The sequence below is a fragment of the Microvirga sp. Mcv34 genome, assembly GCF_024519725.1.
Taxonomy (GTDB): domain Bacteria; phylum Pseudomonadota; class Alphaproteobacteria; order Rhizobiales; family Beijerinckiaceae; genus Microvirga.
On sequence record NZ_JALJRK010000013.1, the window covers coordinates 1 to 55,953 of the forward strand.

Genomic DNA, 55,953 nt, shown 5'->3' on the forward strand with positions numbered 1-55,953 from the left:
CCGCACGATCATCCGCGAAGGCAACCAGGTCATTATTCGCCACGATGATACCGAACGGTTCCGCCGTACCTATCGCGATGCTGACATCCGCACCGAGCGGCGCGGCGCCGACGAGGAGGTGACCATCGTGCGCCGCCCCGACGGCTCCGAGATCGTGACCGTGCGCGACCAGTACGGAAACCTCGTCCGCCGCGTGCGGCGCGAGCCGGCCGGGCGGGAGGTCGTGCTCATCGAGAACCGGCGCAGCGGCATCGAGCGACGCCCCGGCTACGGATACGTCGAAGAGGAAGTCATCCGCATGCCTCCTCCGGTCGTCCGGATCCCGCGGGAAGAGTACATCGTCGAGACGGAGCGCGCCTCGGAAGCCGATATCGTGCGGGCCTTCACGGCTCCGCCGGTGGAGCGCATAGAGCGGGCCTATACCCTCGACGAGGTCCGTCGCAGCCAGCCGCTGCGCGAGCGCATGCGCCGCGTGGACGTGGACACGATCAACTTCGAGTTCGGCTCCTGGGAGTTGCCGCCGGACCAGATCGATTCCCTCAGGGGCATCGCGGACGGGTTGCGTCAGGCCATCTCCCGCAACCCGAACGAGATCTTCCTGGTGGAGGGTCACACGGACGCGGTCGGCTCGGACGAGGATAACCTGACTCTCTCCGACCGTCGCGCGGAAACCATCGCGACCATTCTGACTCAGCGCTACCAGATCCCCGCCGAGAACCTGACCACGCAGGGCTACGGCGAGCAGTATCTGAAGGTGAACACGCAAGGGCCGGAGCGGGAAAACCGCCGCGTGACCATGCGCCGGATCACCCCGCTGCTGCAGGGCCAGAACCAGCAATAAGCCAACAGGACCGGGAGGACGCAATCCTCCCGGTTCTTCTTTAAGACATCAGTCTGGAAGACCTGCCAGACGCAAGCCTTCCGCGAAGCGATCGAGCACTTCCCGGCTGAACGCAAGAGCCTTGCGGATGTCCGAGATCCGGATTTCGGGATATTCCTTCACCAATTCGCCAATGCGGTCTCGTGCGTTGTCGAGATCCCCGGCGAGGGCATAAGCCGGGGCGAGGGTCCGATGGATCCAGGCGGCTCTTGGTTTCGCCTTCAATCCCTTTTCCTGCCACAGCGCCGCTTGATCGTATCGCTTCGCGATAAAATGGGCGCACCCGATCCCGACGTCGCAGTTGAACGCCATGGGATCGAAAGGACTGAGACGCAACGAGCGCTCGAAATGCTGGATGGCGACCTCGGGGTCATCCTGGTAGTTGTGCAACCAGCCGGTGCGGTTCCAGGCCCAGGCGGAGTTCGGGTCCAGCGTGAGGGCTCGCTCCAGCATGGATTGCGCGCGCTGGTATTCTCGCGTGATGGTCAAAGCGGCGCCAAGCACCGTGAGAATAAACGGGTCGTCACCGGCAATCGCCGCGGCAGCCTGTGCCAGGCGCAGGGTCTCGCGCTGGTCGTCGGGCACGTTGCCGGACCAGTTATAGACGATCCGCTGCCCGCGGCACCACGCGGCCAGCGAGAGGGCGAGCGGATAGCCTGGATCGAGCAGAAGAGCCTTGGAGACGAGACGGGTCGCCTCCTTATTGGCATCGAACTCCAGCGCCCAGACGTGAGGCAGGGACCTCATGACGAGATCATAGGCGTCGAGGTTCTCAGGTCGCTTGCGTCTCGACCGTTCAATCTCGGCCGCCCGGATGGAGGGCTGGATCGAACCGACGACGCTGGCCGTGATCTGATCCTGGAGATCGAACACGTCCGCTATCACACCGTCGTAATGCTCAGCCCAGAGATGCATGCCGCTGACCGCATCGACCAATTGCGCGGTGATGCGGATCCTCTCCCCGGAACGCCTGACGCTGCCTTCCAGAACATACCGCACGCCCAGCTCGCGCCCGATCTGCTGGACGCTTACGTTGCGCTCCTTGTAAACAAAGGTCGAGTTGCGCGCGATGACGAAGAAGGACCTGAAGCGCGACAAGGCAGCGATGATGTCCTCAACGATGCCGTCTGCGAAATATTCCTGCTCCGGGTCCTTGCTGAGATTGGCGAAGGGCAGGACCGCAATGGAGGGCCTGTCCAGCGCAGAAGCGGTGGATCGTGCCTCGGCTGACGCCGCCGACAAGTCCATTCCGGCCAGAAGGCAGTAAACCCGGATCAGCCTTCCGATGTTCTTGAAGCGCTGCTCGCCGTAGTCCTCGAAGTGGTAGGGGAGCTTGTCCCTCACCTCCTCATGGACCTTTCCCGACAGGCAGATCCCGCCGGGCCGGGCCATCTTCTGCAAACGTGAGGCGATGTTCACACCGTCACCGAAGATGTCCCCGTCATCTTCGATGATGATATCGCCGAGGTTGATCCCGATCCTCAGCTGAAGAGGCTTCGAACGTTCCTCGCTGGAAGCCCTGGCCACCGCCTCCTGTAGATCGACGGCACATCGGACGGATTCGATGGGGCTCGAAAACTCGCAGAGGAATCCATCCCCGATGGTTTTCACCAGCCGACCGCGATGAGAACGGATTCTGGGCTCGATGACCTGCCGCCGCAGGTCTCGCAACCTACGCAGGGTGCCTTCCTCATCTTTGGACATGAGATCGGAATAGCCCACCACGTCAGCTGCGAGGACAGCGGCAAGGCGTCTTTGTGCCGTTTGGTCGGAAGAGCTGCTCATGGCCACTCCAGAGCGTCGACATCGGCACTGCTGAGCTACGTCAGGAGGGCCGATCCAAGCAATGGCTCGGCCTTCCTGGAACCTTCTATGATAAAGCCCGATGGCTGATCTGGTTGCGTCGAGACGGACCTTGAAATCGAGAGAAACCAAGGATTTTGGAGCGTCTACCGAGCCCGCGAGCGCGAGTTCAGCCGCGCGGGAACTCCAGGCCCATCTCCCGGTAGCGCTCGGGATCGTCGCTCCAGTTCTCGCGCACCTTCACGAAGATGAAGAGGTGGACCGGGCTTTCCGCGATTTCGGCGATCTCCTTGCGGGCCGCTTGTCCGATGGCTTTGATGGTCTGGCCGCCCTTGCCGAGCACGATCTTGCGCTGGCTGTCACGCTCTACGAACACGGTCTGCTCGATTCGGACCGAGCCGTCGGGGCGCACCTGCCACTGGTCGGTCTCGACGGTGGACTGGTAGGGCAGCTCCTCATGGAGGCGCTCATAGATCTTCTCGCGGGTGATCTCGGCGGCCAGCATGCGCAGGGGCGCGTCGGAAATCTGGTCCTCCGGATAGAGCCAGGGCCCTTCCGGCATCATCTCGGCGAGCTGGCGCTTCAGCGTCTGGACGCCGTCGCCCTTCAGGGCCGAGATCATGAAGGTGTGCGCGAAAGGCACCATGTCATTGAGCTTCGCGGCCATCTCGAGGAGCTTGGAGCGTTCGATCAAGTCGATCTTGTTGAGGATCAGGACCTTCGGGCGCTTCAGCTCCGGCAGCTTGGCGAGGATCGCCTCGGCCTCCTCGTCGATTCCCTTGCGGGCGTCGAGCAGGAGCGCGATCACGTCCGCATCCCCCGCTCCGCCCCAGGCCGACGTGACCATGGCGCGGTCGAGACGGCGCTTGGGCTTGAAGATACCGGGCGTGTCCACGAAGACGATCTGCGCCTCACCCTCGATGGCAATGCCGCGCACCAGGGCGCGGGTCGTCTGCACCTTGCGCGACACGATGGAGACCTTGGACCCGACGAGCGAGTTCAGAAGGGTCGACTTGCCCGCATTCGGCGCGCCGATGAGAGCGACGAAACCGGCCTTGGTGTTGGTCTGCTCAGGCTGTTCCATGCTCTTCCTCCGTCCATACGCCCTCTCTCATGAGAAGGCTTCGCGCCGCGGCCTGTTCCGCGATGCGCTTCGATGTGCCCGAGCCGAACTCGCCCTCGGCACCCTTCACCTTGACCATGACCCGAAATTTCGGAGCGTGATCGGGCCCGGTCTGCTCCGCCACGGAATAGGTCGGCGGCGGGAGACCCTGCCCCTGGGCCCATTCCTGCAGGGCACTCTTCGGGTCGCGCAAGGGGCGGCGGGGCGCTTCCAGCAGGGACTGGAACGAGCGCTCGACGAGGGCGCTCGCCGCTTCGTAGCCACCATCCAGGAAGACGGCGCCGATGATCGCCTCGCACACATCGGCCAGGATGGTCTGGTTGCGGCGCTCGCCCGAATGGGCTTCGCCGGCGCCGAGCTTGAGATAGGGCCCGACATCCCACGCGATGGCGATCTCCGCGCAGCTCTCGCGCCGCACGAGTTCCGCGAGGCGCCGCGAGAGCTCCCCCTCGGGTGCGCCGGGGAACTTCCGGTAGAGCAGCCCCGCGATGGCGAGGCCGAGCACCCGATCGCCCAGGAACTCCAGCCTCTGATAGCTCTGCCCGGCCGCCTGCGGGGCGCTGACATGGGTCAGCGCCTCGTCCAGGAGTTCGGGCTTCTCGAAGCGATAATCGAGCTTGTTCAGAAGCTCGTCGAGGTTCGGCCTGCGGCGTGCCACGGGTTACTCGATCCGCTCGAAGAGACGATTCCAGCGGATCTTCTGCGGCCATTCCCACGGACGCCACAGCGAAGCGCTCTCGTCGATGGAGAAGAAGATGATCTCGGCGCGGCCGACAAGGTTCTCGAACGGCACCTGCCCGACGCTCGCCTCGTCCCGCGAGTCGGTGGAGTTGTCGCGGTTGTCGCCCATCATGAAGAAGTGGCCCGGCTGGACCGTGTAGACGTTGGTGTTGTCCCAGTAGCCGCGGTCGCCGTCACGCTCGATGACGAAATGGGACACGCCGCCGGGCAGCGTCTCCTTATATTGCGGCACGGAGATCGTGCGGCCGTAGAGATCGGTGGTCTTGTAGTCCTCGACGCGCTCGCGCTGGACTGGTTGGCCATTGATATGCAGCACGCCGCCAATCACCTGGATCTTGTCGCCCGGCAGGCCGATCACGCGCTTGATGTAGTCGGTCGAATTGTCCTTCGGCAGCTTGAACACGGCGATCTCGCCCCGCTTCGGCTCCGAGCCGAAGATGCGGCCGGAGAAGAGGCCAGGGCTGAAGGGAATCGAGTGCTTGGAGTAACCGTAGGAATACTTGGAAACGAAGAGATAGTCGCCGATCAGCAGGGTCGGGATCAGGGACCCCGACGGGATGTTGAAGGGCTGGAAGAGCACGGTGCGCACGACCACCGCGATCAGGAGCGCCTGGACAATGACCTTGATGGTTTCCCAAAGGCCGCCTTCTTCGTTCTTCGCGCTGCTACCTGCGTATTTGCTGCTTTTATCGCTCACGTCCGTCGACCTATGCTCTTGGACCGCGACGGCGGGAGGCCGTCCTCATCCGGTGGCAAGTCGAGAGGGGTTTGCACTTAAGCCCCAAGGGCAAACCACTCTCGATTGATATGTTCGCTCCGGCCGCTCGCAGGGAGCCGGAATCCGTTCTCTTGCGGCATGCTCTAACCTAAGGCGCGTCCTGCCGCAACGCGGCCACGCCTCATACAGGCAGCGCCTCGATGATCACGAAGGCTTGAGCCAGGGGCGGATCGTCGGTCAGAGACACGTGGACCACCGCCCGGTGCCCCGCCGGCGTCATGGCCTGGAGGCGCTCCAGGGCTCCGCCGGTCAGCCGCATGGTCGGGCGGCCCGTTGGAAGATTGACCACTTCCATGTCGCGCCAGAAGACACCGTGGCTCAACCCTGTCCCCAGCGCCTTGGCGCAGGCCTCCTTGGCGGCGAAGCGCCGGGCATAGGACGGCGCGCGCGCGGCCCGCCTGTCGCTGCGGGCCCGCTCGCCCTCCGTATAGATGCGGTGCGTGAACCGGTCGCCGAAGCGCTCGATCGACTTCTCGATGCGCCGGATGTCGCAGAGGTCGGAGCCGATGCCGATGATCACGCCGCCACCTGTGCCCGACCCTGGTCCATGGCGGCGCGCATCCCCCGCACGGCCTCGGCTAGACCGACGAAGATCGCCTCCCCAATCAGGGAATGGCCGATATTGAGCTCCACGATCTGCGGAATCGCCGCGACGGGACGCACCGAGTCGAGGGCGAGGCCGTGACCGGCGTGGATCTCGAGGCCGAGACCGGCCCCGTGCTCGGCGGCGCGCTTCAGGCGCTCCAGCTCATGGGCGATCCGGGCCTCGTCCCCATCGGCGACCGCCTCGCAGTAGGTTCCCGTGTGGAGCTCGACCACGGGCGCCCCGAGGTCGCAGGCGGCGTCCATAACGGCGATTTCGGGCTCCACAAACAGCGACACCCGGATGCCCTCGCGTTTCAGCTCTTGGATCACCGGACGCAGATGGGCATGGGCGCCGATGATGTCGAGCCCTCCTTCCGTGGTGCGCTCCTCGCGCTTCTCTGGCACGAGGCAGGCCGCATGCGGATGGATCCGCGTGGCGAGCGCGACCATCTCGGACGTCGCCGCCATCTCGAAATTGAGCGGCACGAACAGCTCCTGCTTGAGCCGCCACATATCCGCATCCCGGATATGGCGCCGGTCTTCCCGCAGATGCGCGGTGATCCCGTCCGCCCCGGCCAGCACGGCCAGGTTCGCGGCCCGGACGGGATCGGGATGGATGCCGCCCCGCGCATTCCGCACGGTCGCGACGTGATCGATATTGACGCCGAGGCGTAGAGGAGGAGCTGTCATAAGGGTGTTTGTAGCAGAGAGAAGCTCATTTCCTAGCCTCCCGTGAGATACTTACGTGAACCTCAAAAACGGGTTTGCCACAGGGACACCGAACCGATATCAATGATATTAAGTATCATTGATCCCTCCTAGAGCGATGCTGCGCGTTATCACACTGATCCTGCTTGGCCTGCAAACCACCGTCTGGCTCTGGTTTCTGACCACGCTTTTCCTCATTAACCCCGATACTTCGGACATAGGGTGGACGGGTGCCTTCATCGCATTGCCGCTGACGATTTTTATCGCATTCGCTCTGCCGGCCCTCATCCTTGCACTTAAGCGGAAGATGCTGTGGCTTGCGCTGGCTCTCACCCTGCTTTCGCCCGGCTTTGCTTTCCTGGTGCTTTAACACTGTATCCCTTGCCTCCCCGCATACATCAAGGTTCAGGTGACGTTTCGAATCTTACTCCTCACCCTCATCAGTCTTGAATTCTTGATTTGCGCGGGTCTTTTCATTGGTGGCATTGCTTCCCAAGGGGATGCCGACGGCATTGGCCGGGGGATCGCCGCAGCCTATGCCATCGCGGCAATCCTGGTCTTTCTCTGCTTTGTCCTGCCGGCTTTTCTGCTTACAAGGAAGGAAAGATCGTCCACCCTGGCCCTCATCCTGGTGGGGATCCCGCTCGCCCCCCATCATTGGGGTCATTGCACCGGTGATCACCAGCTCCGAGTGGTATGTATCGTGGTTCGTCTGGCACCGGGCTCCCTGGCATCGATGATGCCTTGCCTTTCCGCCCCAGATCGACTATAGCCCCCGCTTCGCGTTCGCTCCGGCCGGGGGCTGAACGGACGGTGCGGCTTGCCGCATAGGGGTTTCACGCTCCGTCGTCCCGTGTCTCCGCCTTCGACAACCGCTCGGGCCTTGCAGGCTCGAAGGGCTTGGCGCCGATCGGACGCGCGAAACGGCCAGGCCACTCCTCAAAACAGTGCGACGGCTTGAACCTCAAACCTGAGAAAGGCCCACTATGCCTCTCTATGAGCATATCTTCATGGCTCGCCAGGATGTCACCCCGCAGCAGGTCGAAGCAATGGTCGACCAGTACAAGGGCGTCATCGAGCAGAACGGCGGCAGCGTCGACAAGACCGAGATGTGGGGCGTGAAGTCCCTCGCCTACCGGATCAAGAAGAACCGCAAGGCGCATTTCACGATGTTCAACCTCAACGCTCCGGCTCCGGCCGTGGCCGAGATGGAACGTCAGATGCGCATCAACGAAGACATCCTTCGCTTCATGACCATCAAGGTCGAAGAGCTCGAGACCGAGCCGTCCGTGATGATGCAGAAGCGCGACCGCGACGAGCGCAAGGACCGCGAGCGCCGTGAGCGCGATGGCGGCCCTGAGGGCGGCAACGAAGGCGAGGAGGCTTAATCATGGCATTTGGTGCTACTGGTGGCGCTGCCGGCGGCGGCCGTCGTCCGTTCTTCCGTCGTCGCAAGACCTGCCCCTTCTCGGGTCCCAACGCTCCGAAGATCGACTACAAGGACACGAAGCTCCTGTCCCGCTACATCTCCGAGCGCGGCAAGATCGTTCCTTCGCGCATCACGGCCGTGTCGGCCAAGAAGCAGCGTGAGCTCGCCCAGGCGATCAAGCGCGCCCGCTTCCTGGGCCTCCTGCCCTACGTGATCCGCTAAGCAAGACTTCGGCGGGCCGCCTCGCGCGGCCCGCCTTTCCATTCCGAGATCGCCCAGCGGTGAGAACCCGCCGGGACAGTTGGGGCCAAGCCCCTAACCCTGCCGACGAGCAGCGGGACAGCGAGACCATGAATTTTGTTGCAACAGGGATAGGCGCGGGCCTCGTATCGGCCCTTCTGACCGCGGTGATCGTCAAGGCGACCCCGCTCGCGGCCGTGTTGTATCTGCTCGCCCCCATTCCCGTCCTGATCGTGTCCCTCGGCTGGGACCACCGCTCCGGGCTGATCGCGGCCCTCGTCGGCGGTATTGCGATCGCCCTGATCCTGTCGCCGCTCAGCGGCCTGGGCTTCGCCGTCATCACGGCCCTGCCCGCCTGGTGGCTGTCCTACCTCGCCCTGCTCGGACGCCCCGGCCCGGACGGCACGATGGAATGGTACCCTGTCGGCCGGCTCCTGGCCTGGATCGCCGGGACGGCTGCGCTCACCATCATGGCCGCCGGGCTGATCTCGACAGGCGGCGATTATTCCGCGTTCGACCAGAATGCCCGCGCGGTCGCCGAAGCCTTCGTCGATACGCAGTTCACCACGTCCGGGCCCAACGCGATCGAGGCGGAAACCCGTGAGGAGCTGGTCCGCATCTTCGCGCGTCTGACGCCCTTCCTCTCGGCCCAGGGATTCACGACCGTCCTGGCGCTTTACCTTTGGGCGGCTGCCCGGATCGTCCAGGCCTCCAAGCGCCTGCCGCGCCCCTGGGCGCCGGTGCCGGATCTCGTGATGCCGCGCTCGGCTGGGTTGATCCTTGTCGGCGCGCTCGTCATCGCCACCTTCGACGGCTTCGTCGGCGCGCTCGGCATGGCCCTGTCGGGCGGTTTCCTGATGGCCTTCGCCCTCCAGGGCCTCGCAGCCATCCATGACCGCACGCGGGGCAAGTCGGGCCGCTCGTTCATTCTGTCGGCCATGTACGTGCTGATCTTCGTCACCCAGGGCATCCTGATGGTCGCCCTGGCCCTGTTCGGCATTGCCGACACCGTCTTCGGCCTGCGCCGCCGCTTCGGCACGCGGCCGAACCCGCCTCCCACCCTTTCCACCTGATCACGAACCTAAAGGAGACAACCATGGAAGTGATCCTTCTCGAGCGCGTCGCAAAGCTCGGCCAGATGGGCGAGACCGTGAAGGTCCGTTCCGGCTACGCCCGCAACTTCCTCCTGCCGCGCGGCAAGGCCCTGCGCGCCACGGATGCCAACAAGAAGCATTTCGAGACCCAGCGCGCCCAGCTCGAGGCTCGCAACCTCGAGCGCCGCAAGGAAGCGGAAGCCGTCGGCGAGAAGCTGAACGGCCAGAGCTTCATCATCCTGCGCCAGTCCGGCGAGACCGGCGTGCTCTATGGCTCAGTCTCGACCCGTGACCTCGCCGAGATCATGACGCAGAACGGCTTCACCGTTGACCGCAACCAGATCGCGATCAACCAGCCGATCAAGACCATCGGCCTGCACAACGTGCCCGTCGCCCTACACCCGGAGGTCGAGGTTCAGGTGACGATCAACGTCGCCCGTAGCCCCGAGGAAGCCGAGCGTCAGGCTCGCGGCGAGTCGGTCACGACCCGCGAAGAGACCAACCTCGACGACCTCGGCCTCGAGGTCGGTGCCGCCCTGGCCGAAGCCGGCGGCGACGAAGAGCTCTGAGGCGATCGACCGTTCCCGGCTACAAGGGCTGGGAATCGAATTCTCTTACGTCATCACCGGCCTTGCGCCGGTGATCTCGATCCCAGAGGCTCCGTGCTTCACAGGATCGGGCTGGTTGGCACGAGGCCGGCCATGACATCGGGGGAAGGTCCAAGCTGGACCGATTGCTCTAGTTCTTGATTTGTTCTAAAATCGCGCTCTCCGTCGATTCGACGGGGAGCGTTTTTCTTTCGTTTTCAGGCTTTTGGAAGAGTCAAGCTGCGACGCCTGCGAGACAAGGAACGGTGTGAGAATCGAGGACAGCGAGGACAGATGGGAGGAGTCCCGGCTTCGTGTCCGCCCGGCAACCTTTAGGACACCAATTGCGGTCTAAGAGACTCTAAACCCTTATCTGTTTCCGGAGCGCCAGATGGCCACCGCCAATGCCCTGATCGCCCGCCTCGAAACCGCAGAGCCGCAGTTTCGGACGCCTCCCAGCAACATCGAAGCCGAACAGGCTCTGCTGGGCGCGATTCTGGTCAACAACGACGCCTATTACCGCGTCTCGGACTTCCTCGAGGCCGCTCATTTCATCGAAGATCTGCACCGGCGGATCTACGAGGTCGCCACGAGCCTGATCAAGGCCGGCAAGGTCGCCACGCCGATCACCATGAAGACCTTCCTGGGTGACCAGGATCTCGGCGGAATCACGGTTTCCCAATACCTCGCACGCCTCGCCGCCGAGGCTACGACCGTCATCAACGCCGAGGATTACGGCCGCACGATCTATGATCTCGCGGTGCGCCGGAACCTGATCAATATCGGCGAGGAGATGGTGAACATCGCCTTCGACGCGCCGGTGGATTCCTCGCCACGCGACCAGATCGAAGAGGCCGAGCGCCGCCTGTATTCGCTCGCGGAAACCGGCCGCTCCGACGGCGGCTTTCAGCGCTTCTCCGATGCGCTCACGGCGGCCATCGACATGGCGGCCGCGGCCTACAAGCGCGAAGGCGCCCTCTCCGGCATTTCGACGGGTCTCATCGACCTGGACAAGTCCCTCGGCGGCCTGCAGCCGTCGGACTTGGTCATCCTGGCCGGACGCCCCGCGATGGGTAAGACCTCGCTGGTGACCAACATCGCGTTCAACATCGCCAAGGCCTATCGGGCCGAGAAGCAGCAGGACGGCAACCTGAAGACCGTCAACGGCGGCATCGTCGGCTTCTTCTCCCTCGAAATGTCGGCCGAGCAGCTCGCGACCCGTATCATCGCCGAGCAATCGGGCGTGCCGTCCTACAAGATCCGCCGCGGCGACATGCGCGAGGACGACTTCTACAAGATCACGGAAGCCGCCCGCGAAATGCAGTCGATTCCCTTCTACATCGACCAGACCGGCGGCATCTCCATCGCGCAGCTCACGGCCCGCGCCCGACGCCTCAAGCGCCAGCGCGGCCTCGACATCCTCATCGTCGACTACCTGCAGCTCCTTTCCGGCTCGGCCAAGAAGGGCGAGAACCGCGTGCAGGAGCTGACCGAAATCACCACCGGCCTCAAGGCGCTCGCCAAGGAACTGTCCGTCCCGCTCATCGCCCTGTCCCAGCTCTCCCGTCAGGTGGAATCCCGCGACGACAAGAGGCCGCAGCTCTCCGACCTTCGTGAATCGGGCTCGATCGAGCAGGACGCCGACGTGGTCATGTTCGTTTACCGCGAGGAATACTATCTGAAGAACAAGGAGCCGAAACCCGGCACCGAAGAGTACTTCAAGTGGCAGTCGGAGATGGATCAGGTCCACGGCAAGGCCGAAGTCATCATCGGCAAGCAGCGTCACGGTCCTACCGGCACCGTGCAACTCGCCTTCCAGGCCGACATCACCCGCTTCACCGACCTTGCGGATGAAGACAAACTTCCTGATCGGATTGGCGATTGACCAAGCATAACTCCCAGAATGAAGGCCCTGGCGGCATCCCCGAGAACACCGCCGGAGGCATCCTCCACATCGATCTCGACGCCTTGGCGTCGAACTGGCGCACTTTGCGCGACAATGCGGGCGGCGCGGAAACGGCCGCCGTCGTCAAGGCGAACGCCTACGGCACCGGCATCGAGAAGGCGGTCCCCGCCCTCGGGCAGGCCGGCTGCCGCACGTTCTTCGTGGCGCATCTGAGCGAGGCGATCCGCGCCCGCGCCGTGGCGCCGGATGCGACGATCTATGTGCTGAACGGCCTCTTTGCCGGCACCGGGCCGACCTATGCGGCCCACGATCTGCGCCCGGTGCTCGGCTCCTTCGATGAGATCGAGGAATGGGCCGGGTTGTGCCGTGCAGCGGGCCGGAAGCGGCCCGCCGCGATCCATGTGGATACGGGCATGAACCGGCTCGGCCTGACTGTGCCGCAGGGCTTGACGCTCAAAGACCGACCGGAGCTGAACGACTTCGAGACCGTGCTCCTGATGAGCCATTTCGTGAGCGCGGAAGAGAGCGACAATCCGTTGAACATTGAGCAGATCGAGGCTTTCGAGGCCGTGCGGTCGTCTCTTCCCGGCATCCCCGCGTCGCTCCCGAACTCGTCTGGCATCTTCCTCCGTGACAAGCCCGCCTACGACCTGGTGCGCCCCGGCTATGCGCTCTATGGCGGCAATCCCACACCGGACCGGGACAACCCCATGAAGCCGGTCGTCGGCCTGGAGGCCCGGATCGTGCAGCTGCGCTGGGTCGAGGCGGATCATACGGTCGGCTATAACGGCCGCTGGCTGGCCCTGGACAAGCGCCGAATCGCGACCCTCTCCGTCGGCTATGCGGACGGTTATCCCCGCTCCGCCAGCGCGCGCGGCAGGAGCGGCGACGATCTGCTTGCCGGCATGACCCTCGTGGCGGGCCATCCCTGCCCCTTCGCCGGCAACGTCTCCATGGACCTGATCACCATCGACGTCACCGCCGTGCCTGAAAACCAAGTTCGGCGTGGCGATACCGTCACCCTGATCGGCGGCGACCTGACCATCGAAGAGGTCGGCCGCCGGGCCGGCACCATCGGGTACGAGATTCTGACCAATCTCGGCTCGCGCTATGCCCGCGCCTATCGCGGGGGACAGGGCTGATGGCCAAGCGACACCCGTCCTTCGTGTGCCAGGAATGCGGCGCGGTCTATAACCGCTGGAAAGGCAAGTGCGAGGCCTGCGGCGGCTGGAACACCATCGCAGAGGAAGCCGGCGCCGCCAGTCCCATGGCAGGGCCCGTCGCCACTCGCCCGTCCCGCGCCAAGGGCAGGATCTTCCCGCTCGAAGGGCTTTCCGGAGAGACCAAGGAGGCCCCGCGCACGCCCTCCGGCATCGCCGAGCTCGACCGGGTCACCGGCGGAGGCTTCGTACACGGCTCGATCATCCTGCTCGGCGGCGATCCGGGCATCGGCAAGTCCACCCTCCTCATGCAGGCCTCCGCGGCTTTGGCCAACCGGGGCGAGCGCGTGGCCTATATCTCGGGCGAAGAGGCGGTGGCGCAGGTGCGCCTGCGGGCCGAGCGGCTCGGCCTCGGCCAGGCTCCCGTCGAGCTCGCCTCCGAGACGAATGTCGAGGACATCATCGCCACCCTGAGCCAGGGCCGCCCCCCGGCGCTCGCGATCATCGACTCGATCCAGACCATGTGGACCGAGACCGTGGAATCCGCGCCGGGCACGGTGACCCAGGTCCGTGGCTCCGCCCAGGCGCTAATCCGCTTCGCCAAGACGACCGGCACCGCCGTGATCCTCGTCGGCCACGTGACGAAGGACGGGCAGATCGCCGGCCCCCGCGTGGTTGAGCACATGGTCGATGCGGTGGTCTCCTTCGAGGGCGACACGGGCCATCACTTCCGGATCCTGCGCGCGGTCAAGAACCGCTTCGGCCCCACCGACGAGATCGGCGTGTTCGAGATGTCGGACCAGGGCCTGCGCGAGGTCTCCAATCCGTCCGAACTTTTTCTCGCCGGACGGGACATGGCGACACCCGGAACGGCGGTCTTCGCCGGGATGGAGGGCACGCGCCCGCTTCTCGTCGAGATCCAGGCTCTTGTCGCTCCGACCTCTCTCGGCACCCCGCGCCGGGCCGTCGTAGGCTGGGACCAGAGCCGTCTCTCCATGGTGCTGGCGGTGCTGGAGGCCCCTGGGGGCCTCAAGCTCGGCATGCACGACGTCTATCTCAACGTCGCCGGTGGCCTGCGCATCACCGAGCCCGCCGCTGACCTCGCGGCCGCCGCAGCCTTGGTATCGTCCTTATCCGGCAACCCCTTGCCGCCCGACACGGTCTATTTCGGCGAGATGGGCCTTTCAGGCGCTATCCGGCCCGTGGCTCAGGAGCAGGCACGGCTGAAGGAGGCGGCGAAGCTCGGATTCTCGGGCGCGGTCGCCCCGGCGCCTCGCGTGGATAAATCCAAAAAGGAAAAGCTGCCGCTGGCTGCCTCCTCGATCGGCCATATCACTGATCTCGTGGCAGGAATCGCGGCACGCCGACGCCGGGCTTGAAGGGAAAGCATGCCGCTTGGTCAGGACCGAATGCAACTTGACGGTATTTAGTCATAGTATAACATTTCCTCAGCAACCCAAATGGGCCCGGCCGGTCTCAGCATCGGACGAGCCTCGAATGTAGAGGGGGAAGAGATGGCAAAGAACTTTTCAAACGCTCCAGCCAGTGAGCCCGACAGCCCCAGCCTGTCCAGAAAGGGCAGCTTCGACATTACCGAGATTAGTGGCCCGAGTCTTTCCAGGAAAGGCAGCTTCGATATCACTGAGTTCAGCGGCCCCTCTCTCGCAAGAAAGGGCAGCTTCGACATCACGGAGATCGCTAGCCCCAGCCTCGCCAGGAAGGGTAGCTTCGACATCACGGAATTCAATTCCCATAGTCATGATCAGATGCCTGAGACCTACTTCAAGGCTGATGATCTGATCTTCCTATAAAGACATCTCTTCGGCCCGGCGCCTGCCGGGCCGACGTACACTGCGAAGAGAGCCACCTCTCTTTGGTGCTCGCGGGGCTCGGCTATCGTGGCGGCGCGATGCTCGCCTTGGAGTATGCCCGATTGAGCGGAGTAGAAGGGCTGCCACATTATGGAGCCCGCAGCTGACTTTACGGCAATCGGAGATCTGATACCGCCCCTTCTGAAGCCCCGTACTGCTGCCCCAAGTGCAGTTCAGCGAACACCGCCTCTTTGTGGTGATCCAGCCGTTCGTGTGAGCACGGCTGAAGGAAATCGAAGCTCGGGCTTTCATATGCGGTCGGGCCGAAGAGATCGGCTTAGACCAATTGGCTCGCTTGACATAAAGTTACATATGATGTGCCGTCTGACCTATATCTAACCCATGAGAGCTAGTTCATAATGGGTAGCTTAGAGCCCTTAGAGCTCCTGCCCTGACCTGGAGGATCAGAATTGCCCGCAACGATTACTCTCTCGGCTCTTAGCGTGGCCGAAAATCCGCAAGATGGCACCATCATCGGTAGACTGGGCGTTGACGGCAGCGCGCAGAATGAGGCCTTCACCTTTACTCTGGCGAGCAGCCTCAGCGACCGGTTCGAAATCAAAGACGTTACGGAGAACAACCGGACCTACTCTGTTCTTGTCGTAAAGACCGGTGGGCGGTTGTTCGATTTCGAGACCGTCGATCTGAATCACTTCGACATCTCGATCTCTGCGACGAGCACCGCTACTGGCGGGACGGTGGTTCCCGGCAAGTCTTTCCAGATCAGCGTCACGAACATCAATGAAGCCCCGACCGACCTCACCCTCGGGGGGATCGTAGCACCGACGGTCGCAGAAAATGCTGCAGCGGGCACTGAAGTCGCCTCCCTGATGGCTCTTGATCCCGATGCGAACGAGACTTTCAGCTTCAGCCTGACGGATAACGCCGGCGGTCGCTTCAAAATCATCGACAATAAACTCGTCGTCGCTGACGGCGCGAAGTTGGACTTCGAGACGGCTTCTTCGCTTCAGGTCAAGGTCAAGGTGACGGATTCTGGCGGCCTGAGCTTCGAGAAGACCCTGTCGATCGGCGTGACCGACGTAAGCGAGATCAGCGGTTCGGCGCGCAACGAAAAGCTCCGCGGAACCGAGAATGCCGAGATCATCAATGGTGGCGCCGGCAACGACTGGATCTGGGGCAATGGAGGCGACGACACCATCAACGGCGGAAGCGGCAAGGACATCCTCTTCGGCGGCGATGGCGCTGATACCTTCGTGTTCGACACCCCCTTCAAAAAGGGCCATTTCGATCAGATCAGGGACTTCAAGTCCGGAGAGGACAAGATCCTCTTCGACCTCGATGCGCTGAAATCCTTCAAGATCAAGGCCTCACAAAAGGATCTTTTTGGCCTCTCCAAGAAAGGGCACCCGGACAAGAAGTCGTCCGTTGGACTCGACAAGATCTTCAAGGAAGGCAAGCTCGAGAAGAAGTTCTTCACCGTCGGGACAACGTCCAAGGATGGGAACGATTATGTCGTCTACAACAAGAAGAGCGGCAGTGTTTATCTCGACGTGGACGGATCCGGCGGCGCAAAGCCTATCGAGATCCTCAAGGTGAAGCCCGGCGCAGCACTGTCTTTCAACGATTTCCTGTTCATTTGAGGCCTGAAACCGTTTTAGTCCTTAAGCTCCGGCGGCATCCGCCGGAGCTTTTTTTGTTGCCCGCATCGTTTGAGGAACGCCTGACCGGTTTGATTGATGGCCCGGAACCCGGCCCTTCATGGCTTGAATATCCAACACGCCGTGACAGATGGATCCCTATCTCTCCCGTTCCAGGAACGAAGCCGTGACAGAACAGAACCTTCAAGTCCTCCTTGCGTCGCGGCCGGTCGGTCGTCCCTCGCCCGATAACTTTCAGTTCGTTCGGACCACCATCCCGACCCCTGGCGAAGGACAGGTTCTTCTCAAGATCCGCTATCTCTCGCTCGATCCCTATGTGCGCGGCCGCATGAGCGCTGCGAAATCCTATGCGGCGGCCGTCGAGATCGGGCAGGTCATGGAGGGAGGCACCGTGGCAGAGGTGGTGGAGAGCAAACACCCCGACTATACGGCAGGCGATATGGTTCTCTCCTATTCGGGTTGGCAAACTTTTGCCCTGTCGGATGGCACTGATCTGCGCAAGCTCGACCCGCGCCAGGCTCCCGTCACCACCGCCTTGGGCGTGCTCGGAATGCCAGGCTTCACCGCCTATGCCGGCTTGCTCACTCTCGGACAGCCCAAGCCCGGAGAAACCGTCGTCGTGGCTGCGGCAAGCGGACCCGTCGGGGCGACGGTCGGCCAGTTGGCCCGTATCAAAGGGGCTCGGGCTGTGGGAATTGCCGGAGGACCGGACAAGTGCGCTCTCGTTCGGGACGTCTTCGAATTCGATTTGGCGCTCGATCATCGCTCACCCACCTTTGCCGAGGATCTGCAGGCGGCCTGTCCGGATGGAATCGACGTCTACTTCGAGAATGTCGGCGGAAAAGTGTGGGATGCGGTTTTCCCCCTGCTCAATACGTTCGCCCGCGTCCCCGTCTGCGGCCTCGTGGCGCAATACAACAGCACCGGCCCCTTCGAAGGTCCTGACCGGATGCCCGTGCTCATGCGCGACGTACTGACCAAGAGCCTGACCATCCGCGGCTTCATCCAGCGCGAGTTCCACGCACAGCGCCCTGCTTTCTATCGGGAAATGGCCGAATGGATCGCCGAAGGGCGCGTCAAATACCAGGAGGACATCGTGGGCGGGCTCGAGAGCGCACCCGAGGCCTTCATCGGCATGCTGGAGGGTAGGAATTTCGGCAAGCTGATCGTGCAGGTTTCCTAAGCGGGAACCATAAGCGCTGCTCTTCGGCGGCCTTCGCACAGGCTGCTGGCGTTCCAAGGGTGACGAAAGCCTTTGTTAACGCTATAGAGCCAGGCTCCAAACCGCGAAGGCGGCTTCATTCCTGTCATTTTGCGTAGGCCCGGCCCATGCCCGTTTCCGTTCTGGACCTCGTCGTCATCGGTATCGTCCTGATCTCGGCTCTTCTTGCTGCCGTGCGCGGCTTCACCCGCGAGGTGCTCGCCATCGTGGCCTGGGTCGTCGCGGCCGCCGCGGCCTGGTACCTGCATCCGACCGCCCTGCCGATCGCGCATCAATATATCAGCAGCAACACGGTAGCCCTTGTTGCGGCCATCGGCGGCATCTTCGTCGTGACGCTGATCATCGTGTCGATCATCACGGTCCAGATTTCCGACCTGATCCTCGATTCCCGCATCGGCGCCCTCGACCGTACGCTCGGGCTCTTCTTCGGCGCCGCGCGCGGCTTCCTGATCTGCGTGATCGGCTGGGCGTTCCTCGGCTGGCTGGTTCAGGGCAAGGAGCCCGAATGGGCGGCCTCTTCCCGCACTCGCCCCGCCATGGAAAACGCCCGCGACAGCATCATCGCCATGCTGCCGGAAAATGCCGAGGCCATGATCCAGCGTCTGCGCAACAAGGAAGCGCCGGCAGAGACGGAGCCGGCCGAGCCCGATCCGCAGCGCCCGGCAGCCCCGGCGGCTCCCGCGGCCCCGCAGCCACCCCAGCGGCGCAGCTGAGCTTTCCGCGCCATTCCCGTGCGGTCTGAGGGAATTGGGATCGGGTGCAACAGTGCAAAGCCGCATTTGCACGCGTTCCGGCTTCACGTTCGCGGCAGCGGCAGAATAGCCATTGGCGTTTAGTCGAATGCCGACTACATAAGGGCGGCGCCGGTGGGGGCGCGAATCCCAAAGGTATGATCATGTCTTCTTTGTCTGAGACGTGGCAGGTCACCCCGAAGCAGGTGAACCTGGACCTCGACGGCGATACCCTGCGCGAAGAATGCGGTGTCTTCGGCATCTACGGTCACCCGGATGCCGCCGCCATCACGGCGCTCGGGCTCCACGCCCTGCAGCATCGCGGCCAGGAAGCGGCCGGCATTGTCTCCTACGACGGATCGGTCTTCCACTCGGAGCGCAAGCTCGGCCTCGTGGGCGACAACTTCTCCGACCGCGCGACCATCGAACGCCTCGAAGGCCTCTCGGCCATCGGCCATACGCGCTACTCGACCACGGGCGCGACCGTCCTGCGCAACGTGCAGCCCCTCTTCGCCGAGTTGGACGGCGGCGGCTTCGCGGTCGCCCATAACGGCAACCTGACCAACGGCCTGACCCTTCGCCGCAACCTCATTCGCGACGGCGCCATCTGCCAGTCCACTACTGACACGGAGGTGATCGTCCACCTCGTCGCCCGCAGCCGTAAGGACCGGGTCATCGACCGCTTCGTCGAGGCGATCCAGAAGCTCGAGGGCGCCTATGCCCTGGTGGCCCTCACCAACAAGAAGCTGATCGGCGCCCGCGATCCCTTAGGCATCCGTCCGCTGGTTCTGGGTGAGCTCGACGGCCGCTACATTCTCGCCTCCGAGACCTGCGCGCTCGACATCATCGGCGCCCGTTTCGTCCGTGACATCGAGAACGGCGAATGCGTTGTCATCTCGGACGAAGGCATTGAATCCTTCCGCTTCGTTCCGGAGCAGACCGCCCGGCCGGACATCTTCGAATACATCTATTTCGCCCGTCCGGATTCCGTCGTGAACGGCCGCAGCGTCTATGAGGTCCGCAAGGGCATGGGCCGCGAGCTCGCCCTGGAATCCCCGGCCGACGCCGACGTGGTGATCCCGGTGCCGGATTCCGGCGTCCCGGCCGCCCTGGGCTATGCTCAGACCTGCGGCCTGCCCTACGAACTCGGCATCATCCGCAACCATTACGTGGGCCGCACCTTCATTCAACCGACTCAGTCGGTGCGTGAGCTCGGCGTGCGCATGAAGCACTCCGCCAACCGCTCGGCGATTGCCGGAAAACGGATCGTGCTCGTCGACGACAGCCTCGTGCGCGGCACCACCTCGGTAAAGATCGTGCGCATGATGCGCGAGGCCGGCGCCAAGGAAGTCCACTTCCGCATCTCCAGCCCGCCGATCACGCATCCGGACTTCTACGGCATCGACACGCCGGAGAAGGAGAAGCTGCTCGCCGCCACCCATGACCTGGAGCAGATGCGCCAGTATATCGGGGCGGATTCGCTGGCCTTCCTGTCCATCGAGGGCGTGTACCGCGCCATGGGCGAGAAGGGCCGCAACCCGGCGCAGCCGCAATTCACCGACCACTGCTTCACGGGCGACTACCCGACGCCGCTGACGGATCTCGCCGTCGCGACACCGCGCCGTCTCGCCGTTCTCGCCGAAGCCGACTGAGCAATTCCATGGACAAGCCTCTCCTCAACCGCGTCGCGGTCGTCACCGGCGCTTCGCGCGGCATCGGCCGCGCGGCGGCCCTCGCTCTCGCCGAAGCCGGCGCGCACGTGATCGCCCTCGCCCGCACCCAGGGCGCGCTCGAATCCCTCGACGACGAGATCCGTGCCAAGGGCGCCTCCGCCACCCTGGTGCCGGTGAACCTGAAGGATTTCGACGCCCTCGATCGCCTGGGCGCCGCGATCTACGAGCGCTGGGGCAAGCTCGACATCCTTCTCGGCAATGCGGGTCAGCTCGGCGAGCTCGCGCCGATCACTCATATCGACCAGCCCGTCTGGGACGAGGTGATGGCGGTCAACGTGACGGCCAATTACCGTCTGCTCCGCTCTCTCGATCCGCTGCTGCGAGCCTCCGATGCGGGCCGGGCGATCTTCATCACGTCCGGGGCCGCCCACAAGCACAAGGCCTATTGGGGCGTCTATTCCGTGTCGAAGGCCGCCCTTGAGGCCCTGGTGCGCACCTATGCGGCTGAGACGGCGACGACCCCCGTCAGGACCATGCTGCTCAATCCCGGCCCGCTCCGCACCGCCATGCGCCGCACCGCGATGCCCGGCGAGGACCCGCTGACCCTGAAGACTCCCGAGGACCTCGCCCCTCACATCGTGAAGCTGGCGCTCCCTTCCTGGGACAGGACTGGCAAGATCTACGACTTCACCCAGGACGGAAAGATCATCGAGCCGCAGATGCCGGCTTGAGACGTGCCGGGCACGACTGATCTGGACGCTCCCTCAACGTCATCACCGGCCTCGTGCCGGTGATCTCGCTTCTATTGCGGATGACGCGTTTGCAATCGGGTTGGCCGGCAACACGCCGGTCATGGACATGAGAGGTCTTCACCGCCCCGCGCCCAGCGCGGCGTTAACCCTGCTGCCCGATAGGCATTCGTTCTCGCCCGCGCTTCGTTGACTTGCGGGGGCGATTCCTCACTTTACCGATCGGGACAATGTCCCGAAATCCTTGGCGGATTGGGGCTCACGTCGATGAAGCCGGTCCAAAGGCATGATGCCGCCCCGCCATACCGGTGAGAGACCGGATTTTTCTTCCCGATCTCTGTTTCCGGCCGGATTCCCTTTCGCGTGATCACATCCGCGCAGCGGGCAATCTGCAAAGGCTCACCATGCTGACCGTCTACGATTGCATCGTCTCCGAGCACGATCTCCGGCTCGTCGCCCTGGCGGCCCTGGTCTGCGCACTGGCATCGCTGACGGGGATCAACCTTCTCCATCATGCGCGCCGTACCGACGGGCGGGGCCATTTCGCCTGGCTGGCCATTGCGGCCGCATCGACCGGCTTCGGAATCTGGGCTACGCATTTCATTGCCATGCTGGCCTTTTCCCCGTCTTTGCCGACGGCCTACAACGTCACGCTGACAATCATCTCCCTGATTGCCGCCGTGATGCTGACGGGCATCGGCCTCGGCATCGCGCTGCTGCCCGGTCTTGCCCTCGCGCCCTGGATGGGTGGGGGCATCGTCGGCGGTGGCATCGCCGTCATGCACTATACCGGCATGGCCGCCTTCGAGGTCGCAGGCATCATCGCCTGGGCCCCTGCCCTGGTGGCGGCCTCGATCCTGCTGGGTGGTCTTCTCGGCGCTGTGGCGCTCGCGACGGCGCTCAATCGTTCGTCGCGCGGGGTTACACTTCTCGGCGCGCTTCTGCTCACCCTCGCGATCTGCAGCCATCACTTCACCGCCATGGGGGCGGTCAGCATCACGCCGGACCCCAGCATCGCGCTCTCGCCCTCCGCCATCCATACGGATTGGCTCGCCAGCGGCGTAGCGTTCGTCAGTCTCTCGATTCTGCTGCTCGCCGTCGTCGCGCTGAGCCTCGACATCCGGGAACGCCACCGCGCCTCGATGGAGATGCAGCGCATGCGCGACCTCACGGACGCGGCGGTGGAGGGCCTGGTTCTGTGCGACGGCGATTCCATCGTGACCGTCAACCAGAGCTTTGCGCGCCTGACCGGGCTCACGTCCGAGCAGATCGCCGGCCAGACACTGGACGCCTGGATCCCCGACAGCGCCAAGAGGGACAAGCTTTTCGGCTGGCCCGGACAGGCCGTCGAGACCGACCTGCGCAAACCGGATGGCTCGGTTCTGCCCGTCGAGCTGATCGCCCGGCAGATCAGCTACAACGGCGCGCCGCATAACGTCGTCGCCTTCCGCGATCTGCGCGATCGCCGGGATGCGGAAGCCCGCATCCGTTATCTGGCGCATCACGACCCGCTCACCGGCCTCGACAACCGCGCCAGCTTCGATCAGCGCCTCGACCGCGAGATCCGCCTGCACCGGCGAACCAAGCGGCAGATGGCCCTGCTCTGCCTCGACCTCGACGGTTTCAAGGAGGTCAACGACCTCTACGGCCATGCCGCCGGCGACCGAGTGCTTCAGGACATTGCCAAGCACCTCTCCTCGGTTCTCGTCGACGGGCAAATGTTCGCCCGGCTCGGCGGCGACGAGTTCGCGATCATCGCGCCTCACGTGACCGATCCGGCCCAGGCGGGGCAGCTCGCCCACGCGCTTCTGAAAGGTCTCAGATGGGACGAGGACGGCGTTCCGGTCGGTCTCGTATCGGTCAGCATCGGCATCGCGCTCTATCCCTCGGACGGCAAGGACCGCACGGAGCTTCTCTCCAGTGCCGATGCGGCCCTCTACCGGGCCAAGACCGAGGGCAAGGGGACCTATCGGTTCTTCGAGGCGTCCATGGGCGCCCAGATCCGGGAGCGCCGCAGCATGGAGCACGATCTGCGCGGCGCCATCGCCAACGATGAGCTGAGCCTCGCCTATCAGCCGCAGGCGCAGGTCGAGACGGGCGAGGTCAACGGGTTCGAGGTCCTGCTGCGCTGGAACCACCCGACGCGGGGCAGCGTCTCGCCCAGCGTCTTCATTCCGATCGCGGAAGAGAGCGGGCTGATCCTGAAGATCGGCGAATGGGTGATGCGGGAGGCCTGCCGCGAAGCCGCGAGCTGGAAGCGGCCGCTCACGGTCGCTGTGAACGTCTCGGCGCTGCAGCTGACCAGCGACGGCTTCGTCGAGTTCGTGCAGGCGACCCTAGCGCAGACCAATCTGCCGGCGAAGCGGCTCGAGATCGAGATCACCGAGACCGCTCTGGTCCGTGATCCCAACCGTGCCCTCCTCTCGCTCCAGAGACTGAAGGACATCGGCGTCAACATCGCCATGGACGATTTCGGCACCGGCTATTCCTCGCTCTCGAACCTGCGCGCCTTTCCGTTCGACAAGATCAAGATCGACCGGTCCTTCATCCAGGCGGTGCATGCGAACCCGCAGGCGGCCGCTATCGTGCGGGCCGTGCTCGGGCTAGGACGCGGCTTGGGGCTGCCCGTCATCGCCGAGGGCGTGGAGACATCGGAAGAACTGCGCTTCCTTGGGCTCGAGGGCTGCGCGGAAGCACAGGGCTACCTGTTCGGCCGCCCGGCACCCATCATGGAGTTCATGCAGCTGATTTCCGACAACATCATGGTGCTGCCGAAGCCGCTCATGCGAGCGGTTGGGGAGTAACCCGTCGCATAGATAATTCGGCCGGGAAAGAAGTTCCCCGGCCGGACATTCCCGGTGGCGCACAGGCCGCCCTGCCCGGCGATGGTCGCCGCAGGCCGCTGCGCAGAAGTTTGTCGGATTATTCGGCGGCGATGCGGTAGTCGCCCTCGTCGTTGACGGGCGGGGCGACCTCTTGGGTACGCCTTTGCGTGCGGCGCGGCGCGTTTCCTTCACGCAGGAGCATGTCCTTGTCCGTGCGGGCCGCCTTGTCCTCGCGCAGTTCGCGCTTGGAACGGCGAAGCTGCTTGGCCGTCTTCTGCAACGCGGCCCGGAAGGCGGCGTAAAGATCCTTGTTCTTGGCCTCGCCCGTCATCATCTTGAGGGCGCCCATCTGCATGTTCACGGTGCAGCGGTAGGTGATGCCCTCTCGCGTGACATAAACCGACGCCGCGCTCAGATGGCCGAAATACTTTCCGGCGACCTGATTGATGTTGGTCTTCGCATATTCGGGAAACGCATCGCCCAGATCGACTGCAGAGCTTTGCACCAGGATGTTGGATTCGGTGCTGTCAGGTTTCATTCGCTCCTCCGTTGGTGAAGGTTCGATGGCTAACGGCGCTCATCCATGAAAGTTTCGGCCCGAAGGAAACAAATCAGGCCCTACCAAAGTTGTGTTCTCTTTATGGTCTTCGCGCACGCGGGGCCTGCTCTCCGACATCCACGACGGTCACATCGACGGTCTGTCGCTGATTGTTTCGGAGGATCGTGAGGGACACCGTGTTGCCCACGCCCGTGCGCTCCAGACGGTCCGTCAGGTCCGACAGGTGCCGCACAGGATCGTCACCGACGCCCACGATCACGTCACCGATGATGCCGGCCCGAAGATTGACGCCGCGCAGACCCGCCTTGTCCGCAGGCGAGCCCGGCACGACATCCGCCACGATTACTCCGTTCACGCCGAGCTGAGCCGCGAGCGTCTCGTCGCCCGCCAGGATCCCGATGCCCGGGGTCGGGACGCGGCCGTTGCGGATCAGCTCCGGCACAACCCGGTTGACCACGTCGACCGGAATGGCGAAGCCGATGCCCGCATTGGTGCCGGAGGGCGAGAAGATCGCCGTGTTGACACCGATCAGGCGGCCTGCCGAATCCAGGAGCGGGCCGCCCGAGTTGCCGGGATTGATCGCCGCGTCGGTCTGGATCACGTCAGCGACCTCGCGCCCGCCGCTGGTGGGCAGGCGGCGCTTGAGGGCGCTGATGATGCCGGTGGTAAGCGATTGGTCGAGTCCGAACGGGTTGCCGATGGCATAGGCGGTCTGCCCGACCTTCAGATCCGCCGAGGTGCCGACGGCGACCGGCGCAGGCAACCCGCCCTGGCGCTGAACCCTCAGCACGGCGAGATCGTAGTTGGGAGCGCGCCCGACCACATCGGCCGGCAGCACCTCGCCGGACGCGAGCCGCACCACGAAGGACGCGCCGTTCTCGACCACATGGTGGTTCGTGACCACATGACCGGCGGCATCCCAGATGAACCCGGTACCCGAGCCGGCGGGCTCTCCGCCCGTGGGCCCTCGCCCGGACAACGCAACCACCTGGACGACCGATGGAGCGACGGTCTCGAACACCCGGATCGTCGACCGTTCATAATCCGACAGATCCCCACGAGCGGCGACCGGACGCGGCTCCCTGGCCGAGAACAGGTAGCCCGTCACATAGGGCTGGAGCACGAAGATCGCGAGTAGCACCGCGATCACCAGCATGACGATTCGTGTGACCCGGTCCTGCATCTTATTTCCCTCGTTTGCTCAGTGTCACAACGGACACGCTTGGCCGAAGTTCGACCCGAGTCGGAACGAACAGATGGAAGCAATTTCTCGAACAAATTCCTCCCGCGAACGTTCGCCCTCACAACTTGCTCGCAGGAGAAACTTGATGTCACGCAGCTTCATGATCGCAGGCCTCATGGCCGCTATCAGCCTTCCCGCCCTCGCCCAGCAGCAGAACCAAGCCATCACTCAGCCCACCACGCCTCAGCCCGCCGAAACGCAGACCAATCCCGCCCTCGGCCAGAACGCGCAGCAGCGTCAGCAACGCACCCAGCAAGGCGGCGCGCCGCAGGATACGCAGACTCCGATGCGCCAGGGTCAAGCGAGCGCACCGGCGGCCATGGGCCAGCAGCAATCGCAGGCGGACCGGCAGTACATCCAGCAGATGCTGGCACTGAGCACCGTCTCGCTGCAGCAGTCGAACTTCGCGCACAGCAAGGCTCAGAATCCGCGCGTGAAGCAATTCGCGGATTTCGAGATCGCGGAGCAGAACCTCCTCACCGACATCATGCATTCCTTCGCCGACCCGAACGCGACCGCCTCGACCACACAGGGCGCACAGCAATCCGCCGCGACGGCGCCCGAACTGCCGCAGAAGGACGCGCAGGCCATGGAGCGCCTGTCAAAGGCACAAGCGGGCGCTGCTTTCGACAAGGATTATGTCGCATTGCAGATCGAGGGACATCAGGCCCTGCTGAAGCTTCAGGAGACCCAGCTCCAGCAGGCCTCCGGCAACCGCGAGATGTCGAACCTCGCCAAGCTCGCGCGGGGCCAGATCAAAGAGCATCTGGCGCTGCTGCAGGATATGCAGAAAGAGCTCGGACAATAAGCAGAACGGCCCCGTTTCATAACGAATGCGGGGCCGGAACACCCGTCCTCGACGGGACGTTGCCTCCTGGAAATGCAGGCTCCCACCGCCTGCCCGAAACCCAAGAAGAGGAATAGCCCATGGCTCAAGACAAGCGTGGCCGCCCTCCCGAGCCGGATGTCGACGAGGTGCTGAACGAAGTCACCCAGGAAGAGACCGGCGACAGCTTCGTCGCAGGCCCGACCCAGAGGAACGATGTCGGCAACACCAAGCGCGCGGCCGCAAAGGCGACCGGCCTTATGGGGGCCTCGAAGAAGCTCGACCCCGACCTCGATATCGAGCACGTGGACGACAACCGCCCGACGAGCGGCTCGAAGGCCGGCATCCGTTCCTTCAAGGACGTGCCGGAGGAGGAAGACGACGAGGCCGGATTCCAGCTGTCGAACGAGGAGATCGCCGGCGGCGTGAACACCACCGCCACGAAGAGCCCCGCTCCCCGCGGTGCCCAAACGGAAGGACCGAGCGGGCCGACCGGCATGAGCGGCGGCGCCTCGTCCCGAGCCCGTGTCCCGGCACCCGGGAACGCAGTCGACGTACCCAAGGGCACCCTGGTGCGCGGACATCCCACGGCCACCCAGTCGGGCGGACATTCCACATCCTCCACCGGCGACGAGAAGCCCCCGAAGCGTTCTGCCCGCGCCCATAGCGGTCAGCAGCAGCGCCCCTTGTCGAAGGGTGGCTCTGAGGAGCGGTGATCGCTCCATAGGCCGGACTGCGGAACAAAGCAGACCTCTCACATGTCATGGCCGGGCTTGTCCCGGCCATCTCGATTAGAAGAGCGCGGCGCCTCTATAAACGGGATCGCCGGCACAAGGGCGGTAACAGCGCTGGGATTTTCGACGAGCGCCTCATCAATGACGCCACTGCATGGCTTGCCTCTGCCCGCGCATACCTACCCCAACGGAATGCGGAGTGACAGCGGCCCACCTCCCGCTTTATGGAATGTTCAGCCAAACCGGCAATGACGACATAAATCGGTTGAGGAAATGCTCATGGATAGAAGAAAAGTTCTCAAGGGTGCGGGCCTTGCAGCTGCGGCGGGCGCCGTCGCCTCCCCGGCCATCGCGCAGGCGCAGCCGGAAATCCGCTGGCGCATGACGTCGGCCTATCCCAAAAGCCTCGACACCCTCTTCGGCGCCGGCGAGATGATCTCCAAGCGCGTCGCCCAGGCTACCGACAACAAGTTCCAGATCCAGGTCTTCGCCGCGGGCGAGATCGTCGGCGCTCTCCAGAGCCTCGATGCGGCGCAGAACGGCACGGTCGAGTGTTCCTACACCCTGTCGAGCTTCTTCATCGGCAAGGATCCGAGCTTCATGTTCGAGACCTCCGTGCCGTGGGGCATGAACGTGCGGCAGCACAATGCCTGGATGTATTACGGCGGCGGCCTCGATCTCGTTCGCGAGTTCATGAAGGACTACAACATCTACCCGATCCCGGCCGGCCAGACCGGCGCGCAGATGGGTGGCTGGTTCCGCAAGGAGATCAAGTCCATCGAGGACCTGAAGGGCCTCAAGATGCGTATCGCCGGCATGGGCGGCCAGATCATGCAGAAGCTCGGCGTTGTGCCGCAGGTGCTCGCCGCCGGCGACATCTATCCGGCCCTGGAGCGCGGCACCCTGGACGCGGTGGAATTCTCCGGTCCGCACGACGACGAGAAGCTCGGCTTCGTGAAGGTGGCCCAGTACTACTATTATCCCGGTTTCTGGGAAGGCGGCGCCCAGCCCTCGCTCTACGTGAACATGGACAAGTGGAACGAGTTGCCGGCCCACTACAAGGCCATCCTCGAAGCGGCCTGCGCGGAAGCCAATGCCATGTGCGTGGCGAAATATGATGCGCAGAATGCCGACGCGATCCGCCGCCTGGTGGGCCAGGGCGTGCAGCTGCGCCCCTTCCCGCGCGACGTGATGGAGCAGAGCTACAAGGAAGCCTACAAGCTCTACAACGAGCTCGCGGCCTCCAACGCCAAGTTCAAGAAGATGTACGATTCCTGGAGCACCTTCCGCGACAAGGAACTCACCTGGTTCCGCATCGCCGAGCTGCCCTTCGACTACTTCGTCAACCAGCAGCAGGGCCAGCCTCGCTGAAGTCCTGGAAGCGGCGCCGAAAGGCGCCGTTTTCGTTTGAAGCGAGCGGAGAAGGATCGAAGCTTGGCCTGATGCGTTGTCGTCTCAACAGGATTTCCACTCGAACGATGGAGACAGGTCATGACGGACAAGGACCGTAAGCCGGACGCGCCGAAGGACAAGCCCGAGAGCAAGAACGACAAGCCTTCCGAAAACGGGAAGAAGCACCAAGACGAGCTGCTCGACGAGGGCGTGGAAGAGACCTTCCCCGCCAGCGATCCGGTCTCGGTGAAAATCACGAAATAATGCGGACGTGAAACGAAGCCCCGGGCCTATCGGTTCGGGGGTTATTTCCCATTTCAGTTCCGGCTCGCCACCGCGACGCCGATAGCGGCCAGCGCCATGCCTGCGAGCTGGACCGGGCTCAAGGTCTCGCCGAAGAGCGCGAAGGCCATCAGCGCCGCGACCGGCGGCACGAGATAGAGCAACGTCGCCACGCCGACCACCGCCCCCTGACGGATCAGGAAGAGCAGCAGGCCGATCGCCCCGATGGACAATCCCAGCACGGCCCAGGCCATGGCGCCGAGGAGCGGCAGAGTCAGCTCCATGTGGCCTTCTTCCGTCAGGAGCACGAGCGGTAGGGTGATGGCCGCAGCGCCCATGTACTGGATGGCAGCGTTCACCCGCAGGTCGAGGTTGCTGCCCGTACGCTTCTGCCAGATCGTGCCGAACGTGATGGAGAGCATCCCCAGGATGCAGATACCGAGCGCCAGAGGCGGCACGCCGCCCGCCCCCAGCTTCGGCGCCACCACGAGGGCCGCGCCCATGAATCCGATGGCGATGCCGGTCCAGCGTCGTGCCGAGACCTGCTCGCCCAGGAGAGGCCCGGCGAGCAGCCCGGTGGCGAGCGGCTGAAGCCCTGCCACGAGGGCGGAGATCCCGGCGGGCAGTCCATGCTTCACCGACCAGAAGACGCCGCCGAGATAGAGCCCGTGCAGGAGAACGCCGGCGATCAGGCTGTTGCGCCAATCGTGCCACTTTCGGGGCCAGGGCACCCGCGCAACGGCGACGATGCCGCCGAGGACGAGGATCGCCAGCACATAACGGACGAACAGGAAGGTAAGAGGCTCGGCATAGGGCGCCACGAACCGCGCCACGATGAACCCCGTCGCCCAGATGAGCACGAAGAGCGGCGGCGCGAGGCGGGCGAAGAGGGTCGGGTTCATGGGAGAAGCGGGATGCGTGCAGATCGATGCTGAGCTTGTAGGCCCGAACCCCGACCTTTGTCGATGTGCGGCCTTCTCATCCAAACGTCGATTCCAATGTGGATCGCAGCGGCGCCACACCCGTCTCGAGGGCCGCTCGATCCGACCTCTCCCTCCGCGCGACAGGGCGCAAGAGAGTTCCCCACATCGGACCGGCCTGCCCTTCCTTGCCCTGGGCTTCCAGCGCACCATCTCCAGCAGCCTGGAGACCTGTCTTTTGAATCGCCTTCGCCTCTCGCTCGAACTCCTGGCCATCGCATCCACCCGCTTCGTGCTGCACGATTCCTGGGCCATTGCGAGTCACATCGCCCTCTCGGTCCTGACCTCCCTCTTCCCCTTCCTGATCCTCGTGACGGCCCTGGCGAGCCTGTTTGGAACCGGATCCCTGGCCGACGAGGTGGCGGACATCATCCTCGAGGCCTGGCCGCAGGAGATCGCCGGACCGATTGCGCGCGAGGTGCACACGATCCTCACCGGGCGGCGCAGCGACGTGCTCACCCTGGGCCTCGTGCTGGCGCTCTATTTCGCGTCGAGCGGAGTGGAGAGCCTCAGAGTCGGCCTCAACCGCGCCTATGGCGTCCGCGAGACTCGCCCCTGGTGGCTGACACGGCTCGAATCCATCGCCTTCGTGATCGCCGGCGCCATGATGCTTCTGGCTCTGGCCTTCCTGGTCGTGCTCGGCCCCTTCATGTGGCGCGTCGTCCTGTCGTGGTTACCGGCCCTCGAACCTCTTGCTGTCCTGATCGGCTTCCTGAGGATCAGCGTCGCGACCATTGTGATCGTCACGGGCCTCCTGCTCGCCCATAAGCTCGTGCCGGCAGGGCGACGCCCCTTCCGAAACGTGCTTCCAGGCGTAGGCGTGACGCTGCTCCTTTGGCTTCTCGGCGGCTTCACCTTCAGCTGGTATCTGGAATTTTATCCCGGCGCCTATGCGTCAACCTACGGGGGCCTCGCCACCGCCATGGTGGCGCTGATCTTCCTCTACACGCTCGGCGCCATCTTCCTCTTCGGCGGGGAGCTCAACGGCACCATCATCCTCGCCAAGCGCAAGCGCCTCGGCAAGGAGCCGAAGCCGGAGACCATGAGCGATTTCATCCCGCTGCCCTGAACCCTGGTTTCAGGATCGGGCGTTCGTTATCCGAGCAATCCACAGCCGACTAAGCCGAAGAGCCCCATGCCCGCCAGGAAGACGTGGAACCAGCCTGGGCAGTGAAGGGCGCAATCCTCGGCGTCGAGCCGCTCGTCGAAAAGGTTCTTGCTGAATGAGTTCGTCATGCGACGCGCATAGCGCCGGACGATCTCAGTTGTATGACTCTGATCTTGGGGTTTCGCTAAATCACGGTCGATCCGTCCGACCGCATGCGGGCATCTCCGATCTGGCGGGCGAGCTTCACCGCCTCCTCGTCGCTCACATACACCCGGACGAGCGTCCAGGCGCTCTCGGACTTCCACAGCCGAAACGAGATCATGAACCCATTGCCGTCCTTTTGCGCATCCGCATGGGTCGCATCGGGTAGATCGTAAGGCCCAAGGCCCTCGAAAGTCAGCTGTCCCACATCTCTCTCCACTCACAAGCCTGACCGTCAACGGGCGAAAGCCTGACAGGTTCGGAACGGCCGCCGGAGCGCTGCGCCGGTCTCGGTCAGAGATTGGGTGCGATCCGCAATTCAAGCCTTGCGGAAGCGGTCGGTCGCGTAGCGGGCGCAACACCGTAGCCGATCCTCACGTTCAGGTCCGACCGGAAACGATCCGTGCGGGAGCTCAGCCGGGTCTGGCCGATGACCTCTGACAGCAGGCCCGTGCCGACGGCGCCGCTGACGCTGTCCAGATTCATGCTGGGCGACAGCCGCAGCTGCGTGCTCCAGCTTGGAAGAGGGATCTCGATCGGGATGTCCATGCTGCCGCTGATTGATTGCGAGTAGCCGTTCTGCACGCTGTCGATGAAGCCTGCCGTCGACAGTCCCAAGGTCACACCGAGAGGCTGCCAGTCCCGCGTCAAGAAGGCCTCCCAGGTCGCTTTGGACGATACGAAGCTGGTCTCGCTGCCGGTGCGGATCAGTTCGGTCCCGACGAGGAAGTTGTAGTCCTGGAACGGCTGGAGCTTGGCTCCGACGGCCCGGTCGAAATCCGTCGGCATGAAGGCCTGCATGTCGGAACGCGCAAGGCCGTTGGTCCAAACCTGCGTACGGCTCAAGCGCGGCACCGGCCGCTTAGGGGTCGCACGCTTCGCGGCCACATGCTTGTCGAGCCACGCCGGAGTGATGTTCTTGTTCCAGATCTCGTCCTCGGCTGCAGCGACATATGTCGTCATCAGGGCTGAGGCGAGCAGAAGGCAGATCAACCTGCGAAGAAGCAAAATCATCGAATAAGCCAGAACAAAAAGAAGATCGACAACGCAACGATGCCGTCATTCGGAGTGTCGTTGGTTAACGCGAGGTTAAATTTGCTTCAAGCTTCAGGACTGGCGTTTTTCCGGCCGTTCTGAGCCAAGGAAATGGAGCGAATTTCGACCGTGGATTCAGGCACGTGGCGAGGATTGCTGTCTCTTTTGACATCAATAGGCAAAGTGACGCAGAGCGCGCTCACGCAGGTGTGATGTTCTTCTTATCCTCATCGTTTCAAGAACGAAAACGGCCGGGCTTGAGCCCGGCCGCTTCTTCATGCATTGGGAAGCCCGATCAGCTCACGATGCGGTATTTCACGAAGCCTTCCGGCGCGTCGCCCATCTTCTCGACCTTGATGCCGGCTGGCTGATACTGGGCGGCGTTGGGCCCGGTGGTGAAGGTCATGGTGACGCCTGCGGGCGCAACGAGCGACCAGGAGCCGTCCGCCTTCGGGGCCACTTCCTTCTTCTCGATGATGTAGCGCATGATGGCATCGCGGGTCAGGTCGGGTGCCTCGAACACGATGGTGGTGCCGTCCGCGCCGGGGAAGTTGCCGCCGCCGCCCGCTCGGTAGTTGTTGGTCACCACGATGAACTGCTGATCCTCCGTCACGGGCTTGCCGTTATAGGTCAGGTCCTTGATGCGATGGGCGTCGGCGTTCACGACCTTGCCGTTGTCGTCGTAGCGCGAGGCCTGGGTCGGATCGATCTTGTACTGCACCCCCGCGATGACATCGAAGTTGTAGGCCGGGAATTTGGAATTGATCAGCTCCTGCTCCCCGCCCTTGGCCACGTCGATCTGGTTGTAGATGCCGGCCGAGCGCTCCAGCCATTCGCGCACCTGTGCGCCGGTGATCTTCACCACGCGGATCGTGTTCGGGTAGATGTAGATGTCCGCCATGTCCTTGATGGCGAGCGGGCCGGGCTTGATCTCGGTGAAGTAGTTTGGACCTCCGCGCCCACCAGCCTTGAAGGGCGCCGCCGCCGAGAGGATCGGCAGGTCCTTGAAGGAAGAGGCCTTGAGCTGATCGGCCACGTACCAAGCCTGCGCCTCGGCCACCAGCTTCACCGAAGCGTCATCCGCTACGAGCGAGTAATAGGAGTGGATCGGGACAGCAGTCTTGCCGACGGGCTCGCGCACATATTTCAGCGTCGAATCATGATCCGCCTGAGCGGCGGCGATGACGCCGGCTTCCGAATCCACCTTCGCCACGACCTTGCGATCGACGCGGTCGTAGATCGGGCGCGCCTCGGTGCGGAAACTAGACACCTTCCAGGCGTTGCCGTCCCTGGTGAGTTCAAGGTCGATGAGGCCCAGATGGCTGCCCCAGAATCCGGCCATGACGGCGGGCTTGCCATGAAGCGTGCCGGCTTTCACATCGACACCATCGATGTTGTTGAACTCCTTGCCGCCTGGGAACACGAAATGCTGGTGGCCGGTGAGGATCACGTCGATACCGTCGACCTTCGCGAGATGCAGTGCCGCATTCTCCTCGCCGCCCTTGCGCTCGCCACCCGCGATGCCGGAGTGGCAGAGCGCCACGACGATGTCGGCACCGGCCTTCTTCAGATCCGGCACATGCTTTTTGGCCGCATCCACGATGTCGACGGTGGTCACCTTCCCGTCGAGATTCGCCTTGTCCCATTGTACGATCTGCGGCGGCACGAAGCCGATCACGCCGACTTTCAGCTTCTGCTTGGCACCGGACTCATCGACCACCTCGCGGTCGAGAACGAGCCAAGGCTTGTAGAGCGTTTGGCCGTCGGCCTTCACCGCATTGGCGCAGACGATCGGGAATTTCGCGGCGCCCAGCGAATTCTGCAGAAAATCGAGACCGTAATTGAATTCATGATTGCCGAGCGTGCCGCAATCGTAGTTCAGGGTGTTCATGGCGGCGACGATGGGATGCACGTCGCCCTTCTTCATACCCTTCCGATAGGACACGTAATCGCCGAGCGGCGAGCCCTGGATGATGTCGCCGTTATCGAACAGCAGGCTGTTCTTCGCTTCACCACGCGCTGCCTTCACGAGAGTTGCGGTACGCGCGAGGCCCACCGTGTCATCCGGCGCATCGCGATAATAGTCATAGGGGAAGATGTTCACGTGAAGGTCGGTCGTCTCCAGGATGCGGAGCTTCACGACCGGGCCGGCCGCCCAGGCGAACCGGGGCATTCCGGCAATAGCGGCAGCGGCCACGCCGGTCTGCAGAGCGCGGCGGCGGGTAATGGATTGTGTCATGGTCTTCCCTCGGGTGGTCTTCTAGCGAAACAGGGTTCGCCCTTAGCCGAGAGAAGCACAAGTTTTGTGACAGGATCAAGGTAGCTGGCTAAGAGCGCCCACAATCCACTGCTCCTTCACCATGGCCGTCAACGGCCTTGTGCCGGTGATCGCGGCACAAAGTCGGCCATGGCATAGGAGGGCGTCAGCCCCTCAGCGCCTCGTCCAGATCCCGGTACAGGTCCTCCACATCCTCGATTCCCGTGGAGAGGCGCAGGAGATCGGGCGGACACGGGGTGCCGGGTCCCTCGATGGAGGCGCGATGCTCGATCAGGCTCTCGACGCCGCCGAGCGAGGTCGCCCGCTTCCACAGGCCGACACGGGCGGCCGTGCGGATTGCCGCCGCTTCCCCGTCGGCCACCTGGATCGACAGCATGTAGCCGAAGCCGTTCTCCATCTGCCGGGCGGCGATGTCGTGGCCGGGATGCTGTGGCAGGCCCGGATAGAGCACGCGGGCCACCTTCGGATGGGCTGAGAACCGCTGCGCTAGGTCGAGGGCGCTTTTGGCTTGGGCGGCCGTCCGCACATGGAGCGTGCGCATGCCGCGCATCAGGAGATAGGCCTCGAACGGACCGAGGATCGCGCCCTGCATCTTGCGGATGGAGGAGACCCGAGTCCAGAATGCATCGGCCTTCGCGCCCGCGAGCGCCCCCGCCACCACGTCGGAATGGCCGTTCAGCACCTTGGTGGCCGCATGCATGACGATGTCGGCGCCGAGGGTCAGCGGGCGGGTGTGGATCGGCGAGGCGGTCGTGGAGTCCACGGCAAGCCGCGCCCCGGCCGCATGGGCGATCTCGGCGGCACCCGCGATGTCGGTGATGGTCCAGAGCGGGTTCGAGGGCGTCTCGACCCAGACCAGCTTGGTCTGCCCGGGCTTCACGGCGGCGCGCAGCGCTTCGAGGTCGTCGGTCTCCACGAAATCGACCTTGAGGCCCCAGCGCACGGCTTCCGTCATCAGCCAGCTGCGCAGGGCCCAGTACATGACCTTGGAGGCCACGATGTGGTCGCCCGGATCGAGCGCCTGGAACACGGCGGTCGCCGCCGCCATGCCGGACGAGAACAGCAGCGCGCCGGCCTCGGCCTCTTCGAGCATGGCCAGAACCTCTTCGGCCTCCCGGACGGTGGCGTTGTCGGGGCGGCCATAGACGAAGCCGGACGAATAGGCATTGTCCTCGTCGCGGATATAGGTCGTCGTCACATGGATCGGCGGAACGATCGCTTTCGTGATCGGGTCCACATGGCCCATGGCCTGGGCGGTCAGGCTGCGCTTCGACCAAGGGGAACGCGATGACGACATGAGGGAACCTCCGCAAGCGTGACAGGTTGCGTCACAAGGATAAGAATGCGTCCGTCATAAAGAGATTCCGAGCATGCATACAGATCAAACTGCGCCTGCCACCCATGCAATGCGTCCGCTGCCGCGCTTCCTGGTGGCGGTGGTGCCCGTGGTCGCGGTGGCCGTGTCCGCGAGCCTCATCACGCAGCCGAATATCCCGACCTGGTATGCGGGCCTCCAGAAGCCCGGCTTCACGCCGCCGAACTGGGCTTTCCCGATCGCCTGGACGCTGCTCTATGCCATGATGGCCTACGCGTTCTGGCGCATTCTGGCCCTGCCGGAGAGCCGACCCGGACGGTCGGCCGCCATCGTGGCCTTCTTCACCCAGCTCGTCCTGAACGGCCTCTGGTCCTTCGCATTCTTCGGCGGAAAGAGCCCGATCGCCGGCCTCGTCGTGATCGTCGCCCTGATCATGGCGATCATCGGCACGATCCGCACCTTCTGGCGCCTCGACCGGACGGCAGGCCTGCTGCTCGTGCCCTATCTTGCCTGGGTGTCTTACGCCACCCTGCTCAACGGAACGATCTGGCGGCTCAATGGATGATCAGGCTTCGGGCTTGTCGAACAGGTCCGGGCTGCTGTCGAGGTGATCGACCACGCCGACGAAGGGCAGCTGGCGATAGGAATGGGCGACGTCCATGCCGTAGCCGACGACGAACACGTCGGGGCAGGTGAAGCCCACGTAATCGGGATGGATCTGCACGGCGCGCTTGCCGGGCTTCTCCAGCAGCACGGCCGTCTTCACGCTCTTGGCGCCCCGCGCCATCAGCAGGTCCTTGGCGAAGGTGACGGTGCGGCCGGACTCCAGGATGTCGTCCACGAGCAGCACGTCGCGTCCACGCACGTCGCTCTCCACGTCCCGCAGGATCGTGACGTTGCCGGTGGAGACCGTTCCGTCGAGATAGCTCGACAGGTGCACGAACTCGACCTGGGGAGCCAACCCGCTCCGGTGCAGGGCCCGGATCAGGTCCGCGGCGAACATGAAGCTGCCCTTGAGCACGGCGACGACGAGCAGGTTCTCGGGCTTGGCGGCCGCGATTTCCTGGGCGAGCGCTTCGTTGCGCTTGGCAATGGTGTCTTCGTCGAAAAGAACCCGGATCCGGGGGGCAGTGCTCATCGTCGTCAATCCAGCAAAAATGTCAGAAGCCTTGGGCTTCCTTCTTCACGACCATGCTTGGGCGAGGATGTCAAACCGGCTGGATGGTTTTTGGGTCGATACAAGGGTTTGGGCGCCCTTCCGGGCTGTGCGCCCAGACCGCCGGCCACAGCATGGCCGCCCACGTGCCGGCTACCCCGTGGAGGAAAACGTCTCCTGCGGCAATGTCCCGCGAAACGCTCGCTTCCCGTCGCCGGCCGCCGAGTTTATGGCTTGCTAACCATAGAGGGGCGATAAGGAGGCGAATCGCGGTCTTTCTCCGCCAGAAGAACCGACACACTCCAAGGATGGCTTGAGCACGCGTGAGGGCGCTTTACGACGAGGACTATGATGAGGGCGCGGCCCCGGCCGTGCATTTCGAGAATGTGGGCGTGCGCTACGGCATGGGGCCCGAGGTCCTGCGCGACCTGACCTTTTCCATCGAGCCCAACTCCTTCCAGTTTCTCACAGGCCCGTCCGGCGCCGGCAAAACGACTCTCCTGCGCCTCATCCTGCTCTCGGTAAAGCCGACCCGCGGCCTGATCTCGCTCTTCGGCGAGGACGTGTCGCGGATCTCCAAGGACGAGCTGACGAGCGTCCGCCGCCGCATGGGCGTTGTCTTCCAGGATTTCCGCCTGCTCGACCATCTGACCACCTACGAGAACGTGGCCCTGCCGCTGCGCGTCCAGGGCAAGGAGGAATCGAGCTACCGGGCGGAGGTCGTCGAACTCCTGCGCTGGGTCGGTCTTGGCGACCGCATGCACATGCTGCCCCCGGTTCTCTCCGGTGGCGAGAAGCAGCGCGCGGCCATTGCCCGCGCCCTGATCGTGCGCCCCGATCTGCTGCTCGCGGACGAGCCCACGGGCAACGTGGATCCGTCCCTTGCCCGCCGGCTGCTGCGCCTCTTCATCGAACTCAATAGGCTCGGAACCTCGGTGGTCATCGCGACCCACGATTTCAGCCTCATGGATCAGCTCGACGTGCGCCGCCTCGTGCTCGGCGACGGCCGGCTGCATATCGACGAGTGAGCCCGATGAACGCCGCGCCTCAACATCGTTCCAAGAAGGCTGCAGCCGCCGCCGACGGGCAGAAACGCGCCCTGCCCGCCTCGCTGAGCCGGAACGCCCCGCTCGTGCCGGTGGATTCGGCGGGCGGCCAGGCGCTGGCTGCCGTCATCGCCATCCTGACCTTCCTCGCGGCGCTCTGCGCCGGCGGAGCCGAACTCGTATCCGCGTCCTCCGCCCAATGGCGTTCCGAGATCGCCCGGGAAGTCACGATCCAGATCCGCCCCAACGCCCAGCGCTCGATCGACCAGGACGTGGAGCGCGCCGTGGCCCTGGCCCGACAGGCATCAGGCGTGGAACAGGCACAGGCCTTCACGAAGGAGGAATCCGAGCGTCTGCTCGAGCCGTGGCTCGGGACCGGGCTCGATTTCAAGGACCTGCCCGTTCCCCGCTTGATCGTGATCAAGATCAAGCAGGATGCAAAGCCCGATTTCGGCCCGTTGCGGCAAGCCCTGCAGCGCGATGTGCCCGGCGCCAGCCTCGACGACCACGCCCTCTGGGTCTCGCGCCTCTCGACCATGGCCAACACGATCATCGGCGTCGGGATCTTTCTCGTCGCCCTCGTGCTCCTCGCGGCCGGCCTCGCGGTGATCTTCGCCACGAGAGGTGCCATGGCGGGCAACCGGGAGGTGGTAGAGGTGCTGCATTTCGTTGGCGCGAACGACGATTTCATCGCCAGGGAATTTCAGCGCCGTTTCTTCCGTCTCGGCCTGCGCGGGAGCGCCATCGGGGCGGCGGCTGCCCTGGTGCTCACACTGATCCTCGGCTTCGTGACTCGCTCCTGGCGGGCAAGCCCGGCCGGCGACCAGCTCGAGGCGTTGTTCGGCGCCTTCACGATCAGCTGGAGCGGGTATACGGTCGTCATCCTGATCGCGTTCCTGGTCGCGGTGATCGCCGGCATCGTCTCGCGCTTGACCGTGAGACGCTTTCTTAACGAAAGTGGTTGATGTTGAGGTTAACAAGGAAAGAGCAGGTTGCCTCTCCATTGCCGCATTCTCCGTTATGTTCGTCCAAGATGACCTCGCGAACGCAGAGTTGGGTAGCGCCGGGCGCCGTGGATTCCACAGAGGCCGTGGGCTGGGGCTGGACGATGCCGGCATCGACTAAGCACCCTGTCAGGCGGTCCCTGACAAGCCGTCTGCTCACGTTCGGCTTCTGGAGCTTCATCGCGGCCATGGTCGTCGGCGTCCTCGGCTTCCTGGGCTTCGTCTACAGCCTCGACCGCTTCGAGCAGCCGCCCGAGACCCGGGCGGACGGAATTGTCGCCATGACGGGCGGCGCGCAGCGTATCGGCGACGCCATCGACCTTCTCGCCAAGGGCTATGCCAAGAGACTCCTGATCTCCGGAGTCAACGAGAACACCAGCCGGGACCAGATCGCCCGCCTCAACCCGGGCCAGCGGCGACTCTTCGATTGCTGCGTGGATCTGGACTACCGGGCCCGCAACACCATCGGCAACGCCATCGAAACCAGGCGCTGGGCCGAAGCGAATTCCTTCGACACCATCATCGTGGTGACCTCGAACTACCACATGCCGCGCACCCTGGTGGAGCTCGAGCACGCGCTGCCGAACCTCCAGAAGATCCCCTATCCGGTCGCGGCCACCATCGATCCGCACGAGTGGTGGCACAAGCCGGCCGTGGCCCGACTGGTCTTCACCGAATACGTGAAGTTCCTGGCTGTCTGGATTCGGACCCGTTTCGAGGATGATCCGGAGCGCTCGTCGGTGGCGAAGATCATCAGCGGCGGTGCGCCCATCAAGGCGCAGATCGTCGCCGATCCACTCTGGCGCTAAAGCATCGAACGCAAAAGTGGGAACCGGTTCTGCGTGGAAAGATGCGTCAAACCATAAAGTTAGAGCATTGCACGTGAGTTCGAGTTCACGTCCGATGCTCTAGAGAACTCGGCGAAAACCCATTAAGGTGCCGCGCCCGCGGAGAACGACGCTCCGCTTTTCGTTTTCAAGAAGCCATGCTGATCGTCCGCTCCCTGCTCTTCAATCTCGCCTTCTACGCCAACCTGATCCTGTGGCTCATCATCCTGATCCCGGGTGCGCTGGCGCCACGCCGTCAGTTCATGGAACTGGTCAAGATGTGGGCGCGCACGTCCGTCTGGCTTCTGCGCGTGATCGCCGGAACCAGGGTGGTGATCACCGGGCAGGAGAAGATCCCGGCCGGCGGAGCGCTGGTGGCGGCCAAGCACCAGTCGTTCCTCGAGACCTTCGCCCTGCTGCCGCTTCTCGACGATCCGACCTACATCCTGAAGCGCGAGCTGATGTGGATCCCCTTCTTCGGCTGGTATCTGGCCAAGGCGCGCTGCGTGCCCATCGACCGCAAGGCGGGATCGATGGCCCTGGTGCAGATGACGGCGCGCGCCAAGGAAGAGGCACAGCACGGCCGCCAGATCATCATCTTCCCCGAGGGTACGCGCCGCCCGCCGGGTGCTCCTCCGGCCTATAAGTACGGCGTGGCGCACCTCTATCAGAACCTCGGCTTCCCCTGCGTGCCGATCGCCATGAACTCGGGCCTCTTCTGGCCCCGCCGCCAGTTCATCCGTCGTCCCGGCACGGTGCGGATCGAGGTTCAGGACCCCATTGCTCCCGGCCTCGGCCGCGAGGCGTTCTTCAAGCTGGTGCAGGAGCGGATCGAGACCGCCTCCAACCGGCTGCTGGAGGAAGGCCGGGCCGAGCTCGGCATGGGGCCCGCGTCCCCGTCGGAGACCTCCCTGTCGAAGGTGTGAAGACGCGTAGCGGAAGGGACGGGAATCTACCGCGCCGAGCGTGATCGTGGATCCCCTTCCCCCGCCTCCGGCCCACCGGGGCCGACAGAGGCCGAAAACCCACAAACCCAAGCCCAGCCAAGCTTTCAGCCGCCTTGACGACTCAGTCGTCCGTTCTTACATATAAGAACATATGGCGAACAAACGAACCATATCCTGGAATGCGGCTATGCGGGATCTCCGCAACGACCGAATGCGGAGGGCTGGCGTGCGCGAGGAAAGGCTACGGGCGACCGCTGGGCTTCGCTCCTCTTCCACCCTGAGTTCCTGGCGCGGCCGTTCGGGACGCCGCTACATCGTCGGCGTGCATGCGCTGAACGAGACGGAGCTTCTCGAGGTCACCGATGCGGTGATCCTGGCCGTGAAGCGCGACCGGGCCGGCAACGGCGTCGTGGTGGATGCCGCCATGGCGGCATCGGATCCGAGCGCCCAGACCCGCCTTCGCTGGCTCGCCAGGGTTCAGGAGCTCGGCGCCACGGAACTCCACATCCACCGCCTCGCCGCCACTGAGGACGACCGCCGCGCGATCTTCGAAGATCTGCGCGAGGACGAGACTCAGGCTTCCTGATCGAGGTCGCTGACGATCCTGTGCAGCAGGGGATCGACCACGTGCATGCCGATGAGGTGCTCGTAGGTGGAGCGGACGTAATCGGGGTTGCGTCCGGAGATGCCCTGCCCCTGCCGCACGAACTGGATCACCTCGTCATAGGACAGCCGTCCCGCGTATTGGCCATGGTTGCGGTCGACCACATAGGCCAGCGCGCGAACCCGGCGCGCATCGGCGAGCCGCACAGGCAGATGCCGCTCGAGGTAGACGGACGTGACCTGCTCGCGCTCGCGCAGGTATTGGATCGTCCCCTCAGCCTCCTCGGGCGCGACCCGGAAGGCCACCCCATGGCAGCGCCCGCCCCTGTCGAGACCCATCACCAGACCCGGATGCTCCGGCGTGCCGCGATGGACGTGGGAGAGGACGCATAGGGAGCGGTGATAGCCGTAGAGATGCGCATGGACCCGTTCTACGAAGGGAAAGCCCGGTCGCCACATGAGCGAGCCGTAGCCGAAAACCCATAAATCCTCGGTGAGATCCTTCATGTCGCCGCGCCCGAACCTTGCCTGCATCCGGCGCTACCAGTAACCACACACCAGCACAACAGGAGATCGCGCATGGATCAGGCTGCCCCGACGGCGAGCGTTCGCCGCAGCCGCTTCTGGCTCTACACACCCTTCGTCTTGCTGCTGCTCGTCGCCATCGCCTGGAGCATCGCCTGGTTCGTGATCCGTAGCCGAACCGCGGAAGCGCTCGACGGCTGGATCGCCGCGGAGGCCAGGAACGGACGGCAATGGACCTGCGGCGACCGCAGCATCGCGGGCTATCCGTTCCGCATCGAGATCATCTGCGAATCCCTCGACCTGAAGCGGGGCTCCGTGTCAGCCTCCTTCGGACGCGCCGAGGCCGTCGCCCAGGTCTATCAGCCCCGCCGGGTCATCGTGGAGTTGGCCGGCCCCTTGCGCGTGACGGACGGGACGGTGACGGTCGACGGCAGCTGGAGCCTGCTCCAGGCCAGCGTCAATGCCTCGCAGACCGGCCTACAGCGCCTGTCCCTGGCGGCCGATGCCCCCAAGGTCGCCGTGACCGGCCTCGGCAACGGCGAGATCGCCGGATCCGGCAGGCACCTGGAACTCCATCTCCGGCCGAACCCCTCCCGGCGGGCCGAACTCGCCGGCGACGTGGCCGCTTCGGTGACGGAGGCCCGCATTCCCATCCTCGACGCCCTCGTCGGCGGAGCAGAGCCGACCAACCTGAGCGCGGACCTCACGGTGACCCAGGCGGACGGCTTCAAGGGCGGCACGATCGTCGAGGAGCTGGAGCTCTGGCGCAATGCCGGCGGCAAGCTCGACATCCTGATGCTCTCGGCCATCAAGGGCGCTCGCCAGATCGAGACCAAGGGCGAGCTGCGCCTCGACGAGCAGCACCGGCCGGCGGGCCAGCTCACCGTCTCGGCCGCAGGCCTCGACGGTCTCCTGGGCAACCTGACCGGCGGTCGTGTCGGCGGCAATCTTCTGGGCATGCTGCTTGGACAGGGGCCGCGCTCGCAGCAGGGCCAGCCCAATGCGAAGCCGCAGCTTGCTTCCCTTCCGCCTCTGCGGCTCGAGAACGGATTTTTGGCGATGGGACCCTTCGTGATCCCCAACGTCAAGCTGAAGCCGCTCTACTGACGGACGGCGTTACGCCATGGCCGGCATCGTGCCGGCCATGATGCGATACTGAAGGGCGCTTATTTCCGTTCCTTGTCGAACGGGTTCTGACCCATGCGCAGGGACACGCGGATCGGCGTGCCGGGCAGGTCGAAGGCCTGGCGCAGCCCGTTGACCAGATAACGCGTATAGCTCTTCGGCAGGGCATCGAGCTGATTGCCGAACACGGCGAAATGCGGCGGACGCGACTTCACCTGCGTCATGTAGCGGATCTTGATGCGGCGACCCGAAACCGCCGGCGGCGGGTTGGCCTCCAGGGCCTCGGAAAGCCACTGGTTCAGCTTCGCGGTCGAGATGCGGGTGTTCCATTTCTCATATACGTGGAACACGGCCTTCATGAGCGGATCGATGCCGCTGCCGGCGAGGCCCGAGAGCGGCACCACCGGAGCGCCCCGCACCTGCGGCAGCAGGCGGGTGGCCTTCTCCTTCAGGTCCTTCAGGAGGCCCTGCTGGTCGGCGACCAGGTCCCACTTGTTGAGGCCGATCACGAGGGCGCGACCCTCCTGCTCCACCAGGTCGACGATGGACAGATCCTGCTTCTCGAACGGAATCGTGGCGTCGAGCAGCACCACCACCACCTCGGCGAAGCGCACGGCTCGCAGGGCATCCGCCACGGAGAGCTTTTCGAGCTTGTCCTCGACGCGAGCACGCTTACGCAGTCCCGCCGTGTCGAACAGCTTGATCGGACGTCCGCGCCATTCCCAATCGAGGGAGATGGAATCGCGCGTGATGCCGGCTTCCGGCCCGGTGAGCAGGCGATCCTCGCCGACCATGCGGTTGATGAGGGTGGACTTGCCCGCGTTCGGGCGCCCGACGATGGCGACCTGCAGCGGCTTGTTCGGATCGTCCTCCTCGTCCCCCATCTCGTTCGGATCGGGGAAAAAGGGCATCAGCGCCTCGAAGAGGTCCGCCATGCCCTCGCCGTGCTCGGCGGAGAGCGGAACCGGATCCCCCAGCCCAAGCGAGAACGCGTCGTAGGCCCCGGCCATGCCGGAGCCGCCCTCGGCCTTGTTGGCGATGAGGATCACGGGCTTGCCCGAGCGGCGCACCATCTCGGCGAAGGGCCGGTCGGCGGGCAGGATCCCGGCCCGCGCGTCGATCACGAACAGGATCACGTCGGCATCCGCGATGGCGGCCTCGGTCTGGGCGCGCATGCGGCCGAGGAGCGATTCCTCGGTTGCCTCTTCGAGGCCTGCCGTATCGATGATGCGGAATTCGAGATCGCCGAGCTTGGCTTCGCCCTCGCGCCGGTCGCGGGTCACACCCGGCCGGTCGTCCACGAGCGCCAGCTTCTTGCCGACGAGACGATTGAAAAGAGTCGATTTGCCGACATTCGGCCGCCCGACAATGGCGACGGTCGCCGTCATGTCCTGTCCTATCCTACTGGGTCGCCTGCACCGGACCGCCCGCCACGAGGGCGGTATAGACGGCAAGGCGCTGCCTCAGGGAGGACGGCGTCTCGCGATCGGCGGCGATCTGGTCGAACCAGCGACCTGCATAATCCATATCACCGGCCTTAAGGCCGGATAAACCCAAGAGTTCCCTTGCGGAATGCCGCCAGGCGCCGGATGGCGCCGCGAGCGGCTCCACGGCCTGACGCAGCTTGGCGGGCTCGGCCGTATCAAGCCGCAGCCACGCGGCGCGAAGGCGTGCGAGATCCTTCCACAGGGGCGGGACGGCGGCATCGCCCGCGAGGGCGTCGAAGGCCGACGCGCCGTTCTCGGCGTTGTCCTGGCCAAGTTCGGCGGCGAGGCGGAAACGTGCGAGCATGGCGTAACCGGTGCCGCCGTCTTCCTTCACCACGGCCTCGAAGGCCCCTTGCGCGTCCTGACCCTTGTCCTCGGCGGAGAGACGCAAGGCTTCCTCATAGCGCACGGCTGCTTCCTGCGCCCGCGTCTGCTGGGTATGCTCCCAGAACCGCCAGCCGCCGACCCCGGCCACGACCAGCACCACAGCGCCGATGATGATTCCGTTGTAGCGCTTCCAGATCTGGGCGATCCGGTCGCGGCGGTATTCGTCATCGACTTCGCGAATGAACTCGTCGTTCGGGGCCATCGTCTCACTCTTGCGGCCTGAAACCAGCCGTCTCCTGCAATCGAAGCAGGTCGCCTAACATAAGCGACCGCACAAGGCGAGAGGCTTCATGCCCTTACGGGCAGGACCGGAACACCGATCAGCCACGGATGCAGCCAGAATGCGAAGGCCAGATAGGCAATCGTTCCGACCACCAGTGCCAGGACGTCGTTGCGCCAGCCCGCAGGCGTGGCAGTGCCCCCGTGCTGGGCCGCAACGTCGCGGCGCTTGGCGCTGATGCGGGCCAGTACCGCCCAGACCAGGATGGAGCCGAACAAGAGGATCGAACCGAGATCGCCGTTGGCGAGAAGATGCGCAACGGCCCAGATCTTCACCCCGGCGAGCATGGGGTGCTTGAGCCCCGCCTTGATCCGTCCCGGGAGATAGGCCGCCGCGAGGCAGATGAAGGCGAGCCATACCAGGAGAAGGGCGAGGTGTCGCGTCCAGACCGGCGGCTCCCAGACCGGAATATAACCGTTGGCGCGGTAGTGGCCGAAGCCGATGGCGATCAGCACGATGCCGAGCAGGGACACCACGGAGTAGAGGCCTTTGTAAGGCCCCTCGCCGATCCTCCCGACCAGGGCGGCTCGGCGGCCGCGCGCCATGCTGAAGGAATGCATGCCGAGAAAGATCAAGAGTCCGAGGATCAGCAGCGTCACGGGCACCTCCGCGTTTTAGGAACTTATAGCCATTCCAAACCTGGAATACCAAGGGCGAACACCGGGAAGCACGACGTAAGACCGAAAGCCCAGACATCGAACCCGCAAGTTTCCTATCGCGCTCAAAGCCTTATTCTGCCTAAACTTTTAACAATGGCCCATCTTGCAGCCCGAAAATTTCCCCGCTAGGAGGGCCGCAAACCTTGTTTAGACTAATCGGCACTAGCGACGCCGCCCCAAGTTCGATAGCTAGGCAGCAACGTTTCAACAATTTCAAGGGGGAGACAGGTGACGGCGCTTCTTGGGCTATCCCGGGTCATCGACTCGATCAATGAACGCATCGGTAAGGTCGCTGCCTGGGCCATCGTGGTGGCCATCCTGGTCTCGGCCGTCAATGCTATCATCCGGCGCGTTTTCGGCGTCTCATCCAACGCCTGGCTCGAGCTGCAATGGTACCTGTTCGGCGCCGTGTTCATGCTCTGCGCCGCCTGGACCCTGAAAGCGAACGAGCACATCCGCATCGACATCCTATCGAGCAGGCTGTCGAAGCGCGGCCGGGACGGCATCGACGTTTTCGGCCACGTCTTCTTCCTGTTCCCCTTCGTGGCCCTGCTGCTCTGGCTGTGCATCCCCTACTTCATCAACTCGTATCGCTCGGGCGAGGTCTCCTCGAATGCTGGCGGCCTGCTGATCTGGCCGGCCAAGGGCCTCATCCTGCTGGGCTTCATCTCCATGTTCTTCCAGTGGCTGAGCGAGCTGATCAAGCGCGTCGCCATCATGAAGGGCCAGCTGGCGGACGAGAACGACGCCGTCGGGCACCATAGCGCTGCCGCGGAGGCAGAGCGGCTCATTCAAGAGATCGGCACCGTCAACACGCCCGGCGCGGGCGGAACACCCCCCGGCGACGGCGTCAGCTGACCCTCGGCGCCTGTCACAAGTTTTCCGGAGTTACCATCAATGGCTGCATTGATTGCCCAGAACCTCGCGCCGATCATGTTCGCGGCGCTCGTAGTCTTCCTCCTCCTCGGCTATCCGGTCGCCTTTGCCCTGGCGGCCAACGGCCTTTTGTTCTTCTTCATCGCCGTGGAGCTCGCTCCCTACGCCCCTGAGACCATCACCCTGTCCTGGCCGCTTCTCCAGGCCCTGCCCGACCGCATCTACGGCACCATGTCGAACGAGGTGCTGCTGGCGGTCCCGTTCTTCACCTTCATGGGTCTGGTGCTGGAACGCTCCGGCATGGCCGAGGACCTGCTCGACACGATCGGCCAGCTCTTCGGGCCGGTGCGCGGCGGGCTTGCCTATGCGGTGATCTTCGTCGGCGCGCTGCTGGCCGCCACCACCGGCGTCGTCGCGGCTTCCGTGATCTCCATGGGCCTTATCTCCCTGCCGATCATGCTGCGCTACGGCTATGATCGCCGCGTCGCCTCCGGCGTGATCGCGGCCTCCGGCACGCTCGCCCAGATTATCCCGCCCTCCCTCGTTCTCATCGTCATGGCCGACCAGCTCGGCCGCTCGGTGGGCGACATGTACGAGGGCGCCTTCCTGCCCGGTCTGATCCTGACGGCGCTCTATGCCGGCTACATCATGCTGATATCGATCGTGTTCCCGAAATCGGCGCCCGGCCTTCCGCCGGAAGCCATCGGTTACCGCGAACCCGATGGCGCGCGCGGCGTGTGGCAGCTCGGTATCCTGGTCCTGTTCTCGGGCTTCGTCGGCTATTACGTCCTTTCGCAGACCGGCACCAAGGCCGGGGCCGACTTCGTCATCCTGACGATCTGCGTCGCCACCGTAGTGGCTCTGATTTGCGCTCTGATGAACAAGATGCTGGGCGCCAAGCGCATCGCGATCTCGGCGGTCCTGACGGCCATCCTGGTGGGCATATACGCCTATCTGCACAGCCAGGGTCATGAAGGTCTCGCGCTGACCTTCGAAATGATCCTCGCCGGAGCGATCTATGCGCTCTTCGTCGGCGTGGTTGAGCGGTTCACCGGGTTGCGTCTCATGTCCAACATGGCGCAGCAGGTCACCTTCGTCATGGTGCCCCCGCTCCTGCTGATCTTCCTTGTGCTGGGCACCATCTTCATCGGCCTCGCCACACCGACCGAAGGCGGCGCCATGGGCGCGTTGGGCTCCGTGATCCTCGCGGCCGTCAAGCGCAAGCTCGACAACAACCCCACCCGCTTCAACTGGACCCTCGTTCGGCAGGCGACAGAGGCGACCGCGAAGCTCTCGGCCTTCGTGCTCTTCATCCTGATCGGCGCCCGCGTGTTCTCGCTCACCTTCTACGGCGTGAACGGCCACATCTGGGTCGAGCATCTGCTCACATCGCTTCCGGGCGGGCAGGTCGGGTTCCTGATCGTCGTGAACGTGCTGGTGTTCTTCCTGGCCTTCTTCCTCGATTACTTCGAGCTGGCTTTCATCATCATCCCGCTCCTCGGGCCGGCGGCCGACAAGCTCGGCATCGACCTGATCTGGTTCGGCGTGATCCTGGCGGTGAACATGCAGACCTCGTTCATGCACCCGCCCTTCGGCTTCGCCCTATTCTTCCTGCGTTCGGTGGCCCCCAAGGTGCCTTACATCGACCGCCTGACGGGCAAGAAGATGGAGCCGGTGACCACGGGACAGATCTATCAGGGTGCCATTCCCTTCGTGATCATCCAGCTCATCATGGTGGCCATTGTGATCACATTCCCAGGCATCGTCACGCACTACAAGGGGACGGGCGCGACCGTCGACCCGGCAGCGGTGCAGAAAAAGCTCGACGAGCTGCTGGTCCCAGGTCTCGGCGGCCCCGGCAGCGAACCGGGCGGTCTCCCCGGCCTGAACTTCGACGAGCCGCCGAAGATCCAGTAAGGCCGGCTTACGTGGTTTACGAAAAAGGCGGGCTTTGCGGCCCGCCTTTTGTTTTGCCCAGGATTGCTCACTCTGCTCATTTCGGAAGGATGCCCCGGACGACCATAGGAAGTATTGCCCGCGGCAGCGATCTTTCCATTATAATGTTTTGTCGCCACAAAACAGCCCGTTTTCCTGGCTAGATATAACAACTCAAAGAGTATTCTTTGATCCGCAATCCGAAAGAATAACGAAGCACTTACGCAGATCGGCAAGGTTGACTTAAGTCAAAACCATTTCTTTGGAAGCATGCTATGTGATGTTTGATCCAAGAAATTATGTATTCTGGGGCGTTATAGCAAGGCTTTGACCCGGTGTTGGAGATCTCTAACGACCTGAAGATTACTCTCGACCTGTTATCTACCGCAATATTCTTGATCGACAGAAACCAAACCTGTGTTGGCATGAATGCAGCGGCCGCGACGCTAACAGGCTACTCTCCGCGGGAACTGGATGGCCGCTCTTTGCAGGAAATCCTACTCTACGGAGGCCATGGGGATGTTCCTGCATCGCATGACAAATCGTTCTTCGAGCATCCATATCCCCGAGATCGTGAGATGAGGGGAGAGGCGGTTTTCCGCCACAAGAACGGAACTCCTTTTCCCGTGGCTTTCAGGGCGTGTCCTATCCTGGATAGCAGCCAGAATGCTTCTGGTACCCTCCTTGAAGTCCAGGCCCTCGAGCTTGATGAAACCCAAGCAACGCTCCGCAAGCGCTCCGAACGGCTGCAGGCCCTTGCCAGCGCCTCCCTCGCCATTACGGCGGCCACCTCGCTCGAGGAGTTGCTCATCAGCGTCACGAAGGCCGCGCAGGAAATTGTCGGCGTGCATCAGGCAACCGTTGGATTTCTTCAAAACAACAGCTGGAGCTCGCTCATCGCCGTCAACCTCTTGTCCGATAAATACAAGGAATGGCAGGACTTTAGGGCTTCTCCCCATGGTTCTGGAATTTACACGATGATCGGTGAGACCAATAAGCCGATCCGCATGACGCAAGCCGAACTCGAGGCGCATCCGCGCTGGCGTGGCTTCGGTCAATATGCGAGTGCTCATCCCCCGATGAGAGGGTGGCTTGCGGCGCCTCTCGTCTGGAAGGACGACAGAATTCTGGGGCTCATCCAGCTCTCGGACAAAATGGATTGAAGCGAGTTCGATGCCGAGGACGAAGCCGTCATCGTCCAGCTTTCTCAACTTGCTTCAGTTGCCATCGAGCGTGTGCGGGCCGAGGAGCAGCAGCGGCTGCTCATCAACGAGCTGAACCATCGGGTCAAGAACACGCTCGCCACTGTTCAATCGATTGCCGCCCATACCCTGCGCAACACGGATACGCCAAAATCCGTCCATGAAGCCTTCCTGGGGCGACTGATATCGCTGGCCCAATCCCATAACGTGCTGACGCGAGAAAACTGGGAGGGGGCGGAGCTGACATCCGTGATCGAGGGAGCCGTCAAGGCCTATCGCGGCGGGTTGCCCGAGCGTGTTCGTATGCGCGGCCCCAAGGTGCGGGTGAGCCCAAGGATGGTGCTTTCGCTTTCGATGGCGCTCTATGAGCTCGCCACCAACGCCGCGAAATATGGCGCGCTCTCGAACGATACCGGAGAGGTCGAAATTGTCTGGGACTTGCACAGCCCTTCCCCAGACAGCGAAGAGCGTCAGCTTCTCCTGTCCTGGCAGGAGCGCGGCGGACCACCCGTGAAGCCCCCGGCCCGCAAGGGCTTCGGCTCCCGCCTTATCGAACGCGGACTAGGCGCGGAGCTGGGTGGCAAGGCACGGATCGCTTACGACCCGGAAGGTGTGTCCTGCGAGATCACCTTGCCGATCGAGTGAAGCGCTACCTCGCATGCGCCGACCCTGAGATCCCAAATGCTACCGCGATAGATCGCGTCCAACTGCCCACTGAGGCAACCCGAAATCCGAAGCCTTTACCGAACTGCCTCGTCATAAAGCTCCGGCTGGAAGCCGACGAGAATGCGCCCGCCCAAATCGAGCACGGGGCGCTTGATCATTGAGGGTTGGTCGAGCATAAGCGCGAGCGCCTTGTGCTCATCAAGATCGACCTTCTCATTATCCGGCAGCTTGCGAAACGTGGTTCCGGCCCGGTTGAGCAGCGTCTTCCAGCCCGCATCGCGAGCCCAGGCTTCAAGACGCGCCCGGTCGATGCCATCCACCTTGTAGTCATGGAAAACGTAAGTCACGCCCCGGGCCTCGAGCCAAGCACGCGCCTTCTTCATCGTGTCGCAGTTCCTGATGCCGTAGATCGTGACCGTCATCCGTCACTCCCATTCGATGGTGCCGGGCGGCTTCGAGGTGATGTCGTAGGTGACGCGGTTGATGCCTTTCACCTCGTTGATGATGCGGGTGGCAACGCGGCCGAGGAAGGTCATGTCGAAGGGGTAGAAGTCTGCCGTCATGCCGTCGATGGAGGTCACGGCGCGGAGCGCACAGACGTGGTCGTAGGTGCGCGCATCGCCCATCACGCCCACGGTCTTGACCGGAAGCAGCACGGCGAAAGCCTGCCAGATCTCATCGTAGAGGCCGGCATTGCGGATCTCTTCGAGATAGATCGCGTCGGCCTTGCGCAGGATGTCGAGCTTCTCGCGGGTGATCTCGCCAGGAACCCGGATGGCGAGGCCCGGGCCGGGGAAAGGATGGCGTCCCACGAAGGCGTCCGGCAGGCCGAGCTCACGGCCGAGCACCCTCACCTCATCCTTGAACAGCTCGCGCAGCGGCTCAACGAGCTTCATCTTCATGCGCTCAGGCAGGCCCCCCACATTGTGGTGACTCTTGATGGTGACCGAAGGCCCGCCGGTGAAGGACACGCTTTCGATCACGTCCGGATAGAGCGTGCCTTGCGCCAGGAAGTCCGCGCCGCCGATCTTCTTGGCCTCCTCGTCGAACACGTCGATGAAGAGCTTGCCGATGGTCTTGCGCTTGACCTCCGGGTCGGACACACCTTCGAGAGCGCCGATGAACAGATCCTGCGCCTGCACATGCACGAGCGGGATATTGTAATGGTCACGGAAGAGCGTGACCACCTGCTCGGCTTCCGCAGCGCGCAGCAGGCCATGGTCGACGAACACGCAGGTGAGCTGGTCGCCGATGGCCTCGTGGATCAGCACCGCGGCCACGGCGGAATCGACACCTCCCGACAGGCCGCAGATCACCCGGCCGGTTCCCACCTGGGCGCGGATACGCTCGATGGCCTCCTCACGGAAGGCCTTCATGGTCCAGTCGCCTTTGCAGCCGGCGATGTCGCGCACGAAGTTGCGGATGAGCTGGGCGCCCTGCGGCGTGTGCACCACTTCGGGGTGGAACTGCACGGCGTAGAACTTCCGCGCCTCGTCGGCGACGGCCGCGAAGGGAGCGTTCTCGGAGATCGCCAGCACCTCGAAGCCTGCCGGCAGACGGGTGACCCGGTCGCCGTGGCTCATCCACACGGGATATTTCTTGCCGACCTGCCAGACGCCCTGGAACAGCGGGCTCTCGGTCAGCACCTCGACTTCGGCGCGGCCGAACTCCGAATGGTGTCCGCTCTCGACCTCGCCGCCGAGCTGCGCCGCCATGGTCTGCTGGCCGTAGCAGATGCCGAAGACCGGCAGGTCCGTGTCGAAGAGCTCCTGGGGCGCCCGGGGCGAGGCATCCGTCGTCACCGATTCCGGCCCGCCCGAGAGGATCACGCCCCTGGGCTTCATGGTCCGGATCGCCTCGGCGGCCTTCTGGAACGGCACAACCTCCGAATAGACCCCGTCCTCGCGCACGCGCCGTGCGATGAGCTGGGTCACCTGGGAGCCGAAATCGACGATGAGGATTTTGTCGTGGGTCTGGGTCATGGCGGGTTCTTACGGCCTTCGAGGTCGGATCGACAATCGGAATATGAGGCTTTTCATGGGTTTCGCACCAGGATCGCGGCGAAAAAGCCGTCGGTCCCGGTCTTGTGCGGGGTCAGCTGGAGCCCGTGGGCGGTCGGGCGCACGCGGGTCTTCAGCTGGCCGAGCTGCGCCGCCTCCAGCGCCTTGTCAGCCGGCACGGACTTGAAGCCCTCATGACGGGCCATGAAGGCCGCCAACGCGTCATCGTTCTCCTCGCGCAGGATCGAACAGGTGATGTAGACGATGCGGCCGCCCGGCTTTACCAACCGGGCCGCCCGCTCGAGAACAGCCTCCTGTTCCTTGCGCCGGGTCTCCAGGCTGCCCGGGCGCAGGCGCCATTTCGCATCCGGGTTGCGCCGCCAGGTGCCGACGCCCGTGCAGGGCGCGTCCACCACAACGCAGTCGATCTTTCCGTCGAGATCCGTCACCGCATCGGCTTTCGCCCGAGGCGTGCGGACCTGGACATTGCGCACCCCTGCCCGCGCCAGCCGGTCGTGGATCGGCGCGAGGCGGCGGGAATCGTTGTCGGTGGCGTAGATCTGGCCGTGGTTCTCCATCATGGCCGCCAACGCCAGGGTCTTGCCACCGCCGCCTGCGCAGAGATCGACCACCTGCTCGCCGGGCTTGGCACCCGAGAGCAGCGCCACGAGCTGCGAGCCCTCGTCCTGGATCTCGATCCAGCCTTTCAGGAATTCGGGCTCGGACTGCACGGCCGGCCCGCGACCGTCCTCGCTCGGCGCGATCCGCAGGCCCAGCGGCGAGAGGGGCGTCTCGACGGCGCCGAGATGCGGAAGGGCATCATGCGCCTCCTCGCGGGAGGAGACCTTGAGGGTGTTCACCCGCAGATCCAGCGGGGCGCGGGTCGCAAGCGCCTGCATTTCGGCCACGAGATCCTCGCCGAAGAGTCCCTGGAGCGACGGCTCGATCCAGTCTGGGAAGTCACCTGCCACAGAGGCCGGAGCACCGCTGAGATCGGCGTTCTCCAGGCGCGCGCGCTCGTCAGCCGAGAGCGGTTCGGGCGCGAAGCGCTCGCCGGAGCAGAGCGCCGCGATGGCATCAAGGCCGAGACCGCGCTGCAGGCGCAGCATGCCGAGCAGGACCGCGCGGGGCGTGTTCTCGCCCATGATCCAGGTCGCGGAAGCTTTCCGGCGCAGGGCGTCGTAGACGAGGCTCGCGATGGCGGCCCGGTCCTTGGAGCCTGCGAAGCGATGGGACAGGCCCCAATCCTTCAGGGCCTCGGTCGCCGGACGGCGGCGGGCCTCGATATCGGCCAGGACCTCGATGGCGGCGGAGATGCGGGCTGCAGGTGTCATCGAAAAAGCACACTCAAGCTTGGCCGTATAAACGACATATTGTTACCTATTTTTCGTCCGCATCGGGAGTGGATGGTGAGGGTGCGTGCAGTCCGCACGTTTCCTCTTTGGAGCCACTCTCTATGTTGACCCGACTGACCCGCGGCCTCGTTGCCGTCGGCCTCACCCTGACCATCGCCGCTTGCGCCACAGCCCCGGCTGCCGACCTCACCCCGCCCCCGGCGAAGCAGATGGATGCCAAGACGCAGCTCGAGAGCGGTCGGAAGTACTAATGCGATGCGCGGGATGGGCGCGACGCTCATCCCGCCCCTCCCCTAGACCCCAGTCTCGGCCGCGAGCACCCGAATGCCGAAGATGACCCACATGGCGACCAGGATCAGCACCCCGACCACGAACGCCATGAAGCGCTGAGACACCTTGTTCGAGGTCGTGTGGATGGCCGCATGGACGAGGCGGCTCGCCACGAACATCCAGGACATCACCACGAACAGCATATCGGCCTTGCGGGTGATCAGCGCCAGTATCACCAGCACATAGAACAGGACCGGCAGTTCGAACTGATTATGGTACGAGTTCTGGACCTGCAGGATGCGCGTCGGCCAGTTTCGCTCGCCCAAGGCGATATCCTTGACCTTCACGTGCCCCGCCCGAAGGCTGCCCAGCCGTGAACTGCCCATCCAGAGCAGCAGCAGGACGGTCATCGCGACCTGGACGTAGACGGGGAGAAGGATGGCGGTGATGCTCATGGGTGCGAACTCGACTGAAGCTTAGCTACGAGTCGGGTAGTTAGGGCTCTCCCGGGTGATCGTCACGTCGTGGACGTGGCTTTCACGCAGACCCGCGCTGGTGATGCGGATGAACTTGGCCTTTTCCTGGAATTCCGGCAGGGTCCCGGCGCCCACATAGCCCATGGAGGCGCGAAGGCCGCCGGTGAGCTGGTGCAGCACGGCCGAGACGGGTCCCTTGTACGCCACCTGCCCCTCGATGCCTTCCGGCACAAGCTTGAGGGTGTCGCGCACCTCCGCCTGGAAGTAGCGGTCTGCGGAGCCGCGCGCCATGGCACCGACCGAGCCCATGCCCCGGTAGGACTTGTAGGAGCGGCCCTGGTAGAGGAAGACCTCGCCCGGGGTTTCGTCCGTGCCCGCGAGCAGCGAACCCACCATGGCGCAGGAGGCGCCGGCCGAGAGGGCCTTGGCGAGATCGCCCGAGAACTTGATGCCGCCGTCGGCGATCACCGGCACGTCGGCCTGCGAGGCGGCCTCGACCGCCTCCATGATAGCCGTGAGCTGGGGCACGCCGACGCCCGCCACGATGCGGGTCGTGCAGATCGAGCCCGGACCGATGCCGACCTTGATGGCATCCGCGCCCGCGTCGATCAGCGCCTGAGCGCCTTCCCGGGTCGCCACGTTGCCGGCCACCACCTGAACGGCGTTGGAGAGCTTCTTCACACGGGTGACGCTGTCCAGGACCTTCACGGAATGGCCGTGGGCGGTATCGACCACCACGACGTCGCAGCCCGCATCGATGAGGCGCTCGGCGCGCTCGAAGCCCTGCTCGCCCGTGGTCGTCGCAGCGGCGACTAGGAGCCGGCCCTGCGCATCCTTGGCGGCGTTCGGGTAGGCGACCTGCTTTTCGATGTCCTTCACGGTGATCAGGCCGATGCAGCGGTAATGATCGTCGACGACCAGGAGCTTCTCGATGCGGAACTGGTGCAGGAGGCGGCGGGCCTCGTCCTGGCTCACGCCCTCGCGGACCGTGATCAGGCGGTCCTTGGTCATCAGCTCGGAGACCTTCTGGCCGGGATTGTTGGCGAAGCGCACGTCGCGGTTGGTCAGGATGCCGACCAGCTTGCCCTTCGTGCCGCCAGGACCGCGCTCCACCACCGGAATGCCGGAAATGCCGTGATGCTTCATCATGGCAAGAGCCTCGGCCAGGGTCTCGTCAGGGTGGATTGTGATCGGATTCATCACCATGCCCGACTCGTAACGCTTCACGAGACGGACCTGCTCGGCCTGGGCTTCCGGCTCGAGATTGCGGTGGATCACGCCGAGGCCGCCGTTCTGGGCCATGGCAATGGCCATGCGAGCTTCCGTCACCGTATCCATGGCGGAAGCGATGATCGGCATGTTGAGACGGATCGTCCGGGTCAGCCGGGTCGCCACGTCGACGTCGCCGGGCAGGACTTCGGAGCGGCCGGGCCGGAGGAGCACGTCATCG

58 protein-coding genes (1 of these 58 only partly in view) are annotated in these 55,953 nt (G+C 64.1%); 33 read left to right on the forward strand and 25 right to left on the reverse strand.

Going from position 1 to position 55,953, the window contains the following annotated elements:
• Window positions 1–841, forward strand: an 841-nt coding sequence (locus tag OC446_RS09550) for an OmpA family protein (protein WP_262028800.1), incomplete at its 5' end; no start/stop codon positions are given.
• Between the two features lie 48 nt (window positions 842–889).
• On the opposite strand, the gene OC446_RS09555 is transcribed toward OC446_RS09550, so the two are convergent.
• From OC446_RS09555 to OC446_RS09580, 6 genes are all read right to left on the reverse strand, one after another.
• Window positions 890–2,665 (reverse strand): adenylate/guanylate cyclase domain-containing protein, encoded by a 1,776-nt coding sequence (locus OC446_RS09555; RefSeq protein ID WP_262028801.1) that lies wholly within the window; start codon window positions 2,663–2,665, stop codon window positions 890–892.
• Window positions 2,666–2,852: 187 nt separating this feature from the next.
• Complete coding sequence (gene era / locus OC446_RS09560) at window positions 2,853–3,767, reverse strand: GTPase Era (RefSeq protein ID WP_262028802.1); 915 nt, start codon at window positions 3,765–3,767, stop codon at window positions 2,853–2,855.
• Entirely contained in the window at window positions 3,754–4,464 is a 711-nt protein-coding gene (rnc, locus tag OC446_RS09565) for a ribonuclease III (RefSeq protein WP_262028803.1), read from the reverse strand. Before rnc ends, era begins: the two co-directional genes overlap by 14 nt.
• A 3-nt stretch (window positions 4,465–4,467) precedes the next feature.
• Complete coding sequence (lepB, locus tag OC446_RS09570; protein WP_262028804.1) at window positions 4,468–5,244, reverse strand: signal peptidase I; 777 nt, start codon at window positions 5,242–5,244, stop codon at window positions 4,468–4,470.
• A gap of 202 nt (window positions 5,245–5,446) precedes the next feature.
• Window positions 5,447–5,845: a holo-ACP synthase gene (gene acpS / locus OC446_RS09575; protein WP_262028805.1), complete on the reverse strand. Its 399-nt coding sequence runs from the start codon at window positions 5,843–5,845 to the stop codon at window positions 5,447–5,449.
• A complete protein-coding gene (locus OC446_RS09580; protein ID WP_262028806.1) occupies window positions 5,842–6,600 on the reverse strand; it encodes a pyridoxine 5'-phosphate synthase in 759 nt (252 codons plus the stop codon). Before OC446_RS09580 ends, acpS begins: the two co-directional genes overlap by 4 nt.
• Window positions 6,601–6,736: 136 nt before the next feature.
• Here OC446_RS09580 and OC446_RS09585 point away from each other — a divergent pair, with 136 nt between their 5' ends.
• The gene (locus OC446_RS09585; RefSeq protein ID WP_262028807.1) at window positions 6,737–6,988 is read left to right on the forward strand and encodes a hypothetical protein; all 252 of its coding nucleotides are present in this window, start codon (window positions 6,737–6,739) and stop codon (window positions 6,986–6,988) included.
• A 54-nt stretch (window positions 6,989–7,042) separates the two neighbouring features.
• Here OC446_RS09585 and OC446_RS09590 read toward each other — a convergent pair whose 3' ends face one another.
• A complete protein-coding gene (locus OC446_RS09590) occupies window positions 7,043–7,300 on the reverse strand; it encodes a hypothetical protein (protein WP_262028808.1) in 258 nt (85 codons plus the stop codon).
• A 304-nt stretch (window positions 7,301–7,604) separates the two neighbouring features.
• Here OC446_RS09590 and rpsF point away from each other — a divergent pair, with 304 nt between their 5' ends.
• The 14 genes from rpsF (at window position 7,605) to OC446_RS09660 (ending at window position 23,703) form a co-directional block, all read left to right on the forward strand.
• A complete protein-coding gene (rpsF, locus tag OC446_RS09595; RefSeq protein ID WP_262028809.1) occupies window positions 7,605–8,006 on the forward strand; it encodes a 30S ribosomal protein S6 in 402 nt (133 codons plus the stop codon).
• 2 nt (window positions 8,007–8,008) lie between these two features.
• Window positions 8,009–8,269, forward strand: coding sequence for a 30S ribosomal protein S18 (gene rpsR, locus OC446_RS09600; RefSeq protein WP_036353512.1), 261 nt, complete (start codon window positions 8,009–8,011; stop codon window positions 8,267–8,269).
• A 128-nt stretch (window positions 8,270–8,397) separates the two neighbouring features.
• Window positions 8,398–9,360 (forward strand): YybS family protein, encoded by a 963-nt coding sequence (locus OC446_RS09605; protein WP_262028810.1) that lies wholly within the window; start codon window positions 8,398–8,400, stop codon window positions 9,358–9,360.
• Window positions 9,361–9,383: 23 nt separating this feature from the next.
• Entirely contained in the window at window positions 9,384–9,950 is a 567-nt protein-coding gene (gene rplI, locus OC446_RS09610; protein WP_009491072.1) for a 50S ribosomal protein L9, read from the forward strand.
• A 409-nt stretch (window positions 9,951–10,359) separates the two neighbouring features.
• Window positions 10,360–11,853: a replicative DNA helicase gene (locus OC446_RS09615; protein ID WP_262028811.1), complete on the forward strand. Its 1,494-nt coding sequence runs from the start codon at window positions 10,360–10,362 to the stop codon at window positions 11,851–11,853.
• Entirely contained in the window at window positions 11,850–13,016 is a 1,167-nt protein-coding gene (gene alr / locus OC446_RS09620) for an alanine racemase (RefSeq protein WP_262028812.1), read from the forward strand. The genes OC446_RS09615 and alr overlap by 4 nt, the downstream gene beginning before the upstream one ends.
• A complete protein-coding gene (gene radA / locus OC446_RS09625) occupies window positions 13,016–14,413 on the forward strand; it encodes a DNA repair protein RadA (protein ID WP_262028813.1) in 1,398 nt (465 codons plus the stop codon). Before alr ends, radA begins: the two co-directional genes overlap by 1 nt.
• Before the next feature lie 135 nt (window positions 14,414–14,548).
• The gene (locus OC446_RS09630; RefSeq protein WP_262028814.1) at window positions 14,549–14,845 is read left to right on the forward strand and encodes a hypothetical protein; all 297 of its coding nucleotides are present in this window, start codon (window positions 14,549–14,551) and stop codon (window positions 14,843–14,845) included.
• A gap of 470 nt (window positions 14,846–15,315) precedes the next feature.
• Window positions 15,316–16,506 carry a cadherin domain-containing protein gene (locus tag OC446_RS09635; RefSeq protein WP_262028815.1) on the forward strand — a complete coding sequence of 397 codons (1,191 nt, stop codon included), beginning with the start codon at window positions 15,316–15,318 and terminating at the stop codon, window positions 16,504–16,506.
• 184 nt (window positions 16,507–16,690) lie between these two features.
• Complete coding sequence (locus OC446_RS09640) at window positions 16,691–17,707, forward strand: NADP-dependent oxidoreductase (RefSeq protein WP_410055048.1); 1,017 nt, start codon at window positions 16,691–16,693, stop codon at window positions 17,705–17,707.
• Between the two features lie 146 nt (window positions 17,708–17,853).
• Entirely contained in the window at window positions 17,854–18,459 is a 606-nt protein-coding gene (locus tag OC446_RS09645; RefSeq protein WP_262028817.1) for a CvpA family protein, read from the forward strand.
• Between the two features lie 182 nt (window positions 18,460–18,641).
• A complete protein-coding gene (purF, locus tag OC446_RS09650; protein WP_262028818.1) occupies window positions 18,642–20,129 on the forward strand; it encodes an amidophosphoribosyltransferase in 1,488 nt (495 codons plus the stop codon).
• 8 nt (window positions 20,130–20,137) lie between these two features.
• Window positions 20,138–20,881: an SDR family NAD(P)-dependent oxidoreductase gene (locus OC446_RS09655; protein WP_262028819.1), complete on the forward strand. Its 744-nt coding sequence runs from the start codon at window positions 20,138–20,140 to the stop codon at window positions 20,879–20,881.
• Window positions 20,882–21,303: 422 nt separating this feature from the next.
• On the forward strand, window positions 21,304–23,703 hold the full coding sequence (locus OC446_RS09660; protein ID WP_262028820.1) for an EAL domain-containing protein: 2,400 nt from the start codon (window positions 21,304–21,306) through the stop codon (window positions 23,701–23,703).
• Between the two features lie 118 nt (window positions 23,704–23,821).
• Here OC446_RS09660 and hpf read toward each other — a convergent pair whose 3' ends face one another.
• On the reverse strand, window positions 23,822–24,262 hold the full coding sequence (gene hpf, locus OC446_RS09665; RefSeq protein WP_262028821.1) for a ribosome hibernation-promoting factor, HPF/YfiA family: 441 nt from the start codon (window positions 24,260–24,262) through the stop codon (window positions 23,822–23,824).
• 100 nt (window positions 24,263–24,362) lie between these two features.
• Window positions 24,363–25,466: a S1C family serine protease gene (locus tag OC446_RS09670; RefSeq protein WP_262028822.1), complete on the reverse strand. Its 1,104-nt coding sequence runs from the start codon at window positions 25,464–25,466 to the stop codon at window positions 24,363–24,365.
• A gap of 145 nt (window positions 25,467–25,611) precedes the next feature.
• On the opposite strand from OC446_RS09670, the gene OC446_RS09675 reads away from it, so the two are divergent.
• The 4 genes from OC446_RS09675 (at window position 25,612) to OC446_RS09690 (ending at window position 28,742) form a co-directional block, all read left to right on the forward strand.
• Window positions 25,612–26,334, forward strand: a complete 723-nt coding sequence (locus OC446_RS09675; protein WP_262028823.1) for a DUF4142 domain-containing protein — start codon at window positions 25,612–25,614, stop codon at window positions 26,332–26,334.
• A gap of 119 nt (window positions 26,335–26,453) precedes the next feature.
• Complete coding sequence (locus tag OC446_RS09680; protein ID WP_262028824.1) at window positions 26,454–27,068, forward strand: hypothetical protein; 615 nt, start codon at window positions 26,454–26,456, stop codon at window positions 27,066–27,068.
• A gap of 297 nt (window positions 27,069–27,365) precedes the next feature.
• On the forward strand, window positions 27,366–28,457 hold the full coding sequence (locus OC446_RS09685) for a TRAP transporter substrate-binding protein (RefSeq protein WP_262028825.1): 1,092 nt from the start codon (window positions 27,366–27,368) through the stop codon (window positions 28,455–28,457).
• Window positions 28,458–28,577: 120 nt separating this feature from the next.
• Window positions 28,578–28,742, forward strand: a complete 165-nt coding sequence (locus OC446_RS09690) for a hypothetical protein (protein ID WP_262028826.1) — start codon at window positions 28,578–28,580, stop codon at window positions 28,740–28,742.
• 53 nt (window positions 28,743–28,795) lie between these two features.
• Here OC446_RS09690 and OC446_RS09695 read toward each other — a convergent pair whose 3' ends face one another.
• Window positions 28,796–29,662, reverse strand: coding sequence for a DMT family transporter (locus tag OC446_RS09695; RefSeq protein ID WP_262028827.1), 867 nt, complete (start codon window positions 29,660–29,662; stop codon window positions 28,796–28,798).
• Between the two features lie 256 nt (window positions 29,663–29,918).
• On the opposite strand from OC446_RS09695, the gene OC446_RS09700 reads away from it, so the two are divergent.
• Complete coding sequence (locus OC446_RS09700; RefSeq protein WP_262028828.1) at window positions 29,919–30,809, forward strand: YihY/virulence factor BrkB family protein; 891 nt, start codon at window positions 29,919–29,921, stop codon at window positions 30,807–30,809.
• A gap of 26 nt (window positions 30,810–30,835) precedes the next feature.
• Here OC446_RS09700 and OC446_RS09705 read toward each other — a convergent pair whose 3' ends face one another.
• From OC446_RS09705 to OC446_RS09725, 5 genes are all read right to left on the reverse strand, one after another.
• Window positions 30,836–30,976 carry a hypothetical protein gene (locus OC446_RS09705; RefSeq protein WP_262028829.1) on the reverse strand — a complete coding sequence of 47 codons (141 nt, stop codon included), beginning with the start codon at window positions 30,974–30,976 and terminating at the stop codon, window positions 30,836–30,838.
• Window positions 30,977–31,032: 56 nt separating this feature from the next.
• On the reverse strand, window positions 31,033–31,257 hold the full coding sequence (locus OC446_RS09710) for a hypothetical protein (protein WP_262028830.1): 225 nt from the start codon (window positions 31,255–31,257) through the stop codon (window positions 31,033–31,035).
• An 86-nt stretch (window positions 31,258–31,343) separates the two neighbouring features.
• A complete protein-coding gene (locus OC446_RS09715) occupies window positions 31,344–32,063 on the reverse strand; it encodes a hypothetical protein (protein ID WP_262028831.1) in 720 nt (239 codons plus the stop codon).
• A gap of 316 nt (window positions 32,064–32,379) precedes the next feature.
• Window positions 32,380–34,323 carry a bifunctional 2',3'-cyclic-nucleotide 2'-phosphodiesterase/3'-nucleotidase gene (locus tag OC446_RS09720; RefSeq protein ID WP_262028832.1) on the reverse strand — a complete coding sequence of 648 codons (1,944 nt, stop codon included), beginning with the start codon at window positions 34,321–34,323 and terminating at the stop codon, window positions 32,380–32,382.
• 184 nt (window positions 34,324–34,507) lie between these two features.
• The gene (locus OC446_RS09725; protein WP_262028833.1) at window positions 34,508–35,659 is read right to left on the reverse strand and encodes a trans-sulfuration enzyme family protein; all 1,152 of its coding nucleotides are present in this window, start codon (window positions 35,657–35,659) and stop codon (window positions 34,508–34,510) included.
• A gap of 73 nt (window positions 35,660–35,732) precedes the next feature.
• On the opposite strand from OC446_RS09725, the gene OC446_RS09730 reads away from it, so the two are divergent.
• Window positions 35,733–36,242 carry a TspO/MBR family protein gene (locus tag OC446_RS09730; protein ID WP_262028834.1) on the forward strand — a complete coding sequence of 170 codons (510 nt, stop codon included), beginning with the start codon at window positions 35,733–35,735 and terminating at the stop codon, window positions 36,240–36,242.
• On the opposite strand, the gene hpt is transcribed toward OC446_RS09730, so the two are convergent.
• Window positions 36,243–36,815: a hypoxanthine phosphoribosyltransferase gene (hpt, locus tag OC446_RS09735; RefSeq protein WP_181052706.1), complete on the reverse strand. Its 573-nt coding sequence runs from the start codon at window positions 36,813–36,815 to the stop codon at window positions 36,243–36,245.
• A gap of 422 nt (window positions 36,816–37,237) precedes the next feature.
• Between hpt and OC446_RS09740 the strand changes: the two genes are divergently transcribed.
• The 5 genes from OC446_RS09740 to OC446_RS09760 all read left to right on the forward strand — a co-directional run bounded on the left by OC446_RS09740 (window position 37,238) and on the right by OC446_RS09760 (window position 41,243).
• Window positions 37,238–37,861, forward strand: a complete 624-nt coding sequence (locus OC446_RS09740; protein ID WP_202049975.1) for a cell division ATP-binding protein FtsE — start codon at window positions 37,238–37,240, stop codon at window positions 37,859–37,861.
• 5 nt (window positions 37,862–37,866) lie between these two features.
• Window positions 37,867–38,844: a cell division protein FtsX gene (locus OC446_RS09745; RefSeq protein WP_262028836.1), complete on the forward strand. Its 978-nt coding sequence runs from the start codon at window positions 37,867–37,869 to the stop codon at window positions 38,842–38,844.
• Window positions 38,845–38,912: 68 nt separating this feature from the next.
• Window positions 38,913–39,692 carry a YdcF family protein gene (locus OC446_RS09750; RefSeq protein ID WP_410055049.1) on the forward strand — a complete coding sequence of 260 codons (780 nt, stop codon included), beginning with the start codon at window positions 38,913–38,915 and terminating at the stop codon, window positions 39,690–39,692.
• Window positions 39,693–39,868: 176 nt separating this feature from the next.
• Complete coding sequence (locus tag OC446_RS09755; protein ID WP_262028837.1) at window positions 39,869–40,636, forward strand: lysophospholipid acyltransferase family protein; 768 nt, start codon at window positions 39,869–39,871, stop codon at window positions 40,634–40,636.
• Window positions 40,637–40,883: 247 nt separating this feature from the next.
• Window positions 40,884–41,243, forward strand: a complete 360-nt coding sequence (locus OC446_RS09760) for a hypothetical protein (protein WP_315986491.1) — start codon at window positions 40,884–40,886, stop codon at window positions 41,241–41,243.
• Here the strand turns inward: OC446_RS09760 and OC446_RS09765 are convergent.
• Window positions 41,231–41,767, reverse strand: coding sequence for a gamma-glutamylcyclotransferase (locus OC446_RS09765; RefSeq protein WP_262028839.1), 537 nt, complete (start codon window positions 41,765–41,767; stop codon window positions 41,231–41,233). The genes OC446_RS09760 and OC446_RS09765 overlap by 13 nt on opposite strands.
• Window positions 41,768–41,839: 72 nt before the next feature.
• Here OC446_RS09765 and OC446_RS09770 point away from each other — a divergent pair, with 72 nt between their 5' ends.
• Window positions 41,840–42,892, forward strand: a complete 1,053-nt coding sequence (locus OC446_RS09770) for a DUF2125 domain-containing protein (protein ID WP_262028840.1) — start codon at window positions 41,840–41,842, stop codon at window positions 42,890–42,892.
• 59 nt (window positions 42,893–42,951) lie between these two features.
• Here OC446_RS09770 and der read toward each other — a convergent pair whose 3' ends face one another.
• The 3 genes from der to OC446_RS09785 all read right to left on the reverse strand — a co-directional run bounded on the left by der (window position 42,952) and on the right by OC446_RS09785 (window position 45,663).
• A complete protein-coding gene (der, locus tag OC446_RS09775; protein WP_262028841.1) occupies window positions 42,952–44,298 on the reverse strand; it encodes a ribosome biogenesis GTPase Der in 1,347 nt (448 codons plus the stop codon).
• Window positions 44,299–44,311: 13 nt separating this feature from the next.
• Window positions 44,312–44,986 carry a tetratricopeptide repeat protein gene (locus OC446_RS09780; RefSeq protein WP_262028842.1) on the reverse strand — a complete coding sequence of 225 codons (675 nt, stop codon included), beginning with the start codon at window positions 44,984–44,986 and terminating at the stop codon, window positions 44,312–44,314.
• An 86-nt stretch (window positions 44,987–45,072) separates the two neighbouring features.
• Entirely contained in the window at window positions 45,073–45,663 is a 591-nt protein-coding gene (locus tag OC446_RS09785) for an NnrU family protein (protein ID WP_262028843.1), read from the reverse strand.
• Window positions 45,664–45,951: 288 nt separating this feature from the next.
• Here OC446_RS09785 and OC446_RS09790 point away from each other — a divergent pair, with 288 nt between their 5' ends.
• The 4 genes from OC446_RS09790 to OC446_RS09805 all read left to right on the forward strand — a co-directional run bounded on the left by OC446_RS09790 (window position 45,952) and on the right by OC446_RS09805 (window position 50,381).
• Window positions 45,952–46,581, forward strand: a complete 630-nt coding sequence (locus tag OC446_RS09790) for a TRAP transporter small permease subunit (protein ID WP_262028844.1) — start codon at window positions 45,952–45,954, stop codon at window positions 46,579–46,581.
• 39 nt (window positions 46,582–46,620) lie between these two features.
• On the forward strand, window positions 46,621–48,516 hold the full coding sequence (locus OC446_RS09795; protein ID WP_262028845.1) for a TRAP transporter large permease subunit: 1,896 nt from the start codon (window positions 46,621–46,623) through the stop codon (window positions 48,514–48,516).
• A gap of 353 nt (window positions 48,517–48,869) precedes the next feature.
• Window positions 48,870–49,697 carry a PAS domain-containing protein gene (locus tag OC446_RS09800; RefSeq protein WP_262028846.1) on the forward strand — a complete coding sequence of 276 codons (828 nt, stop codon included), beginning with the start codon at window positions 48,870–48,872 and terminating at the stop codon, window positions 49,695–49,697.
• A 72-nt stretch (window positions 49,698–49,769) separates the two neighbouring features.
• Window positions 49,770–50,381 carry a sensor histidine kinase gene (locus OC446_RS09805; RefSeq protein WP_262028847.1) on the forward strand — a complete coding sequence of 204 codons (612 nt, stop codon included), beginning with the start codon at window positions 49,770–49,772 and terminating at the stop codon, window positions 50,379–50,381.
• A 95-nt stretch (window positions 50,382–50,476) separates the two neighbouring features.
• Here the strand turns inward: OC446_RS09805 and OC446_RS09810 are convergent, their stop codons facing one another.
• The 3 genes from OC446_RS09810 to OC446_RS09820 are packed head-to-tail and all read right to left on the reverse strand — an operon-like array spanning window position 50,477 to window position 53,736.
• Window positions 50,477–50,824 carry an ArsC family reductase gene (locus tag OC446_RS09810; protein ID WP_262028848.1) on the reverse strand — a complete coding sequence of 116 codons (348 nt, stop codon included), beginning with the start codon at window positions 50,822–50,824 and terminating at the stop codon, window positions 50,477–50,479.
• A gap of 3 nt (window positions 50,825–50,827) precedes the next feature.
• Entirely contained in the window at window positions 50,828–52,384 is a 1,557-nt protein-coding gene (gene guaA / locus OC446_RS09815) for a glutamine-hydrolyzing GMP synthase (RefSeq protein WP_262028849.1), read from the reverse strand.
• Window positions 52,385–52,437: 53 nt separating this feature from the next.
• Window positions 52,438–53,736 (reverse strand): RsmB/NOP family class I SAM-dependent RNA methyltransferase, encoded by a 1,299-nt coding sequence (locus OC446_RS09820; RefSeq protein ID WP_262028850.1) that lies wholly within the window; start codon window positions 53,734–53,736, stop codon window positions 52,438–52,440.
• Between the two features lie 122 nt (window positions 53,737–53,858).
• Here OC446_RS09820 and OC446_RS09825 point away from each other — a divergent pair, with 122 nt between their 5' ends.
• On the forward strand, window positions 53,859–54,008 hold the full coding sequence (locus tag OC446_RS09825; protein ID WP_262028851.1) for a hypothetical protein: 150 nt from the start codon (window positions 53,859–53,861) through the stop codon (window positions 54,006–54,008).
• A 42-nt stretch (window positions 54,009–54,050) separates the two neighbouring features.
• On the opposite strand, the gene OC446_RS09830 is transcribed toward OC446_RS09825, so the two are convergent.
• Complete coding sequence (locus tag OC446_RS09830; RefSeq protein ID WP_262028852.1) at window positions 54,051–54,482, reverse strand: MAPEG family protein; 432 nt, start codon at window positions 54,480–54,482, stop codon at window positions 54,051–54,053.
• A gap of 21 nt (window positions 54,483–54,503) precedes the next feature.
• A protein-coding gene (gene guaB / locus OC446_RS09835) for an IMP dehydrogenase (protein WP_262028853.1) crosses the window boundary here: on the reverse strand, window positions 54,504–55,953 show its 3' portion. 44 nt of this gene lie beyond the right edge of the window; 1,450 of the gene's 1,494 nt are visible here — the last part of the coding sequence; its start codon lies off the right edge, out of view — the gene reads right to left on this strand; it ends in the stop codon at window positions 54,504–54,506.

What these genes read in the sequence shown, in the direction of transcription:
- OC446_RS09720 (WP_262028832.1), bottom strand. Translation starts at nt 34,323, where the DNA reads ATGACACAATCCATTACCCGCCGCCGCGCTCTGCAGACCGGCGTGGCC.
- OC446_RS09825 (WP_262028851.1), top strand. Translation starts at nt 53,859, where the DNA reads ATGTTGACCCGACTGACCCGCGGCCTCGTTGCCGTCGGCCTCACCCTG.
- OC446_RS09820 (WP_262028850.1), bottom strand. Translation starts at nt 53,736, where the DNA reads ATGACACCTGCAGCCCGCATCTCCGCCGCCATCGAGGTCCTGGCCGAT.
- OC446_RS09730 (WP_262028834.1), top strand. Translation starts at nt 35,733, where the DNA reads ATGCATACAGATCAAACTGCGCCTGCCACCCATGCAATGCGTCCGCTG.
- OC446_RS09705 (WP_262028829.1), bottom strand. Translation starts at nt 30,976, where the DNA reads ATGACGAACTCATTCAGCAAGAACCTTTTCGACGAGCGGCTCGACGCC.
- radA (WP_262028813.1), top strand. Translation starts at nt 13,016, where the DNA reads ATGGCCAAGCGACACCCGTCCTTCGTGTGCCAGGAATGCGGCGCGGTC.
- OC446_RS09670 (WP_262028822.1), bottom strand. Translation starts at nt 25,466, where the DNA reads ATGCAGGACCGGGTCACACGAATCGTCATGCTGGTGATCGCGGTGCTA.
- hpf (WP_262028821.1), bottom strand. Translation starts at nt 24,262, where the DNA reads ATGAAACCTGACAGCACCGAATCCAACATCCTGGTGCAAAGCTCTGCA.
- era (WP_262028802.1), bottom strand. Translation starts at nt 3,767, where the DNA reads ATGGAACAGCCTGAGCAGACCAACACCAAGGCCGGTTTCGTCGCTCTC.
- OC446_RS09755 (WP_262028837.1), top strand. Translation starts at nt 39,869, where the DNA reads ATGCTGATCGTCCGCTCCCTGCTCTTCAATCTCGCCTTCTACGCCAAC.
- OC446_RS09750 (WP_410055049.1), top strand. Translation starts at nt 38,913, where the DNA reads ATGACCTCGCGAACGCAGAGTTGGGTAGCGCCGGGCGCCGTGGATTCC.
- OC446_RS09830 (WP_262028852.1), bottom strand. Translation starts at nt 54,482, where the DNA reads ATGAGCATCACCGCCATCCTTCTCCCCGTCTACGTCCAGGTCGCGATG.
- purF (WP_262028818.1), top strand. Translation starts at nt 18,642, where the DNA reads ATGTCTTCTTTGTCTGAGACGTGGCAGGTCACCCCGAAGCAGGTGAAC.
- rpsF (WP_262028809.1), top strand. Translation starts at nt 7,605, where the DNA reads ATGCCTCTCTATGAGCATATCTTCATGGCTCGCCAGGATGTCACCCCG.
- OC446_RS09745 (WP_262028836.1), top strand. Translation starts at nt 37,867, where the DNA reads ATGAACGCCGCGCCTCAACATCGTTCCAAGAAGGCTGCAGCCGCCGCC.
- OC446_RS09765 (WP_262028839.1), bottom strand. Translation starts at nt 41,767, where the DNA reads ATGAAGGATCTCACCGAGGATTTATGGGTTTTCGGCTACGGCTCGCTC.
- OC446_RS09690 (WP_262028826.1), top strand. Translation starts at nt 28,578, where the DNA reads ATGACGGACAAGGACCGTAAGCCGGACGCGCCGAAGGACAAGCCCGAG.
- guaA (WP_262028849.1), bottom strand. Translation starts at nt 52,384, where the DNA reads ATGACCCAGACCCACGACAAAATCCTCATCGTCGATTTCGGCTCCCAG.
- OC446_RS09605 (WP_262028810.1), top strand. Translation starts at nt 8,398, where the DNA reads ATGAATTTTGTTGCAACAGGGATAGGCGCGGGCCTCGTATCGGCCCTT.
- OC446_RS09795 (WP_262028845.1), top strand. Translation starts at nt 46,621, where the DNA reads ATGGCTGCATTGATTGCCCAGAACCTCGCGCCGATCATGTTCGCGGCG.
- OC446_RS09740 (WP_202049975.1), top strand. Translation starts at nt 37,238, where the DNA reads ATGGGGCCCGAGGTCCTGCGCGACCTGACCTTTTCCATCGAGCCCAAC.
- rpsR (WP_036353512.1), top strand. Translation starts at nt 8,009, where the DNA reads ATGGCATTTGGTGCTACTGGTGGCGCTGCCGGCGGCGGCCGTCGTCCG.
- rplI (WP_009491072.1), top strand. Translation starts at nt 9,384, where the DNA reads ATGGAAGTGATCCTTCTCGAGCGCGTCGCAAAGCTCGGCCAGATGGGC.
- OC446_RS09770 (WP_262028840.1), top strand. Translation starts at nt 41,840, where the DNA reads ATGGATCAGGCTGCCCCGACGGCGAGCGTTCGCCGCAGCCGCTTCTGG.
- OC446_RS09645 (WP_262028817.1), top strand. Translation starts at nt 17,854, where the DNA reads ATGCCCGTTTCCGTTCTGGACCTCGTCGTCATCGGTATCGTCCTGATC.
- OC446_RS09695 (WP_262028827.1), bottom strand. Translation starts at nt 29,662, where the DNA reads ATGAACCCGACCCTCTTCGCCCGCCTCGCGCCGCCGCTCTTCGTGCTC.
- OC446_RS09655 (WP_262028819.1), top strand. Translation starts at nt 20,138, where the DNA reads ATGGACAAGCCTCTCCTCAACCGCGTCGCGGTCGTCACCGGCGCTTCG.
- OC446_RS09680 (WP_262028824.1), top strand. Translation starts at nt 26,454, where the DNA reads ATGGCTCAAGACAAGCGTGGCCGCCCTCCCGAGCCGGATGTCGACGAG.
- OC446_RS09580 (WP_262028806.1), bottom strand. Translation starts at nt 6,600, where the DNA reads ATGACAGCTCCTCCTCTACGCCTCGGCGTCAATATCGATCACGTCGCG.
- OC446_RS09675 (WP_262028823.1), top strand. Translation starts at nt 25,612, where the DNA reads ATGTCACGCAGCTTCATGATCGCAGGCCTCATGGCCGCTATCAGCCTT.
- OC446_RS09660 (WP_262028820.1), top strand. Translation starts at nt 21,304, where the DNA reads ATGCTGACCGTCTACGATTGCATCGTCTCCGAGCACGATCTCCGGCTC.
- OC446_RS09630 (WP_262028814.1), top strand. Translation starts at nt 14,549, where the DNA reads ATGGCAAAGAACTTTTCAAACGCTCCAGCCAGTGAGCCCGACAGCCCC.
- hpt (WP_181052706.1), bottom strand. Translation starts at nt 36,815, where the DNA reads ATGAGCACTGCCCCCCGGATCCGGGTTCTTTTCGACGAAGACACCATT.
- OC446_RS09615 (WP_262028811.1), top strand. Translation starts at nt 10,360, where the DNA reads ATGGCCACCGCCAATGCCCTGATCGCCCGCCTCGAAACCGCAGAGCCG.
- OC446_RS09780 (WP_262028842.1), bottom strand. Translation starts at nt 44,986, where the DNA reads ATGGCCCCGAACGACGAGTTCATTCGCGAAGTCGATGACGAATACCGC.
- der (WP_262028841.1), bottom strand. Translation starts at nt 44,298, where the DNA reads ATGACGGCGACCGTCGCCATTGTCGGGCGGCCGAATGTCGGCAAATCG.
- OC446_RS09810 (WP_262028848.1), bottom strand. Translation starts at nt 50,824, where the DNA reads ATGACGGTCACGATCTACGGCATCAGGAACTGCGACACGATGAAGAAG.
- OC446_RS09555 (WP_262028801.1), bottom strand. Translation starts at nt 2,665, where the DNA reads ATGAGCAGCTCTTCCGACCAAACGGCACAAAGACGCCTTGCCGCTGTC.
- OC446_RS09715 (WP_262028831.1), bottom strand. Translation starts at nt 32,063, where the DNA reads ATGATTTTGCTTCTTCGCAGGTTGATCTGCCTTCTGCTCGCCTCAGCC.
- OC446_RS09725 (WP_262028833.1), bottom strand. Translation starts at nt 35,659, where the DNA reads ATGTCGTCATCGCGTTCCCCTTGGTCGAAGCGCAGCCTGACCGCCCAG.
- OC446_RS09585 (WP_262028807.1), top strand. Translation starts at nt 6,737, where the DNA reads ATGCTGCGCGTTATCACACTGATCCTGCTTGGCCTGCAAACCACCGTC.
- OC446_RS09685 (WP_262028825.1), top strand. Translation starts at nt 27,366, where the DNA reads ATGGATAGAAGAAAAGTTCTCAAGGGTGCGGGCCTTGCAGCTGCGGCG.